This is a genomic window from Sanguibacter sp. 25GB23B1, from assembly GCF_040012415.1.
Taxonomy (GTDB): Bacteria; Actinomycetota; Actinomycetes; order Actinomycetales; family Cellulomonadaceae; genus Sanguibacter.
On sequence record NZ_JBDYKL010000037.1, the window covers coordinates 1 to 49147 of the forward strand.

A 49147-nucleotide genomic window follows, 5' to 3' on the forward strand; every position below is an offset into this window, starting at 1 on the left:
CCCCCCCCCCCCCCCCCCCCCCCCCCCCCCCCCCCGGACTCGCAGGGACGGTCGGTCAGCTCAGTGCCGTCAGCGTGATCGTGGCGGTGTAGGTGCCGTCGCTGACGTCGACGGGGATCTTCAGATCCAGGCCCGCGCCGAGCGTGGCCGAGCCGAGGGCGTGGCCGAGCGAGGCGTAGCCGAGGGTGGCCGAGGTCGAAAGGCCCTCGCCCCCGAGGAACCCGGAGTCGACCTGGGTGCCCGCCACGGCGTCGCCGCCGCTGAGCACCACGCTGGGGGTCCAGCCCAGGAACGTGGCCGAGAACGACGTATCGGCCGACGCGAAGTCGCTCACCTGGGCGGAGACCGACCACTCCGGGGCGCCAGGTCGGGTATCCGTCACGCGGATGGGGTTGAGCGAGCCGACGGCAGCGTAGTGGTCCCCGGACTTGATGGCCGTGCCCATGTCGACCAGACCGTTGGTGCCGTCGATGTTCCACACGAACTCTCCCGGCGTCGCCTGGGGGATCGTCACCTGCAGCTCCTGGGAGTCCGCGTCGGGTTCGGGCGTCGAGCCGTCGATGAGCGAGACGCTTCCGTCGGCGTTGATGCTGACCTCGGCGTCCATCGCGGCGGCCAGGTTCAGGCGCTGCCAGCTGCCCTCGGTCCCCTTGTCGAGCGGGTATCCGGAGTCGGCGACGGTCAGCTCGAGGACCTGCCGGCGCTGGGCGTCGGTGAGGTCGGGGTGGCTGGAGATGAGCAGGGACTCGGCGTTCGCAGGCACGGTGACCGGCTGGCCGGCCTCGCCGATCTGCGGGAAGTCGTACGACATCCGCTCTGCGTACACCGCGAGAGCCTCGTCGTCGCTGAGGTAGGGAACGTCGGCGGCGATGCAGTTGGCGAGGGTGTCGCCGCAGCCTTCCTCGAGCACGGTGTGGAGCTCGGCGGAGGCCGCCTCGAACAGCACCCGGAACTCGGGGTCGCTCCAGCGGCGTTCGACGATGTGCTGGCCCATCATGCGACCGCCGATGACGTCGAGCGGGTAGTGCGCGCCCATCACGATGCGGTTGTGGCCTGCTTCGGACGTACGGGCCAGGATCTGGGGGGCGAGCTCGGGCAGCAGCGTCGCCAGGGTGGTGCCCTGCCAGTACGCCTGCGAGGTGTGGCCGCTCGGGTACGCGCCGCTGGTCGACGCCCAGGCGTCGCCGCCCTCCTTGTCGCGGTAGACGAGGCTGTCGGCGAAACGGATGTACGGCCGGTCGTAGTCGAAGTAGTTCTTCGACGGGTTGGACGACGAGTAGTAGCCGACGAGGCCACCGCTCTTCGTGAGGAGGGACTGGGTCTTGGGCAGGTCCCCGCCGGCCATGGCGTCCTGGTAGATCGCGCTGAGGTTCTGGCCCAGGCCGTCGGCCATCGACACGGACATGTCCGCGTACTGGTCTACGATGGCACGCTCGACCTGCTCCGGGGTGGCGTTGACGTTGATGTCGACGGTGGTGCTGTCGTTGAGCGCGATGATGTCGGGCCGGTCGGTAACCAGCGCGGAGAACGCGTCGAGGATCGGCACGTAGTCGTACGCCGCGTTCGACGGGTAGTTGTAGCTGAGCTCGTCGGGGGTGAACGGGTCGGCAGCGCTGGCGGGTGCGGCCACTCCGGCGGAGATGAGCACCCCCAGTCCTGTCGCTACGGCCAGCATCGACGCGGAACGGTGCATGGAGGGCATTGGGGCAATCCTCGATCTAGACGGGCGGTAGCAGGGCTCACCGGACATAGGGGGCAAAGCCGACGCTGCCGTGTCTGGCAGGTGAACTAGAGACGGCCAGTGTGGTATGTGAACCTCGGGCGACCGGTTGCGGCGCTGAACCGCGCCTATCGGGCGCGAATGGCCTGGGCTCCGCGAGAGAGGTCACCGCGATCGGACGACGCGACGACGCGTCGCACTCCTAGCTCGGAGGAAGCGATCCGGGTCGCCGATGCCTGCGAGAATCATCGCCATGGCGGTTCTGATCTGGGTGGATGGCTGGCAGATGCAGTGCTGCGGAGAGCCCTTCAGCGTGGGAGATGTGGTCGCCTGGCACGTGGACGATCCCGACTCCGAGTGGCTCAGCGCCGCACTGGGACCCGAGATGGCGCAACGCGTCGCGTATGCCGAGGAACGGCACAGCGAGTCGCCCGACGATCTCCCGCTGCAGCGCGGGTCGGTGATCGCGATTCACGCAGCATTCAGTGAGTACGCCCCGATCAGCGCCGACAGCACGGCGCTCTACCCGGTCAAGGGATCCGCCGTCCTACGAGAGGTACCTCGTGCAGACGGGAGCGACAGGCTCGAGTCCGGGGCGACCTTCAACGGCTATGTGGTCGAGGTCGAGCAAGAGCGCTCCACCATCCCTGCAGCCCGCACTCTCATGTCTAGCGCTACACCCACGCCGCCCGGCCGTGGCGGCGCGCCGGTTCGTCCCTAGCTGTGCTCAGCCGAGGTGTCGGCGAGCAGCCGGAGCGCGTGCTGAGACGGTGAGTCCGGCTCGGCGGTGAGTGCCAGCAGGCGGTGGCCGCTGCCGTCCGTCGTCGTGGTCATGGTGAAGGCGAGCTCGAGCTGTCCCACGCTGGGGTGGCGGTAGTGCTTGGTGCCCTCGCTGCAGCTCGTGACCGGGTGCTCGGCCCAGAGGGCGGCGAACTCGTCGCTGTGAACCACGAGGTCACCGATCAGGTTGGTGAGTGCGGGGTCGTTGGCGTGCTCGCCCGCGGTCAGTCGCAGCGCGGCGACGGCACGGCGTGCCTCGTCGGCCCATGCGCTGTACAGCTCGCGGGTGTGCGGATCGAGGAAGAGCATCCGCAGTGTGTTCGGGCGGTCGTCGGGGTGATCGGGGGCATCACGACGCAGGTGGCCGGCGAGCAGGGCGTGCGCGAGCGGGTTCCAGACCAGCACGTCGTTGCGACGGTTCAGGACGAGCATGGGGACTGCGTCCACCGCCGCGACGAGCTGGCGGGTGGCGACACCGGCGGCCTCCCACCGACGCGGTGAGACTGGTCGCGTCCGGGCAGGGCGTGCTAGGTCGTGCAGGTGGCGTCGCTCGTCGGGCGTCAGTCGCAGCGCACGGCTCAGGGCGTCCAGGACGCTGTCGGACGCCCCGGTGCTCTGCCCCTGTTCAAGGCGTGTGTAGTAGGTGGGGCTGACCCCAGCGAGGTGCGCGAGCTCCTCGCGCCGCAGCCCCGGCACCCGGCGGCGGCCGTGCGAGACCACCCCGATCACCTCCGGGTCGAGCAGCGCACGCCGGCCGCGCAGGAATGCTCCGAACTCGCTGTCGCTGTCCACTGCCCCATCGTCTCCCGCCCCGCGAGCGTCTCCGCACCGCAAGGTGACCCTGATGGGGGTAGTCACGACCAGGCAGGCCTGACCAAGGGGCTGGTTCCCCCACGGTGGACGCACGACGGTGGAGACTCCGGGCCCACCTTCGACGGACCCATCGACGAGCATGAGGAGCACACGTGACGATCCGCAGAACTGCCCTGGTCGTGGGCGCGCACGGAGTCATCGGGACCACCCTGATGGAGCACCTGGCCTCTCTTCCCGACTGGGACGTCATCGGCGTCTCCCGGCGTGGCGGACAGGACAGCGGAACGGTCCGGCACGTGGCCGTCGACCTGCTCGACGCGGATGCCTCGGCGACCGTCCTCGGGACACTGACCGAGGTGACGCACGTGTTCTTCGCCGCGTTCCAGGACCGCCCCACGTGGAGCGAGCTGGTGGCGCCGAACGTCGCGATGCTCGTCAACACCGTCGAGGCGGTCGCGGCAGCGGCCCCTGGCCTGGAGCACGTGAGCCTCATGCAGGGATACAAGGTGTACGGGGCCCATCTCGGCCCGTTCCAGACGCCCGCGCGCGAGGACGATCCCGGCCACCTACCCCCGGAGTTCAACCTCGATCAGCAGCACTACCTCGAGGGCCGCTCCGCCGGTCAGCCCTGGTCATGGTCGGCCCTGCGGCCCTCGGTGGTGTGCGGGACGGCGCTGGGCAACCCGATGAACCTGCTCGCCGTCATCACCGTCTACGCCGCGATGTCCAAGGCTCTCGGCGTGCCCCTGAGGTTCCCGGGCAAGCCTGGTGCCTACGACACGTTGCTGGAGCTCACCGACGCGGGCCTGCTGGCCCGTGCCACGGTCTGGGCTGCGACCGAACCGGCATGTGCAGGCCAGGCGTTCAACATCACCAACGGGGACCTGTTCCGCTGGAACACGATGTGGCCCGTGCTCGCCGAGCTGTTGGACATCCCGGTCGGTGCACCACTGCCGATGTCCCTCACCGACGTGATGGGGGACAAGGCCACGACGTGGGAGCAGATCGTCGCTGAGCACGACCTGCTCCCCACCCCTTTCGCTGACGTGTCGTCCTGGCAGTTCGGCGACGCGGTCTTCTCCTGGGACTACGACTTCCTCGCCGACAGCTCCAAGGCCCGCAGGTTCGGCTTCGCCGAGCACGTGGAGACCCGCGTGATGTTCGCCGACCTCATCGCCGACCTGCGCCAACGCCGGATCATCCCCTGAAGGTGACGGCGGCGTCCCGGTGACTGGCACCGCGCCGGGCACCGTGCCGCTCACGTACGTGTCCGTTCCGTCGCACAGCCCTCGGATGCTGGGTGGATCAGAAGGTGATCATGACCTTGAGGGCTTCACGGTCGTCCATGGCGCGGTAGGCGTCGGGCACCCCGTCGAGGTCGACCGTCCGGTCGAAGACACGGCCGGGGTCGACCGAACCGTCGAGGATCGCGGGCATCAGCTGTTCGATGTAGGCGCGGACGGGAGCGGGGCCACCGGTCAGGGTGACGTTGCCTCCGAAGAGGCTGCCGAAGCCGACCGGGGCGTCCTCGTACTGAGGCACGCCGACACGGCTGATGACTCCGCCAGGGCGCACGATGCGGTACGCCTGCTCGTAGGCGGGCATGTGCCCGACCGCCTCGAGGACCTTCGGCACCCCGTGGCCGCCGGTGAGCTCGCGAACCGTGGCGATCCCTTCCTCGCCGCGCTCGGCGACCACGTCGGTCGCGCCGAGCTCGATGCCGAGGTCGGTGCGGGCGGTGTGGCGTCCCATGAGGATGATGCGTTCGGCGCCCATCTGCTGCGCGGAGAGCACGGCCATGAGGCCGACCGCACCGTCACCGATGACGGCGACGGTGTCACCGGTGGTGACGCCGGCCCGTGCGGCCGCGTGCCACCCGGTGCCGTAGACGTCGGACAGGGTCAGCAGCGACGGCAGGAGCGGCGAGGCCTCGTCGACACCCGGTACCTTGACGAGGGTTCCGTCGGCGTACGGGACCCGGATGGCTTCGGCCTGGCCGCCGCCCATGCCGGGCATGTCCCAGAAGCCGCCGTGCACGCACGAGGTGTACAGGCCCTCCGTGCAGAACTCGCAGGTGCCGTCGGAGAAGGCGAACGGAGCGATGACGAGGTCGCCCGTCGCGAGCGTGCGGACGTCCGCACCGATCTCCTCGACGACGCCGATGAACTCGTGCCCCATGGACACACCGCTCGGGCTCTTCTGCATGCCGTGATAGGGGTGCAGGTCGGACCCGCACACGCAGGCCCTGACGATGCGGACCACAGCATCTGTGGGGTCCTGCAGCTGCGGGTCGGGTGCGTCGACGATGCGGACGTCGCCCGCGCCGAACATGTAGGTGGCTCTCATGCTTCTCTCCAGGGGTGAGGGGAACAGGTAGGACGTGCAGGGGTGGTGACCGGTCACTCCGCCGAGCGGAGCGTGATGGTGAGCTCGTCGGCCCGGTTCTCGAGGGCGGCGGCGTCGTCGTAGGTACCGAGGGGGACGATCCCCGAGAAGTAGCCCACGTCCTCGTAGTAGAGGATGAGGGCCTGGTCGGGGACGTAGTAGCCGATGGTGAGCGCCGGTGCGGCGCTCCCGGCCGGTGCGCCGTCGAGGTCCAGCGGCACAGGAAGCTCCGCGAGCTTCTCCTGACCACCGAAGTCGCGGAGTGGCAAGGTGAGAGGAAGCTGCGCGACGAGCGACGCCGAGGTGGCGCTGGCGTCGAGCTCCCCGGTGGTCTGGTGGCCGTCGAGCTCGATGACGATCGGTGTGGTGGTGGACACCGGAGCGGGGGACGGGGCGGGTCCCGCGGGGGTAGGTGTCGGCGTCCCGGTCGCGGGCGATGCGTCCGGTACGGGGGACGAGGTGCAGGACGTCAGGAGGGCGACGAGCGTCAGTCCCGCGCCGAGGGCGGCGAGTCGTATCGGTGTTCGGGTCATCGGTCTCTTCCTGTCCGGGGTGCGGTGAGCGGTGATCAGGGCTTCATGGGGAATGCCGTGTGACGGCCGAGGAACGTGACGGTCAACGCGACCAGGGCGAGGCCGACCATGACGACGGGGAGGACGCTGCCGGCGAAGCTGCCGATGACCACGGCGCCGAGCACGCCGGCAGCGAAGATGGCGACGTTGAAGGCCACGCCGAGCATGGAGTTCGCGACGTCGGCGTTCTCGCCGCTGGCGATGCTCATGGCCGTCTGCAGCTGGGCCGCCGCTCCACCGAACGCGACACCCCAGACGACGATCGCGACGAGGACCGCGACGACTGACTCGTTCCCCACGATGAAGATGACGCCAGCGAGGATGAACAAGGAGACGCTGGCCAGGACGAGCGGCCGCAGCGTGCGATCGATGACGGCGCCGGTGATGCCGATGCCGATCAGGGCCGCGACGCCGAAGACGACCAGCGCGACGTCGACAGAGAGGTCGAGGCCCCCGGAGCCGAGGTAGGCGGAGATGTACGTGTACACGGTGTTGTGCGCGAGCATCCACGCGACGATCACAGAGAGGATGACGGCGACGCCCGGCAGGCGCAGGACGCGGAGCAGCGGGGCCTGGGTATCCGCGGCCTGACCAGGGGCGTCGGGGACGAGCGCGCCGGCGAGCGCGGCGGCGATGGCCGTCAGGAGAGCCAGCGTGGCGAAGGACCAGCGCCAGTCGAACGTCGTTCCGAGCCATGAACCGAAGGGCGTCCCGACGGCCAGGCCCACCGGCACGCCGAGCGAGGCGATCGCCAACGCCCTGCCTGTGTGCTCGGGTGCGGTGATGCGCCGCGCATACCCCGCGGTCATGCCCCAGAGCAGACCGGAGAACGCACCGGCGACCAGGCGTGCCGCCAGGGACACGGCGATCTCGCTGGCGAGCACCGTCACGATGTTCGCGGCGAGGAACCCCAGGATGCCCACGAGGAAGACCGGCTTGCGCCGCATCCCTCGGGTCATGGCGACGGCGGGGATCGCCGCGACGACCGTTCCCAGGGCGTAGACGCTCACGAGCTGACCCGCGAGGCCTTCGCTGATCCCCATCCCTGTGGCGATCTGAGGAAGCAGGCCCGCTGGCATGGTCTCGGTGGCGATGAGGAGGAAGCCCATCAGCGCCATGACCAGCAGAGCAGCCACGGGCAGGCGCTCGTCCTGGTCCGACGGGGCATCGGGGATGCCCCGGGTCGGGGAGCCGGAGACACGCTCGTGGGGCGTGAGGTCGGCGCTCACGCTGTCGAGACGGCCCGGCGCGGATCCTGAGACCACAGCGGCAGCTCCTTCCAGTCGCTCGTGTGTGATCTCCATCTGAGCGGACCGACCGACGGTGGAGAAGTCACTGGCGGGAGGTGTACCACCAGGGCACCCCACGCCGGCGACCGGCGTCGTAGCGTTTGCTGCATGGACAACAAGGCCGAGGTGCGCGACTTCCTCACCAGCCGCCGCGCGAAGCTGACGCCTCGCGACGTCGGCATGCCGGACGTCGGTCAGCGACGCGTGCCCGGCCTGCGCCGCGGCGAGGTAGCCGCCCTGGCGGGGGTCAGCATCGAGTACTACTCCAAGCTCGAGCGCGGCGCCCTGTCAGGCGTGAGCACCTCTGTGCTGGACGCGATCTCGCGGGCGCTGCAGCTGGAGGAAGCCGAGCGCGCTCACCTCTTCCACCTCGCCCAGGACGCCGACGGCACCAGCGCGATCCTGCGCCCACGGCGACGCACCAGGCGTGCGTGGACCCCGACGCCCACCCTCCAGTGGGCGCTGGATGCGATCACCCACGGTCCGGCCATCGTCCGCAACGGGCGGATGGACCTCCTTGCCAGCAACCAGCTGGGGCGAGCGATGCACTCCTCGCTCTACGAACGAGCCGGCACCGAGGTGCCGAACTTCGCTCGCTACACCTTTCTCGACGACGACTCTCGACGGTTCTATCCCCGTTGGGACACCGCTGCCGACACGTGCGTCTCGATCCTGCGCACCGAGGCCGGTCGGGACCCCCACGACAAGCCGATGCACGACCTCGTCGGTGAGCTGTCCACCCGCAGCGACGACTTCCGACGACGCTGGAGCAGCCACGACGTCCGCCTGCACGGTGCCGGAACGAAGCAGTTCCACCACACCGCGGTCGGTGACCTCGACCTCGCCTACGAGAGCCTCGACATGGTCTCCGAACCCGGACTCACACTCACCATCTACGCCGCCGAACCGGCCTCGCGAACCGCGGAGGCCCTCGCCCTGCTCGCGTCCTGGGGTGTCCCTGTGAGAGCGGCTGACGCGACGGCGGATGCTAGTAGGTGAACTGCGCGGCGCGGGAGCGCAGGTCGGCGGACAGCTGAGCGAGCTCGGCGATGGACTGCCCGACCTGGCCGAGCACCTCGGAGGTCGACGCTGCCGAGGCCGCGACGCCCGTGATGTTCGAGGCGATCTCGGCAGACCCTGTCGCGGCCTCGGCGACCGAGCGGGACATCTCGTTGGTCGTCGCCGTCTGCTCCTCGACCGACGAGGCGATCGTCAGCTGGTAGTCGTTGATGGACGCGATGATCGCCGCGATCTCCGCGATCGCGTCGACAGCACCCGCGGTGTCGACCTGGATCGTCGCGACGCGCCGCGAGATGTCGTCGGTCGCTCGCGCGGTCTCCTGAGCGAGCTCCTTGACCTCACCGGCGACGACCGCGAACCCCTTGCCGGCCTCACCTGCACGCGCCGCCTCGATCGTCGCGTTCAACGCCAGCAGGTTCGTCTGCTCCGCGATGGACGTGATCGCCTTGACGACGTTCCCGATCTCGGCCGACGACACACCCAGCTTCGCGATCGTGTCGTTCGTCGCCGCCGCCACACCCGTCGCCTGGCTCGCGACCTTCGCGGCCTGGTTCGCGTTCTGCGCGATCTCCCGGATCGACGCGCCCATCTGCTCCGCGCCCGCCGCGACCGTCTGGACGTTCATGCTCACCACGGACGCCGCCGAGGCGACCACATCCGCCTGGGCGCTGGTGTCGTCCGACCCCGAAGCCACCTGAGAGTTCGCCGCCGACAGCTCCTCTGCTGCTGCCGCGACCGTCACCGCGGTCTCCACGACGCCCGCCATGGTCGCGCGCAGCGACTCCTGAGCGACAGCGAGGTCCTGCGCCATCTGCCCGATCTCGTCGTTGCCCGGCACGTCCGCCGGGACCGTCAGGTCACCGCGCGCCATCGCCGCGAGCGAGGCACGCACACGGTTGACCCCCCGACGCATCGAGCCCGCCATGACGAACGCGAGCGACAGGACGACCACGAGGGCGCCGACGATCGAGACCGTCAGGAGCTTCACCGACGTGTCTGCCTTGTCTGCGGCCTCCGCCGCGAGCTCGTCGGACTGTGCGATGAGCGCGGCGTCGAGCTCGTCGAGGTGACCCGCGAACGCCGAGGTCAACGGGACGCTGACATCGAGGAGCAGCGCCTCGTACTCGCCTGTGCCCGCGTTCTCGAGCGCTGCGGGTACGAGCTGGGTGTCGCGGACGGTGATCCACGCGGCGTAGTCCTCGAGGAACGCCGTCCAGCTCGGCAGCGTTGCCGCGTCCGTGAGGTTGAACTCGTCGAACTTCTCCTGCTGCGACGCGTCGTTGTCGGCCTGCCGCTTGAGCCACTCGGCCTTGCCCTCCTCAGAGTGGACGGCCGCGAGGTTCGCGATCGTCATCCGGGCGGCCATCTGCTTGATGTGGATCTGGCTCCGGAGGAAGACCGGTCCGCTCTGGCTCGCAGCGAGCTGCGCCGTCGTGTCGGCGATCGACCTCATCGAGCCCACCGCGAGGGCGCCTGCGCCCGCGGCGACCAGACCCAGAAGGGTGACGACCGACAGGATCTTCGTACGGATCGACCAGTCGCGCAGGCTGAGGCCCCGGGCGCGCGACCTGCCCTCGCCGGCTGCTGAGAAGGGCGTTGTCGAGCTCATGGCAGATCCTGTCGTCGATCACGCGTCGTTGTCGCGCGTGGGTCACGTCGCGGCGGTCTCGCGGGCGTGAGGCGGTCGTGGTTCTGGCCGCAGCCTGCGTCGACGCTCGTCGGACCGGTTGCGGCACTTCGACCGGGAAGATCGACCTGTCACCAGGGCGGATGAGGGGTCTTCGCTCGCTCGCGCTCGCTGTGCGCACTCTCATCCCTGACAATTCGGACGATCGGCCACGGGGGCGGGACCTTGGGCCCAGGTGAGCAGGCCTGGCGCACCAGGACGTGCCCCCCGCCCCGGGAGGGGCGAGGGGCACGTGGTCGAGGACGACGTCCGTCCTCGAGGGGTCAGCCGGTCAGGTTCAGCGCACCAGCGTGAGCAGTCCCGGTCGGTAGGGGAGCCGGCCGTAGTCGCCGCCCGAGCTCGGGGAGCGGCCCTGGTAGAGCAGCCGGAGGTTGCACGGGTCGACGGTCATGGTCTGGTCCGCGGACGTGCGGAGCAGCTCACCGTGGCTGATGTCGTTGGTCCAGGTGGCGCCGCTGTTGGCCTTGCCGGCGAAGGGGTTGCCCTCGGTGGCGGCCTGCGGGGTCCAGGTGCCGCCCAGGCTCGTGGCCGTGAACGAGCGGAAGTAGCGGCCCTGTGCGCCGATGGCTTCGACGATCATGAGGTACTGGTTCTGGCCCTGGACCTTGTACACCTGGACGGCCTCGAAGAGGTTGTTCGTCGTGTCGCTCATGACGACGGTCGAGGACGAGCCGAAGTTCCCCGGGAAGTTCCCCAGCGGCATGCTCGTGCGGTAGATCTTGCCGTTGTCCCCGGCGAAGAACAGGTACATGGTCGAGCCGTCAGCGATGAGCGCCTGGTCGATCGGGCCGGTCGAAGACCCGGTGATGGTGCCGGTGAACAGCGTCTGAGGTGCCGACCAGCTGTTCACGTCGGACGGGTTGGTCGAGGTCCGGTAGGAGAAGGACGGCCCACCCCACTGGTACGCCATGACCCAGATGTTCTTCGGGGCGAAGTAGAACAGCGACGGTGCGACAGCGGTGAACGGCATCGAGTTCTGCGTCGCCGAGGCCATCTCGGAGTAGTTCGTGAACGGGCTGAAGTTCATCGACCCCCACGACGAGCCGTTGTCGTGCGTCGTGGCGTAGACGAGCTGCTTGCCGTCGTACGGGGCGACCGTGAAGTCCTTGAGCGACGCCCATCCCGATCGCGGCTCGGCGAGCGAGCCGGACGACGTCCAGCGATAGGACGACGGAAGGGTGCAGGTGCCGCCGGTGGGCGGCGGGTCGGGCGTCGTCACGGCGCCGACGCGGACGAGCTGCCACTGCTGGTTGGCCCCGCCCCAGCTGGAGTACTGGACGATGTTGCCGCCGTCGGCGGTGGACGCGCCTTGGACCTCGAGGGCCTTGCCCGAGTTGCGGTTGAGCAGCGTGACGTACCCGCCGGCCACGTCCTGGAGCCGGAACTGCTGGTTCGTCTGGTTGCGGTCGGTGTACTGGACGATCGACGCGCTGTCGGCGGTCGAGAAGTTGTAGACGTCGAGGACCTTCCCCGAGAGCTTGGACTTGATCCGGTAGTAGCCGTTCCCGGAGTCGACGAACTGCCACTGCTGCTGGGCGCCGTCGTTGCGGGTCCACTGGGTGATGCGTGCGCCGTCGGCGGTCGAGAGGTTGTAGACGTCGAGGGCCTTGCCGCTGCCGCGGTTGACCAGGACGTACGACGCGTTGACGTCGATCGTGGCGGCAGAGGCCGCCGGTGCGGCGGCCACGGCCAGGACGCCTGCTGACACTGCGGTCGCGACCGCGACCAGTGCGGACGCCCACCGGCGCCGGATGCTCTGCGCGGGGCTCGTCGTCCCGCGCTGACCTGCTCGTCTCATCGTGCTCTCCTTCGAGTCATCGGTGTGGCGAGGTCCCGGCCGGCACACGGGCCGGCCGGGACCGGGATGCGTCTGGTCAGCCGACGCGGACGAGCTGCCACTGCTGGTTGGCCCCGCCCCAGCTCGTGTACTGGACGATGTTGCCGCCGTCGGCGGTGGAGGCGCCCTGGACCTCGAGCGCCTTGCCCGAGTTCCGGTTGATGATCGTCAGGTACCCGCCGGAGGACGTCACCTTGAACTGCTGGTTGGTCTGGTTGCGGTCGGTGTACTGGACGACCGATGCGCTGTCGGCGGTCGAGAAGTTGTAGACGTCGAGGACCTTCCCCGAGAGCCGGGACTTGAGCCGGTAGTACCCGTTCCCGGAGTCGACGAACTGCCACTGCTGCTGGGCGCCGTCGTTGCGGGTCCACTGCGTGATGCGTGCGCCGTCGGCGGTCGAGAGGTTGTAGACGTCGAGGGCTTTGCCGCTGCCGCGGTTGACCAGGACGTACGACGCGTTGACGTCGATCGCACCGTTCGACGGCGGCGTGGTGGGCGGGGTGCTCACCGCGTTCAGCGCGTTGAGCGTCGAGGTGTAGGCGGCCTTCTTGGCGCCGGCCGCGTCGAAGAGCAGCGGGTTGGCACCGGTACGCCAGGAGTCGTTGTCCCGCACGCCCCAGACCGTGATGCCGGTGCAGCGGGTGACGGCGAGGCACGCCTGCGTGACCTGGCGGTAGGCGTTGGCCTGGTTGCTGCCCTGCTCGATGTCGAGCTCGGTGATCTGGACGTCGACACCGAGGTCGGCGAAGCGCTGGAGGTTGGCCTGGTAGTCGGCCGGCATTCCCGTGCCCAGGTGGCTCTGGAAACCGACGCAGTCGATGGGGACTCCGCGGGCCTTGAAGTCCTTGACCATGTTGTAGACGCCCGTCGACTTCGCGTTGATGCCGTCGGTGTTGTAGTCGTTGTAGCAGAGCTTGGCGCCGGGGTCGGCGGCGCGGGCGGCGCGGAAGGCGGCCTCGATCCAGTCGTTGCCGGTGCGTTGGAGGTTGGAGTCACGCCGTCCGCCGCCGTTGCCGTCGGCGAAGGCCTCGTTGACGACGTCCCAGGAGTGGATCTTGCCCTTGTAGTGGGTGGCGACCTGGGTGATGTGGTTGAGCATGGCGTTGCGCAACGCCGTCCCGGACATGTTCTGCATCCAGCCGGGCTGCTGGGAGTGCCAGGCGAGGGCGTGGCCGCGGACCTGCTTGCCGTTGGCCAGGGCCCAGCTCACGATCTGGTCGCCGCGCGTGTACGTGAACTGGCCCTGGTTGGGCTCCGTGGCGTCCATCTTCATCTCGTTCTCGGCCGTGATCATCGAGAACTCACGGTTCGCGATGCTCGTGTAGGCCGAGTCGCTGAGCTTGTTCGCGGCGATCGCGGTGCCGTAGTAGCGCCCGCTCTGGGCCGCGGCGTCTCCGAGGTTGTCCTCAGCAGCCTGTGCAGGCGCCGATACCGCGAGCCCGGTGGCCGCGGTCGTGATGGTCAGCAGGGCGGCGAGCAGTCCGTGCCGGACGCCTCGTGGTGTCGTCTGCATGCGTACCTCTCTCGTGAGATCAGCGTCGTCGCCGTCGACGGCGCGCAGGTTCTCCGAGCTTCCGGGCCGGTCGGCGCACCGCGAAGTCTCGACGAAACCGCTGATGTTTGCGTTCACATTGGCATGGTGAAGCTCATGAGGGAAGCAGTTCGTCCCTATGTGAAACGTTTCTCACGAATGTTGACGCTGGCGCACGAGCATGCGTGCGGGTACGGATCGAGTCGTCGACGGCAGTGCCACAGTGCACCGCCGTCCGTCCCTCACCCTTGGCCGACGTAGCCTTCCGCTCCGCCAGGGGCGAACGGCAGCGGCAGCCCGTCGAGGAGCATCTGGCCTGCTCGCACCTTGGTCACGTAGACGTCGGAGTTCCACAGCGCAGCGAGCGCCTCGGCGTCCTCCTGCGAGTAGCCCGCGTCCCAGTACGCGCCATAGGCGAGCTCGCCCGGCTCCGCCAGCACGTCACCGGCTCCTGGCAGGATGGGCAGCACCTCGCCGTCGAGGAGCATCTGGCCGGCGCGCGCCTTGGCCTGGTCCAGCTCGACGGCCCAGAGCTCGCTCAGCATCATCTCGTCGTAGAAGGAGTACCCCGCGGCCTCGAGTGCCTCGAAGTGCTCCTGCGTGTACACGAGGTCCGGCGCTGGCGTGACCGGTACAGGCGTGACGGGCGCAGGCGCAGGCGCAGGCGTGACCGGGTCCGTGCTCGTTGCGGTCGGCAAGGGCTGGCCGTCGAGGATCATCTGACCCGCACGGGCCTTCGTCGCCGTGGCGTCGCTGTGCCACAGCGCGCTGAGGCGCAGGACGTCGTCGACCGTGTGGTTGGCGCCCCAGAAGGCGTCGTACTGCTCCCGCGTGTACCCCTCGGGCATCGCCGACCAGTCCACGCCGACCGCCTGCGCGAGGTTCTCGACACCGCGCGCCAGGTCCGAGTAGGGGTTGGCGGCCGCCGCGGCCCCAGCGCCGGCGACTGCCAACGCGGACGTCACGACGCCTGCGGCGAAGATCCGCCCGCCGTGACGGGCAAAGCTCTTGCCGGGCGAGGTCTGTGGCGCTCGCGCCGCCAGCTGTGCCTCGATCCGGGACGCGACGAACATCGCGTCCGGCTCCGCTGACTCGCGCGAGGCGAACGCGCGAGCGATGCGCTCGGTCAGCTGGTCTTCCGAGGCTCGCAGGTTCTTGTTCATCGCTTCTCCGGTGTGGTGGTGTCGAGGTGTCGCAGGGTGGCCAGCGCGCGGGACGCGTGGGAACGGACCGTGGCGCCCGAGGTGCCGAGGACCGTCGCGATCTCCGCGTCGGCAAGGCCCTCGTAGTAGCGCAGGACGAGGACGGTGCGTTGTCGCGGGGGCAGGCCGTCCAGGAGACGCCACATCGCGTCGTCCTCGACGACGTGCTGGGCGTGGTCGAGCCCCGGGTCGGTGTGGACCGCGAGGACCTCGTCCGTCACCGGGTGGATGGTGCGCACGTGCCACCGTCGCCGCCAGGAGAGGTGCTCGTTGGTCACCATGCGACGCAGGTAGAGGTCCGGCCGCCCCATGAGGGCGATCCGCGTCCACCGCTCGTGTGCACGCAGGAGGACCTCCTGGACGAGGTCCGCTGCCGTGTGGCCGTCGCCGGTCAGCACCGTCGCGTAGCGGAGCAGGCCGGGCAGGTGCGCCCGGACCACGTCGTCGAGCAGTCGGGTCGCGCCCCCCTGCGGCACCACCTCGTCCTCCGCGCTCCGCAGCGCGGACCCCACTCCCGGACGGTCCGGGGCGAGCCCGATCCGGGGTATCGAGACAGCGGCGCTGTCCGGGCTCACGGAGTCGACCCACGTACTCATCGGTGCACCGCCACGAGGTTGTCGAGTGCCGTGAGCGGGTCGAGCCCCGCGTCGCTAGCTGGCCGGGGGAGAGGGAGGGGATCGAGACACCGCAGGAGCAGCCGCTCGACGACGGCGGCACGCCGGACGATCTCGAACCCGTCGAGTTCACCCGGCAGGATCCGCACCTCCACCGTGTCACGCACCGGGCGGGGCGTGACGAGCTGGACGAGGTTGACGTCGGCGTACTTCGTCAGACCTACCGATCGAGCGGACTCCTGCAGCCGCGTCCAGCCCGTGCGGCCGTCCGCGTCCTCCCACGGCTGCTCGACGAGCTCGACGAGCGCCGCCGGGAGCGGTGCGAGACGACGGCACGCCGAGTTCGTGCCGAGGGCCGCCCAGAGCACCCCGCGCCAGTGCGCGAAGAGCCGGACGAGGTTCGCGAACGCTGCGGGGTCCCGGAATGGAGCACCGTCGACGTGCAGGTGCACAGCCGCCTCCTGCGGGACTGTGAAACCCAGCTCCCGTGCCGGCACGAGCAACGCCTCGAGCGACGTCGCGTGCTCGCTGACGAGCGGTGGTGTGATGATCTCGCACGGGCGCTCGCGCCCCTTCGGCAGAGGCATCGCCACCGCCACGGTCGTGCCGGTCGCGTCGTTGACGCGGACCGCGGCCGGGAACTTCTCGACCTCCACGCCGAAGAGCGCCGCCACCGGTTCGAGCACCGACTGCATGGGCGCACCCGCGTCGGCGTGCCGCTCGATGAGGCGGAGCAGCCGCGTGTCGTCGCAGAGGACCCGGTACCAGCCGCGGTGACCAGGCGGCCCTGCGCTCGCGGCGAGGTCCGACTCGATGGTGATGTCGTCGACGAGTCGCGCAACCGGGTGACCGGTCGCGTCGGTCACGTCGAAGGCGGGGGACAGGTGCCGGAAGACCCCGACGCCCGGCACCGTCGACGGCTCGCTGTCCATGTGGAACGAGCGGCGGACGGTCCCGTCGTGCCGGCTCGCGACAGCGTCGGCCAGCACCTGCCGGTCGGAGCCGGCGGGCGCGAGCAGCTCGATCTCGAATCCGGTGCGCAGGGACAGTGCGTCCACGGTCGTCTCCTCGTGCGTCAGGTCGTCGATGGTACCGGGCGCCACGGTCAGGAGGCGGCGGGGGTACCGGTCGGCGCGACCGGGAGGGCCTCGCCGTCGAGGATCATCTGGCCGGCGAGCGTCTTGGTCTCGAGGAAGTCGGTCTCCCAGAGAGCGCTGAGGGCCTCGGCGTCCTCACCCGTGTAGCCCGCGGCCCAGAAGGCCTCGAGCTGGTTGCCGGTGGCGATGGCGGCGGGGTCGGCCGGGTCGAGCGGTGCCTCGGCCTCGTCCGGTCCGCTCGGAGCGACCGGTACCGTCAGGCCGTCGAGGATCATCTGGCCTGCACGAGCCTTCGTCTCCGTGTCCTCGGTGTCCCACAGCGCGTTGAGCTCGAGGACGTCGTCGTAGCTGTAGCCCATCTGCCAGAACGCCTCGTACTGCTCGGCCGTGAAGCCCTCGGGCATCGTGGACTGATCGGCCTCGGGGATGGCGTCGGCCTCCGTGGTGGAGTCGTCACCGGCGATCGCCGCACCGGCGCCGGCGATCGAGAGCCCGGCGGCGACGACTCCAGCCGTCATGATGCGGCGGCGGCGCGAGCCGGGTGCGGTGGAGCGGGTGGTGGGGTTCATCAGGTCCTCCAGGAGGTGAGCGGATGTGCTTGCCCTCTTAGAACGCGGCTCGACGCCCAGGTGTGGAGCCGGGAAGCGGAGCAGTTCTTCGACGTGCCCGGCGGGCGGCTCCTAGACTCGCCGGACCAGGCTCTCGAGCGAGGGAGAACACCATGCCCCGGTACGTCATCGGCCCCGACGTCGCGCTGCACCTCGTCGCGGTGGAGCACCGCGTCCCGCCGGGGCAGCAGCTCCTCGCGCCGGCGCTCGTCCGCTCCCAGGCGCTCTCGCTCCTCTACTGCGCCGTGCGGCGCGGCGAGCTCACGTCCGCGGACGCCCAGCGCCGGATGGACGGCGTGCGCGGGCTGCGCCTGCGGCTGCTCGGTGACCGTGTGCTGCAGCGCGTCGCGTGGCAGATCGCCGACGAGCTCGACCTTCCCGACACGCTGACCGCCGAGTACCTGGCGCTCACCCGGTTGCAGGCCGACGCGTTCGTCACCCTCGACCCCGACGTCGCTGAGATCGCCCGGCGGGTCGTCGCCGTCGCACCGGTCGAGGACCTCGTCGGTTGAGCAGCGCCGACGAGCACGCCGTCGCCGAGCTCCGTGCGGTGCTCGCGCGCTCGGTCGAACGCCTCGACGCGGCGGGCGCCCGGGAGGAGGCGCTCGCCGAGCTCGTCGAGCCCCGCCGGGTCCTCCTGGTCCGACGAGAGGCTGTGCTCCGCCGCGTCGGGCAGGCGTGGCGGCTCGGTGCGCTCATGCTCGGGCGGGACGGCACGCTCTACGCGACCGGTGCGCTCGTCCGCGCCCGTGAGGCGGGCGTCCGCAACTACCAGTCGCAGTCCGCCGAGGACCGCCGGGACCTGCGCGCTGCCGCGCTGCGCGGGAAGTTCGCGCCGGGGGAGACGGTCAACCACGGCTGGCACGTGATCCGCCTCGACGTCGAGGCTCTGCGGTCCGGCGACGGCCCGGTCTTCGTCAGGCCCGACGGCACGCTCGCGGTCCGCTGGAACGCCGCCCTCGGTGACGCTGCTGCGCGGGACGTCGCGGCGTACCTCGACGAGCGGGTGGGGCTGCTCGTCGACCCGCTCGACATCCCCTGACCGCGGGACGGACCTCTCGTCCCCGAGCCACCGGTGACACGCGCCGGAGGGGCGGGCTCAGTCCACGAGGCGCGCGAACGCGTCGTCGACGGCTTGCCAGGGTGCGGTCTCCGGGTCCTCGTCCACCCACCAGATGAGTCCGGCGAGCGCCGTGCTCTGCACGGACCAGGCGAACACGTGGGCGCGGAGGCGATCGACACCGGGTTGCGCGAGGGCGAAGTCGTAGAGGCTCTCGCGCCACAGCTGGAAGGGGGTCGACGTGCTGCTCTGCAGCTCGGGCGTCCGTCCGACGATGCGGATGCGGTGGTGGGCGGTCGGGTCGACCTCGCCGTCGCGGATCATGCCGACGAGGGCGGTGCGGGCGCGCTCGATGAGCGGCGCGTCGGGCGAGGTGCGCTCGAGCGCGGCGGCGAGGATCTCGAAGGCGCCGTTGAGCGGCCCCCACACGATGTCGGCCTTCGTGGGGTACCGGCGGAAGATCGTGCGCGACGTGACGCCCACCTCGGCGGCGATGTCCGCGACGGAGACCTCGTGGAAGCCACGCTCGGCCCAGAGCCGGAGGGCGACGGCCTCGATCTCCTCGGCGGTGACGACGAGCGGTCGGCCGCGAGGTGCCCTGGCGGTCGCGTCGTCGGTCATGCACGAGACCTTAGTCGCACAGGGCCCTGGTCGCCGAGCCACTTACGTCATAGAGTGACGTAAAGGCTGTCGGTCCCGTCCGGCAGCGCCCACACCCCCTGGACACCGACGTCCGGGAAGAGAAGGAGCACCACATGACCGGATCGACGTCCTGGGACCACACCTACGACGTGGTCGTCGTCGGGACCGGCGCTGCCGGCCTGGCCACGGCCATGGGCGCCGCGGACGAGGGCCTCCGGGTCCTCCTCCTCGAGAGCACCGGGAAGTGGGGCGGCAACACGGCCATGTCCGGGGGTGGCATGTGGATGCCCGACAACCCCCTCATGCAGCGCGACCGCGCCGGCGACTCCCGCGAGGAGGCGCTCACCTACCTCGAAGCCACGGTCGGCGACGAGGGCCGGGCCACCTCCCGGGCCCGCAAGGAGGCGTTCGTCGACGGCGTCGCCGACGTCGTCACCACTGCAGAGAAGTACGGCGTCGTGTTCGCCCGCGCGGCCGACTACCCCGACTACTACCCGGAGCTCCCGGGCGGGAAGATCGGCCGCAGCCTCGAGGTGAAGCCCTTCGACCTCAAGAAGATCGGTGCATGGTGGACGACCTGCCAGGCGCCCGCAGCCCTCCCGGTGAAGACCGACGACGTCTGGCTCCTCGGCCGCGCCTGGTCCACGCCCGGCGGGTTCGTGCGCGGCGCACAGCTCGTCTTCCGGGCGCTCGGCGGCGTGGTCACCGGCAAGAAGCTCGGCGGCATCGGGGCCGGCTTCGCCGCCGCGTTCCTCGACGTCGCCGTCCAGCAGCTCGGCTCGGACCTCTGGCTGAACGCACCGCTCGACGACCTCGTCGTCGAGGACGGACGCGTGGTCGGTGTGCGGACGCTGCGCGACGGGAAGCCCGTCACCGTCGGCGCGACGCGTGGCGTCATGCTCGCCGGCGGCGGTTTCGACCACAACACCGACCTCCGCCAGAAGCACCACGGGATCGACGGCGCACCATCAGGCGCCCCGGGCAACCTCGGGCGGCCCATCGAGATCGCGCAGGAGAACGGCGCGGCGCTCGAGCTCATGGACGACGCATGGTGGGGCGGGTCGATCGCCGCGGCGCCCGGCCACGACCCCGCCTTCATCGTCGGCGAGCGGTCCCTGCCCTACTCGATCATGCTCGACGCCCAGGGCGACCGCTTCGCCAACGAGTCGGAGTCCTACGTCGACCTCGGTCACCACATGCTCGAGCACGACAAGGACGGCCCGTACTGGATGGTCGGCGACGTGCGCCACGCCCGCCGCTACCTGCGCACCTTCGCGATGGACCCGAGGAACAACAAGGCGATGAAGGAGGCCGGGATCCTCGTCAAGGCGGACACGCTCGCCGAGCTCGCGACGAAGCTCGACATGGACCCCGCCCGGCTCAAGACGACCATCCAGCGCTTCAACGGCTTCGCGCGCGCCGGGGTCGACGGCGACTTCGGCCGCGGCAACTCCGCCTACGACCGCTACTACGGCGACCCGACCGTGCATCCCAACGCCTGCCTCGGGCCGCTCGAGAAGGGCCCGTTCACCGCGTTCAAGGTGGTCATCGGGGATCTCGGCACCAAGGGTGGCGTCGTCACCGACGCCGACGCTCGCGCGCTGCGCGAGGACGGCACCGTCATCGAGGGCCTCTACTCGGCCGGCAACAACTCCGCTTCCGTCATGGGGCGGACGTACCCCGGCCCCGGCTCGACCATCGGACCGGCGGTCGTGTTCGGCGTCCGCGGGGCGCGGCACATGGCACGGCAGGCCGCCTGACCACCCGACCGGCCGGCGGGCTCGGGGCTCGGCCTCAGCCCGGCGAGGCCTCGGTGAGCAGGTCGGCCTGCCAGAGGTCGGGTCCGAAGACCTCGTACTGGATGTCCTGCGGCGGCACGCCCAGCTCGATGAGGTCGCTGCGGACCGCCTGCATGAAGGGCAGCGGGCCGCAGAGGTAGTAGCCGGCGCCGTCCGGCAGGTCGACCTTCTCGACGTCCATGAGCCCCTCGAAGACGCCGTCGAGCGGGACCGTGGACTCCGCGCCGCGCTCGTACCAGGCGTGGACGGAGGCGTTGGGCAGCGCGCGGACGTCGTCGAGCACCTGGCGCCGGAGAGCGAACGAGCTCTCGTCGAGGTCGGCGTGCAGCACCCGGACAGGGAGGTGCGAGCCCGCCTGGACGAGGTGGGAGAGCATCCCGGCCATCGGCGTGATGCCGATGCCCGCGCTCGCGAAGACGAGCGGGCGCGAGTCGTCCAGGACCACGTCGCCGAAGGGCAACGACATCGTCAGGACGTCCCCGACCTCGGTCGACGTGCAGAGGAACGTCGACACCTCGCCGTCCGGGTGGATCCCGCCACGGACGCGCTTGACCGAGAACTGGCGGCGCTCACCGTCGTCGGCCCGGGTGAGGCTGTACTGGCGCGGCTGGTGGACACCGTCCGGCATCGGGACCCTGACGGTGACGTACTGGCCCGGCAGGGACGTCCGCACGAGCCGGTCGTCGACGCGCTTGACGACGAAGGTCGTGACGTCGTCGGTCTCGACGACCTTCTGCTCGACCTGCCACTGGCGCCACACCGTCTCCGGGCGCACCCCGCGCGCGCTGTAGAGGCCACGCTCCTGGTTGATGAGCGCGTACGCCATGAGCCAGTAGACCTCGTCCCACGCGGCGGCCACCTCGGGAGTGACGGCGTCGCCGAGCACGTCGACGATCGCCCAGAAGAGGTGCTCGTGCACGACCGTGTACTGCTCCGGCCGGATGCCGAGCGACGCGTGCTTGTGCGCGACGCGCGAGAGCAGGTGCTCGGGCAGCTGCTCGGGCGTCTTCACGAGCGCGGACGCGAATGCGGCGACGGAGCCGGCCAGCGCCACCTGCTGCGTGCCCTGCGCCTGGTTGCCACGGTTGAACGTGCCGTCGAGCAGCTCCGGACGAGCCGCGAACATGTGCTCGTAGAAGCGCTGCGCAATCTGCGGGATGTGCTGCGCGACCACCTGCAACGTCGCTTCGATGACAGGTCGCGAACGGTCAGAGAGCATCTGTGCTCCTCCATCGGAGACCCGGTCGCCCCCTGGCGGCCGGTTTTGCCACCATAACAGCGGGCCTCGTCGGGGCCGGACGAGGGCGGTGCGTCGATCCTCGCGGTGTTTCACGTGGAACAGCCGGCGGGCCAGCGGTGTCGCTGGTGTCGGCGGTCTGCTGGACAATGACGGCTGCGGTGGCGGACGGTAGCGCCCCAGGACGATCGGATGACGATGAACGACCTCGAGATGCCCGCGAGCGTGCCCGACGCGACGAGCCTCGACGACCTCGCGGCGGCTCTGCGCGCGGCGGCCGGGGCGTACTACGACTCGGACGCCCAGACGATGTCCGACGCCGAGTACGACGACGGGATCGAGCAGCTGCGGATCGCCGCGACGGAGGACCCGGAGCTCGCGGAGCGTTACGACGACCTCCTCGGTGCCGTCGCTGCCGGTCAGTCGGCGGGCGGCGACGTCACGCACACGTCCCTCATGGGGTCGATGGAGAAGGTCGTCGGTCTCGAGGCGGTGGGGGAGTTCGTCGCCGGTCTCGGTGGGCCGGTCGTCGTCGAGCCCAAGCTGGACGGCCTCGCGCTGACGGTCACGTACCGCGACGGGGCGCTCGCCGTCGCCGCGACCCGGGGAGACGGCCGCTCGGGGGAGGACATCACCGACCGCATCCGGCGTCTCGAGGTGACCGGACTCCCGGAGCAGCTCGCCGGCGCCTCCGCCGGGGTGCTCGAGGTGCGCGGCGAGGTCTTCGTCACCGAGGTCGACTTCGAGCGCGCCAACGAGCTGCGCCTCGCGTCCTCCGCGAAGGCGACCGCGTTCGTCAACCCGCGCAACGCTGCCGCCGGCATCCTCCGCAAGGGCGACCCGGACTTCGCGGGGATCCCCACCTTCGCCGCGTACGAGGTGCTGCCCGACCCGGCAGACCCGACCGTCGGCACGACCACGCACACCGAACGGATGGCCCTCGTCGAGAGTCACGGCCTGCGCACGGTCCACCAGCTCGTCGCGACGCTGAGCCCCGAGCCCACCACGGACGTCGACGAGGTCCTCGCGCGTGTCCAGCTCCTCGGCGAGGGTCGCGCGACCCTCGGCTTCCCGATCGACGGAGCGATCGTCAAGGCCGTCGACGACGACGACCGCCGGGCCGCCGGCTACGGCTCTCGCGCCCCGAAGTGGGCGATCGCCTACAAGTACGAGGCCGAGAACGCGACGACGACGGTCCGCGCGATCACCACGGCCGTCGGCCGCACCGGTCGTCTCGCCGTCCGGGTCGAGGTCGAGCCCGTCTTCGTCGGCGGGACCACCATCACCTACGCGAGCGGGCACAACGTCGGCTGGATGCTCGAGCGCGACGTCCGCGTCGGTGACACGGTCACCGTCCGCCGCGCCGGGGACGTCATCCCGTACATCGCCGACGTCGACCTCGACGCCCGGCCCGCCGGCTCCGAGCCGTGGGCGCCGCCCGAGACCGACCCGGTGGGCAACCCGTGGGACAAGTCCACGCTCCTGTGGCGCTCGACGTCGCCCGAGCTCTCCGTCCTCGGCAAGATCGTCTACGCCGCGTCGCGCGACTGCTTCGACATCGAGGGCATCGGCACCGAGATCGCCACCGCGCTCGTCGAGCGCGGCCACGTCTCCACGGTCGCCGACCTCTTCACGCTCGAGCTCGCCGACCTCGAGGCCCTCGACCTCGGCGGCCGCGCCCTCGGCGCTGCGAACGCCGGCAAGATCTTCGCCGAGATCGACCGCGCCCGCAGCACACCGTGGAACCGCGTCATCACCGCCCTCGGCATCCGCGCCACCGGCCGCACCATGGGCCGACGCCTCGCCGCCGCCTTCCCGACCATGGACCGGCTGCGCGCCGCCAGCGTCGACGCCCTCGCCGACGTCGGCGGGATCGGCCCCATCAAGGCCGAGATCATGCACGCCGGCCTCCGCGAGCTCGAGGACGCCGGCGTGCTCGACGCCCTCGCAGCAGCGGGCGTGAACATGGGCACCGAGCCCGAGCCCGGCGACGAGGCAGACGCGCTGCCGCTCTCCGGGATGCGCGTGGTCGTCTCCGGGTCGGTCCCCGGCCTGACGCGCGGCGAGGTCGCCGAGGTCATCGAGGCGAACGGCGGTACTGCCTCGAGCTCCGTGTCCACCACGACGACCCTGCTCGTCTCCGAGCCGTCGACCTCGTCGAAGTACAGGAAGGCCACTGACCTCGGCATCCGCATCGTCACACCGGACGAGTTCCTCGCGATCCTCGCGGGCACGCCGACCGCGGACGCCGTGGAGGCGGACGTCGCAGAGGAGGACACCACCGATGGCGATGTCACGGAGGAGGGCGTCACTCCGAGCCCAGGACCATCCACTTCTCCGGAGTCGTGATCGGCTCGAAACCGACCCGCTCGTAGACGGCGTGCGCGTCGCCCGTGGCGAGGAGGATGCGACGGACGCCGAACGGTTGCAGGTGGTCGCGGACCGCGGCGGCGAGGGCCGTGCCCAGCCCGTTGCCGCGGGCCTCGCGGGCGATGTACACGTCGCACAACCACGCGAACGTCGCGCGGTCCGTGACGACACGGGCATACCCCACCTGCGTGCCTGCCGCGTCGTAGACCCCGAAGCTCAGCGATCCGGCCATCGCGGCGTCCTGCTTCTCGCGCGACCGGCCCATCGCCCAGTACGCGTCCTCCGACAGCCACCGGTGCACGAGCGCCGCATCGATGCGTGACGGGTCGGCGGAGATCTCAAAGCCCTCGGGCAGCGCGGTCATCCCACGATCCTAGGGACCTCGACCACCGACAGCAGTGACCCGAGGGCACCGCGACCCGTCAGAGCAGCTCGTCCGTGAGGTGGTTGGGCGTCCCGAAGCGGTGCGCCGTGATGCTCACCGCCTGCTCCCGCAGGAACGGCAGCATCTCGACCCGCCCGGACTCCGTCACCGGGTGCGCCCACACGGCGACGTCGGGCCGCCCGTCGGTCGCCGCCGCGACCGCGGCCAGGCCTGCAGGGTTGAGCAGGCGCACCCGCCCTGCGCCGCGCCGGGCGACGCGCGCCGCGAAGGACGCGTCGTCCTCCACGTGCAGCCGCCGCACGACCGCGTGCACGGCGACGAGCACCTGCGACGGCAGCGGCACGCCCGTCGACACGATGACCGGTGCGCCCGCGAGCGCGGCGGCCGCGACGACGCGCAGCAGGTCGACGAGCGGCTCGTCAGCACCCCGGCGCACGAGCACCGGGGCGGTCACGGGCAGGTGACGGAAGACGTTCCGCTCGCTCGCGAGAGCCGAGACGTCGGACGCTGCGCCGTAGCGGCTCGCCCACGCACCGGCGTCGCTGTGGGTGGCCCGCTCCAACGACGCGACGTCGTGCGCGGACAGGGTGGGCACCCCCGAGCCGACTCCGGCCTTGGCGATCGCGACCTCCGCACGGGCCGCGTCGAGCAGGCGGGTGACCGCCGGTGCGGTGACCGGGTGCGTCGCCGTCGCCCTGTCCGGCTCCCAGGAGCCGAGCCCGAGCAGGTAGTTCGGTCCACCGGCCTTCGTGCCCGGTCCGACGGCCGACCTCTTCCAGCCGCCGAACGGCTGCCGGCGGACGATCGCGCCCGTGATCCCGCGGTTGACGTAGAGGTTGCCCGCCTGGATCCGGGAGAGCCACGTGTCGATCTCGGCAGGGTCGAGGGACTGCAGCCCGGCGGTGAGGCCGTAGTCGACGTCGTTCGCGAGGGCGATCGCGTCCTCGAGCGTCTCGGTCGTCATGACGCTGAGGACGGGACCGAAGTACTCGACCTGGTGCGACGTCGACCCGCGGACCACGCCCGACCGGACGCCCGGCGTCCACAGCTGCCCGGCCGCGTCGAGGCGGCGCGGGGCGAGCGCCCACTCCTCGCCCGCGTCGAGGGTCGTGAGGCCGTCGAGCAGCTTGCCCTCCGCAGGTGCGACGAGGGGGCCCATCTGGGTCTGCGGGTCGTCGGCCGTGCCGACCACGAGGGACGACGCCGCGTCGAGCAGCTGCGTGCGGAAGCGGCGCGAGCGCGCGACCGAGCCGACGAGGATGACGAGCGACGCCGCCGAGCACTTCTGGCCAGCGTGACCGAAGGCGGACGTGACGACGTCGCGCACCGCGAGGTCGAGGTCCGCGCTCGGCGTGACGATGATGGCGTTCTTGCCGCTCGTCTCGGCGAGCAGCGGCAGGTCGGGTCGGAACGAGCGGAAGAGCGCCGCCGTCTCGAACGCACCGGTGAGGATGACGCGGTCGACGTGCGGGTGCGCCACGAGCGTCCGGCCGAGGGTCGACTCGTCGACCTGGACGAGACGCAGGGCGTCCCGCGGGACGCCCGCGTCCCAGAGGATCTCGGCGAGGACCGCGCCGCAGCGCTCCGCCTCGCGCGCCGGCTTGAGGACGACGGCGGAACCCGCGGCGAGGGCCGCGAGCGTCGAGCCCGCCGGGATCGCGACCGGGAAGTTCCACGGCGGCGTGACGAGCGTGACGCGGGCCGGGACGAAGCGCGCACCGTCGACGTGCGGCAGCTCGAGCGCGAGCTCGGCGTAGTAGTGCGCGAAGTCGATCGCCTCGGAGACCTCGGGGTCGCCCTGGTCGAGCGTCTTGCCCGCCTCCGAGGCCATGACCTCGAGCAGCTCCGCGCGACGCGCCTCGAGCAGCTCACCCGCGCGGTGCAGCACCTCGGCCCGGTCCGTCGCCGACAGCGACCGCCACGCGGCGTCGCGCGCGCCCTCGAGAACCGTGTCGAGCACAGCGGGGTCGGTCACGCGCGACGCCTCGATCGTGGTCGAACCGAGCGTGGACCCGGCGACCCGGCGGAGGATCTCCCGCGCCCACGCGCGGTTGGCCTCGACCGCCGGGTCCGTGTCCGGTGTGTTCGTGAACCGTCCGGGGCCGGGGGAGTCGACCGCCGCATGACGGTCGGCGCTGCGGTGCGGTGCAGGGACGTGGTCGTCCGGCTCGTCGTCGAGCGCTGCGAGCGAGGCAAGGAATCGGTCGCGCTCGCGGGCGAAGAGGACGGGGTCGGAGTCGAGCTCGAAGACGGCGGACATGAAGTTCTCCGTCGACGCCCCCTCCTCGAGGCGGCGGATGAGGTACGCGATCGCGACGTCGAACTCCCGCGGTGCGACGACCGGCGTGTAGAGGAGCAGGCTGCCGACCTCGCGGCGCACGGCCTCGGCCTGCCCCTGGGCCATGCCGAGGAGCATCTCGAACTCGATCCCCGCACGGACGCCGCGCTGCCCGGCGAGCAGCCACGCGTACGCGACGTCGAAGAGGTTGTGCCCCGCGACGCCGACGCGCACGTTCGCGATCCGCTCGGGGTGCAGCGCGTACCGGAGCACCCTCTTGTAGTGCGCGTCCGTGTCCTGCTTGGAGTGCCACGTGGCCAGGGGCCAGCCGTGCACCTCGGCCTCGACCTGCTCCATCGGGAGGTTCGCACCCTTGACGAGGCGGACCTTGATGCTCGCGCCGCCGCGGGCACGGCGACCGGCAGCCCACTCCTGGACGCGGATCATCGCGGCGAGGGCGTCCGGCAGGTAGGCCTGGAGGACGATGCCGGCCTCGAGACCGAGGAGGTCCGGGCTGTCGAGCAGACGCGTGAAGACGGCGATCGTGAGATCGAGGTCCTTGTAGTCCTCCATGTCGAGGTTGACGAACTTCGGCGTCGGAGACGCTGCGGCGGCGAGGAACAGGGGGCGCAGCCGCTCGACGATGTGACCGACGGACTCGTCGAACGCCCACGGGTTGTGCGGCGGGACGGTGGACGAGACCTTGACCGAGACGTAGTCGACGTCGTCGCGGTTCAGGAGCCGGATCGTCCCCTCGAGGCGCTTGTCCGCCTCGCGTCGACCGAGGACGGCCTCGCCGAGGAGGTTGATGTTCAGGCGGACGCCCTCCCCGCGGACGTGCGCGATCGCCGGTCCGAGCCGCCGGTCGCTCGCGTCGATGACGAGGTGCCCGACCATCTCCCGGAGAACGCGCCGGGCGACGGGGACCACCACACCGGGAAGGAGGGGCGCGACGACGCCGCCCAGCCGGAGCGCCGCGCGCATCGGGGCCGGAAGGAACCGAGGGGCGGAGCGGCCGAGGGAGCTCAGGGCCCGTGCGGCGACCCGGTCGTCCTCCGGGCGGACGACACCGTCGACGAAGCCGACGACGAAGTCGAGACCGCCCGGTTCGCCGAGCGCGCCGGCGAGCTGCGCGGCCGAGCCGTCGACAGGGAGGTCCGAGGCCTCCGCGAGCCAGCGACGGACGAGCGCGACGGACTCGTCGGCCAGGCGGGACTCGTCGGTGGCGGCGGCCGCGGTCGGCGTCGTGGTGCGTGGGGTGGCGCGCGTCATGTGAGTCTCCCTCAAGGCTCGTGACCGGGCTGGGTGCAGACCCGTCGGGACCAGTATCGAACGAGCGAGTCTTCGGGTACAGCGATCATTTCAGGCCTATAATCGTCACGGCAGCCGATGATTCGTGGGCGGTCGTCCAGCTCCACCGGCACATCGAGGAGCGCGATGCTCGACCTCCACCGGCTCGTCCTCCTGCGCGAGCTCGCAGCGCGTGGAACGCTCGCCGCCGTCGCCGAGGCGATGTCCTTCAGCCCGTCCACCATCTCGCAGCAGCTGAGCATGCTCGAGAAGGAGACCGGCATGACGCTCCTGCGCAAGGCCGGTCGTGGGGTCCAGCTCACCCCGCAGGCCGAGGTGCTCGTCGACGCCACGGAGCGGCTCCTCGACATCGTCGAGCGCACCGAGGCCGAGCTCCAGGCGTCGCTCACGAGCGTGCGCGGCCGCGTCCGCGTCGCGGTCTTCCAGTCCGCCGCGCTCGCCCTCATGCCCGGCGCCCTGCGCACGATGGCTGCCCTCTCCCCGGACGTCCGCGTCGAGATGGTCCAGCGCGAGCCCGAGCAGGCGCTGCGCGAGACCTGGATCCGCGACTTCGACATGGTCGTCGCCGAGCAGTACCCCGCGCACGCCGCCCCCTGGCTGCCCGGTCTCGACCGTCGCGTCCTCACGACCGACGCCATCCGCCTCGCCCTGCCCCCGGTCGAGACCGCCCTGCACCCGGTCACCGGACTGGCCGACGTCCACGGGACGCCCTGGGTCATGGAGCCCCGCGGCACCGCGTCCCGGCACTTCTCCGAGCAGACGTGCCGCTCCGCCGGCTTCGAGCCCGACGTCCGCTACGAGACCGCCGACCTCCAGGCGCAGATCCGCCTCGTCGAGTCCGGAAACGCGGTCGCCCTCATGCCCGACCTCGTCTGGACCGGGCGCACCACGACGTGCCGGCTCGTCGACCTCCCCGGACTGCCCCGCCGGACCATCTTCACCGCCCAGCGCGAGGCGAGCCTCGCGTCCCCAGCCGTCCGGATGCTCCGCGAGACGCTCGAAGAGGCGGCCGCGGCGCTCGCGGCGCAGGCCTGAAGCGCCTGGATCCTGTCGCAGAGGAGCGCCACACAGGTCAAGGCTGTGCGTCTTCGCGCCGATAGAGTCCGCATCAGGGGAGGGGACCGATGACAGCAGGTAGGTCTGCAGGTGTCGAGTCGAGGCGGCAGTCCGAGCTCGCGCGCGCCCACGAGCGAGCGGCGGCGGAGGCTCGGACGAAGGCGGGAAACTACTCTGCAGCAGCCGTCTCCGAGAGGGCCACGGTCGCGGCGCTGGAAAGGTTGGCGGGCGTCGGATACCACCTGCTCGCCGATCGACGATGGCCTGGCAGTCGCACCGCGAACGTCGACCTCGTCGTGGTCGGCCCCGGTGGGGTGTTCATCCTCGACACCAAGTGGTGGAGAGACGTGTCGATCGCGAGCGGCCGGATCTACCGAGGCCAGGAAGATGTCACAGAAGACATCTACAACCTTGCGGATCTCGGGCAGGTAGCCGAGACGGACCTCGCGGAGATCGGCCTCTCGCCGAACGAGGTTCACCCGGTTGTCGTTCTCCATGGTCGGCAGGGCATCAACGAGATCGTCGACAGCGTTCGGGTTGTCGGAGAGCGCGACGCCTTGAAGTTCATCGCGAGCCACGGACAGCGTCACACGCCCGTGCGGGTCGACGCGATGCTCGCTCGGTGCCTCCAGCTCTTCCCCGTGATCGGCAGCACGGTCCAACCCCCTGCTCCGGTCGCCGTCGTGCCCGAGCCGGTGCTCACCGAGCCGGTGGACGAACCGCTCCTCAGCGAGGAGGAGATCAGCTCGGCACTCCTCGATTCCGTGCTGGCGAGCCCCGTCGAGGACTGGATGGCGTTCCTCCACCCAGACCAGGCGAAGCTCGTGCGCCGGTCGTTCAACGGTCCTGCACGTATCCGCGGCTCCGCAGGGACCGGCAAGACAGTCGTCGGTCTCCACCGCGCCGGCTACCTCGCACGGACCAACCCACGAGGCCGGGTTCTTGTCACGACCTTTGTCGGAACGCTGCCGGCCGTGCTCCACCAGTCGATGTCGCGGCTCGCTCCTGACGTCTCCGACAGGATCGAGTTCACCTCCGTCCACCGTTTCGCACGTCGGATCCTCGAGGCCCGAGGAGTGCACGTCAGGCTAGACGCAGACAAGACCACGAACATCTTCAACCTCGCGTGGGCACGGGTCGGACGACACGGTCTCGGCGCGACCGGTCAATCTCGCGAGTACTGGCTCGAGGAGATCTCGTCGGTGATCAAGGGACGAGGGGTGGCGACGTTCGACGCCTACGCCGACCTTGCTCGTACTGGTCGACGAAAGCGTCTGGGCGTCGAACAGCGCCGCGCAGTCTGGGATCTCTTCTGCGCCTACCAGGCAGGGTTGGAGTCTGCGGGGATCGAGGACTTCGCCGGGATGATCCTCCTCGCGGAACGGGCGCTCGAGGCTCGTCCGTATGGACACGTGGTGGGCGAGGAGCAGCTGACGTCCGTGATCGTCGACGAGGCACAGGACCTCAGCTGCTCGCAGATCCGCCTCCTCTACTCCTTGGTCGGAGACTGCCCCGACGGCCTCACTCTCATCGGCGACGGTCAGCAGTCCATCTACCCCGGTGGCTACACGCTCGCGGAGGTAGGCATCTCGCTCGCTGGACGAGGGATCGTCATGGACGTCAACTACCGGAACACCTCAGAGATCATCGAGTTCGCCACCACCCTTGTCGAGGGTGACGAGTTCGCAGACATCGAAGGGTCCACGGCGGTCCGAGACGCCGTCGGTCCTGTCCTGCGGTCGGGCCCGGAACCCGTGCTCTGGCCGGCCGTTCATGGCGGTGCGACTCTCGAGAGCCTGCCGACAGGGAAGCAACGCGAGGCGCTGGGGCTTTCCGCGATGGTCGACCGGGTGCGGAGCGTGGTCCAAGAGGTCGGGACGAGCCTCGGCGACGTGGGTGTCCTCGCGCAACGGCTGGGAGACGTCCGTGCGATCACACGTGCACTGAGCGAGGCCGGAGTTCCCGTCAAGCAGCTCGCCGACTATCGGGGACATGTCGAGGATGTGGTGAAGGTCGGGACTATCAAGCGCGCCAAAGGGCTGGAGTTCAAGCAGGTGCTGGTGTGTGCTGTGCCGTCGGAGATGCTCGGGGATCGAACGTTCGCCGGTCCCGACGGCGATGGCGGCCAGGAGTCATGGGCGCGGATGCGGCGTGAGCTCTTCGTCGCGATGACCCGTGCACGGGACGGACTGTGGGTCGGCTCGTGGTGACTTCTCCGTACATCTCCGAGATCGGGTGACGCGGGCCGCCCGGTCTGTGAGCATGGGGTCCATGGACGAGACCGCCGCGAAAGAGCACCTCCACCACTATCTGCAGGAGGGTCGCGAGATCCTGCTGTGGAAGCTCGAGGGCTTGTCCGACTACGACGTCCGGCGCCCTCTCGTACCGACCGGCACCAACCTTCTCGGCCTCGTCAAGCACGTCGCCGGCACGGAGGCGGGCTACTTCGGGGCGGTCTTCGACCGTCCGTTCCCCGAGCCCTTGCCCTGGATGGAGGAGGACGCCGAGCCGAACTCCGACATGTGGGCCACGCTCGAGGAGAGCCGACAGTCGGTGATCGACCTCTACCGCCGGGTCTGGGCGCACTCCGACGCGACGATCGAGGCGCTCCCGCTCGACGCGGTCGGGCACGTCCCCTGGTGGCGCGCCCCCGGCACGGTGACGCTCCACAGGATCCTCGTGCACATGATCGCCGAGAACCAGCGGCACGTCGGCCACGCCGACATCGTCCGCGAGCTCGTCGACGGGGCGACCGGGCTGCGGCTCGGCAACGAGAACCTCCCGCACGAGGACGCCACCTGGTGGGAGGGGTACCGGACCCGCCTGGAGGAGGCGGCGCGCGCGGCGGAGCAGGAATGAGGGGGAGACGCGCCGCGGCGGTCGGTCTCGCGATGATCGGTGCACTCGTGACCGCGTGCTCGACTCAGGACGCGCGGACCGGGGCGCCGGCGAACGGCGACCCTCCCGGGGTCGTGCTCCCCGCCCCGCAGGCGACGCAGGAGGATCCCCACTCACGGCTCCTGGCCGCGATCGACGCCTTCGTCGAGGCGTCGTCCGACTTCCCGACGGACGCGGCGCTCACGCCCGAGCAGGCAGCGATCGTCGACGAGGCGTACGCCGTCGCGACAGAGCTCTCGACCGAGGCCTATGCCGCCACGGGCACCACGCTCGTCGTCGTCTTCCCCGTGTACGCCACGATGCCCGGGCTGCCCTTCGGCACCTTCTGGACGTCGACGCACCCCGCGGTCACCGGCGTCGGGTTGACGACCACGTGGTACGAGCACGTCGCCAGGCTCGACGAGTGGGTGCGGGCTCTGCCGGCGGGCTCGGGCTACGAGACGCTGGTCCAGCCTCCTTCGCCCGTCTCCTGAGGCAGAGCCGAGGTGGTGCGGCCCGGTGGTGCGGGTCAGTCGTCGACCCATTCCAGGAGGTCGCCCGGCTGGCACTCGAGGACTCGGCACATGGCCTCCAGGGTGCTGAACCGGACGGCCTTGGCGCGCCCGTTCTTGAGGACCGCGACGTTCGCGGGTGTGAGGCCGACGCGCTCGGCGAACTCGCCGACGCTCATCTTGCGCCGGGCGAGCTCGACGTCGATCCGGACGACGATCGCCATCAGATGACCGCTTCCATGTCGGTGCGCAGCGTCGTGGCCTGTCGCAGGAGCGTGCGCATGACGACGACGAGCAGCCCGAGGACGGCGCCGGCGATGAGGACGAGCGTGAGGAGCATCGGCAGCCCGGGGTCGTCAGCCCGGAACCCGACGTAGAGCCAGACGCCGAGCAGCACCACCCACGCGGCGACGATGGCCCAGACGATGGCGTCCACCCAGGCCAGCGACGGCTCGGTGAAGATGCGGTCCTTCGCCACGAGGGTGAGGAGCTTCCACGTCGAGACGATGACGGCCTGGACGCACAGCACCCAGAAGACCGTCACGGCAGTCAGCGGCCAGCGCAGGTAGGCGTCCTCCGGCGACTCCTCGGCCATGTGGGCGAACTGGCCGGGCAGCGACAAGGTCTGGAAGACGACGAGGATCCCGAACAGCAGGACGAGGAACACCTTGAGGGCGGTGATGGCCCGACGCGTCGTGATCATGCATCGACTATCATCGTGCATCTATCGTTTGTCAATAGGGCAGGCGTGGTCGAGAGATCGGACGGAACGATGAGGTACCTGCTCACCCTTCTCGCGGTCGCCGCCGGAGCAGCCGCCGTCGTCGCCGGAGAGGCCGACGACTCGCCCGGCCTCCAGGGCCTCGGTGCACTGCTCGCCGTCGGCGCGGTGATCCTGCTCGTCCGCTCCGTCCGTCGGAGCAACCGCAGGTGACGGGAGCGTGTGATGGGATGGGACGCATGCCCACCAGCTCTGAGACCAGCACGACCGAGACCACGACCGCTCGCACGGACGAGTACGTCGAGGACTTCGCGCGCTTCGTCGCCGCGAGCCCGTCGTCCTACCACGCAGCCGCCGAGATGGGCCGCCGGCTGGACGCGGCAGGCTTCACCCGGCTGGACGAGGCGCACGAGTGGGCGCCCCTCCCGACGACCGCGTACGTCGTCCGCGACGGCGCCGTCATCGCCTGGAACCAGCCGCAGGACCCGGGGCCGACGACACCGTTCCGCATCCTCGGCGCACACACGGACTCGCCCGGCTTCAAGCTCAAGCCCAAGCCCAGCACCGGTTCCCACGGATGGCTCCAGGTCGGCGTCGAGATCTACGGCGGGCCGCTCCTCAACTCATGGCTCGACCGCGAGCTCGAGCTCGCCGGCCGCCTCGTCACGCGGGACGGCACGGAGCACCTCGTCCGCACCGGCCCGTTCCTGCGCATCCCCCAGCTCGCCGTCCACCTCGACCGCGACGCGAACACCGGCCTGACGCTCGACCGGCAGCGCCACACGAGCCCCGTCTACGGCGTGGGGGAGCGAGGCGGCTCCGACGTCGTCGGGCACCTCGCGGCGCTCGCGGGCGTGACCGCCGAGGACGTCGCGGGGTACGACGTCCTCACGGCGGACACCGCACCCGGGGCGCGCTTCGGCCTCGACGGGTCGCTCTTCGCGTCGGGCCGGATGGACAACCTGACCTCCGTCTTCGCCGGCCTGCGTGCGCTGCTCGCCACCGCGGAGTCCGCGACCGCGGCCCACATGAGCGTCCTCGCGGCCTTCGACCACGAGGAGCTCGGTTCCGAGTCGCGCTCCGGCGCGAGCGGGCCCTTCCTCGACGACGTCCTCACGCGACTGACCGGCGCGCTCGGCGCCACACCGTCGCAGCGGCTCCAGGCGTACGCCGCGTCGTGGTGCCTCTCCGCGGACGCCGGCCACTCGGTGCACCCGAACTACCCGGAGAAGCACGACCCGGCCAACCAGCCGGTCGCCGGTCGCGGGCCGCTGCTCAAGATCAACGGCAACCAGCGCTACGCGACCGACGGCGTCGGCGCCGCCCTGTGGGCGCGCACGTGCGAGGCGGCAGGCGTCCGGTACCAGGAGTTCGTCTCGAACAACACGGTCCCGTGCGGCTCGACGATCGGCCCCCTCACCGCGACCCGGCTCGGCATCCGCACGGTCGACGTCGGCGTCCCGCTGCTGTCGATGCACTCCGCGCGAGAGCTCGCGCACGTCGACGATCTCGCTGCGCTGGGCTCAGCAGTCGAGGCGTTCTTCCGCGGCTGACCCGCGACGACAATCCCGGTCATCGGTGAACATGTGTCAGATCAGCCGTGAACTCACCCCGCGCGTGCCCCCAATCGCCCTGGCTCTCCCGTACAGTCATCGCCATGGAACGGACGCTTGATCCCGTAGTGCGACGACGCGCTGCCGACGAATCTTTTCAACGCGCTATCGAGGCGTTCACCAGCGGTGACCACCAGCGCGCCGAGCACGAGTGGCTGACGGCCCAGAGCGAGTTCGTCGCGCTCGATCTCAAAGAGCGGGCCGTCGACTGCACCGTCAAGCTCGGCGTGGTCTACCGCGCCACGTCCCGCTTCGCCGAGGCCGAGGACGCCTACCAGCGTGCGCGGGAGTTCTACAGCGCGAAGGGCATGGACAGGCTCGTCGCGAACTGCACCGCGAACCTCGGGAACGTCTACCAGTCGACGGGTCAGCTCGACGAGGCGGAGAAGGCGTTCAGCGAGGCGCGCTCCTACTTCCAGACCCACGACCTCCACCACGAGGCCGCGACCTGCGCGGTCAACCTCGGCGACCTCTACTGGGACGCCCAGCGCGCCGACGAGGCCGAGCTCGCCTACCGTTCCGCGCTCGAGTACTACCAGGCGCTCAACCTCCACCGTCAGGTGGCCGACTGCCAGATGAACCTCGGCCTCGTCTACTGGGGCACCGAGCAGCTCGACGCCGCCGAGGCGGCGTACGCCGCGGCCCGCGAGTTCTACATCGCGCAAGGGCTCCAGCGCGAGGTCGCGAGCGCCGCGATCAGCCTCGCCGGCATCTACGCCAGCTCTGGGCGCTATGCGCTCGCGGAGTCGGCCTACGGGTCGGCCAAGAACTACTACGAGGCGCACGGTCTCCGTCACCGTGTCGCCGACTGCACCATCGGTCTCGGCCTCTCGTACCGCGAGCTCGAGCGCTACGACGAGGCGACGGCGGCGTACGCGACCGCCCGCGAGATCTACCGAGGCCTGGACCTCGCCCGCCAGGTCGCCGACTGCACGGTCGGCCTCGCGGCGACCAACCAGGACGCCGGCCGCTTCGACGACGCGGAGAGCGACTACAAGAGCGCGCTCGCCGCCTACCAGGAGCTCGGGCTGCACCGCCCGGTCGGCGACTGCATGGTGGGGCTCGCGGACATCTACCAGGTCACAGGTCGCACCGACGAGGCGGAGACCGCCTACGCGGAAGCGCGCCGCCAGTACGAGGACCACCTCTCGCGTCGGGTCCCGTGACGCGCGGGTCCTCCCAGGTCGCTCGGTGAAGGTTCGTCGCGCGCTCGCGCGCGCCTACTGGGCCGTGAGCCGGTGGAGGTACGTCTCTCCGGCGACCCCGCCGCAGGGCGGCGGCATCCTCATCGGCGCACCCCACACGTCGAACTGGGACTTCATCATCATGCTGGCGATCACCGCTCAGGCCGGGATCTCCGCGAAGTACCTCGGCAAGCACACCCTCTTCGAGGGACCGCTCGGTCCGCTCATGCGGGCACTCGGTGGCATCCCGGTCGACCGCCGCAACCCGCAGGGGATCGTCGACGACATCGTCCGGCGCGTCCAGGCCGGCGACCGCTTCTACCTCGTCGTGACGCCGGAGGGAACGCGGTCCAAGGGGGAGTACTGGAAGTCCGGGTTCTACCGCATCGCGATGGAGACCGGCCTGCCCATCACTCTCGGGTACGTCGACCGCCCGACACGCACGGTCGGCCTCGGCCTGACGTTCCAGCCGACCGGCGACGTCGCGGCGGACATGGACCTCGTCCGTGCGTTCTACGCGGACAAGACCGGCCACACCCCGTCACGACGCACCGAACCCCGCCTGCGGGACGAAGAAGCGGGCCCTGCCGGGGACACCGGTGTGGTGCCTCCCGCAGAGCCCGCTCCCTGACGTCAGCCCGACGTCAGCGCATCGAGACCCAGATGCACCGGATCTTGACGAGGTGCGCCGGCTCGGTCACCGGGGTCGGGGGTGCGACCACGTCGGCCGGCGCCGGCGGTGCGGTCGGCTCTGCAGCGACGGGAGTCTCGACCGGGTCGGGCTCAGGAGCCGCGACGGGCGGCGCTCCGTCGGTGGCGACCGGGGCCTCGATGGCCCGAGCCGCGACGGACCCGACGGTGAGCCGCGCTGCGACGGGCTCGACGGAGTTGATGCTCGGGCTGAAGTCGGCGACGTCGTCGAACGCGAAGCCGTACGCCTTGCCGTTCGCCTGGCTGCGGTGCATCGCCGCGGAGTAGAGGTTGGACGTGCCGGTGGCGGGGTAGAAGGCGTCGGGGTCGTCCGTCGGCTGGCGGTCCGAGCCCTGGTGCGTCGCCGTCGAGAGCGTCCCGCGGTTGAGCGCCGCACAGATCCGCGCGCCGATGGCGAGGGCCGCGGTCTGGTTCGGCTGGTCGGCGGGCTGCAGGGCGCCCTGGCAGGCGTAGACGTCGACGGTCGTCGGTGCGGCGAACGACCCGACCGGGGTGCCGGTGGAGTCGTGGAACGTGAAGGTCCCGTCGGTCACCCGACCGGTGAAGGCACCGAGGGCGGTGTCGACCGTCAGCGGGTGCGCCGTGTAGTAGGACCACGCATCAGCGACATAGGTGTCGAGGTGGGCGTCGCTGACGAGGCCCTGGTGGATGCCGTGGACGGGCGCGATGGCGCGCAGGGGAGTGCCGTCGGGGCCGAGCTGCACGAGACCGGCGGTGCTCGGGTCGGCCGCGAGGTCGTCGAAGACCTGGGCACGGGCACCCGGAACCGGCTTGCCCTGCGTCTCGGTGCTCCCGTCGGCGTTCGTCACACCGACCGTGAGGGGGACGCTGAACATGTCGACCATCGTCGTGTTGATGAACAGGCGCGAGCCGTCGCGGGCGAACTCGACCCAGTCGTAGCGGACGGCGTGGTTGGGGTCGCTCGGCAGCCATGCTGCCGGCTCGACGAGGCCGCCGGGGGTGAGCGAGAGCTGGAGCGGGGCGTCGAAGGCGAGGTAGATGCGCCCTCCGACGAGGCCCGGACCGAGGTGGACGGTCATGCTCTCGCCGTCGGCGGGGCCGGCGATGGACGTGTCGGGCGCGAAGGGTGGTGCCGTGCCGTCAGGGATGCTCTCCGGGAGGTCGAACGCGTGCCACGTCCCGGCGCGTCGACCCAGCCCTGAGCGCCGGTGGCCTGGTCGCGCGCGATGACGTAGACGCGGGTCTCGCCCGGGAGGCCTGAGCCGTTCGTCACGGTGAGGGGCAGGAGCTGTGCGGCGGCGGCACCGGCGGTCGGCGCGACGGCTACGAGGCCGGCGATCATGAGCAGCATCGCGACGAGCAGCGCGGCTCCGGGGTGGACGGCGTGACGTGGTCGAACGAGCATGCGGCGGGCCTCCGTCGGTCGAGCGGTCTCGAGGCAGGCAGCAGCACCGGCCCTGAAACGGCAGTAAACCAGACAAAAGTGAGGAAACCCTCATGTGGTCGAGGCTAGTCCCGGCCGGTCTCCGTAAGACGCTGCAACGACGTGACCAGGGCGGACGCCGTGAGCCGTCCGACGACCTGCCCGTCCTCGAGGACGTCGAGAGAGTCCGCCGACGTGGCTGCCAGTGCGGAGAACGCGTCGTCGAGACCGGCCCCGAGCGGGATCGACGACGCCGACGCGACCTCTCCGGCAGGCGCGAGATCCGCGCGCTCGACGGTCCCGAGCCCGAGCAGGCGCAGCGCACGACCCTGACCGATGAACTCGGCCACGACGTCGTTCGCCGGCTGGGCGAGCAGCCGCACAGGGTCGTCGACCTGCTCGATGACGCCGCCCTTGCTGAACACCGCGACCCGGTCGGCCAGCCGCACCGCCTCGTCGATGTCGTGCGTCACGAGCATGACGGTCGTCCCGAGGTCCTCCTGGATGCGACGGAACTCGACCTGCAGCCGGCGCCGGCCCACCGGGTCGACCGCACCGAACGGCTCGTCCATGAGGAGCACGGGCGGGTCGGTCGCCAGGGCACGGGCGACCCCGACGCGCTGGCGCTCGCCCCCGGAGAGCTCGTGCGGGTACCGGCGGCTGTACGTGCCGGTGTCGAGACCGACGAGGTCGAGGAGCTGGGCCACGCGGTCTGCGGTCCGCCTCCGGTCCCAGCCGAGGAGCCGAGGGACTGTCGCGACGTTCTGCGCGACCGTCCGGTGGGGGAACAGGCCCACGTGCTGGATGACGTAACCGATCCGCCGCCGCAGGGCCACGGGGTCGCTCGCCGCGACGTCCTCCCCGTCGAGGAGCACCTGCCCGCCGGTGGGGTCGACGAGCCGGTTGACCATGCGCAGCGTGGTCGACTTCCCGCACCCGGACGGCCCGACGAGGGCGAGGAGCTCGTGCCGCCGCACGTCGAGGTCGAGACCCTCGACGGCCACGGTGCCGCTCGCGAACTCCTTGCGGACCCCTCGGAAACGGATGAGGACGTCGTCCGGCGTCGCGGAAGGACCCTTGGCAGCCATGCGCGCGACACTACCGTCCCACCCGGCTCGCGGCGCGATCGGGCGACTGTCCCGGTAGCCTCGCTGAGGTGATCCCCGAGGAGCCTGCCAACCCGTGGTTGTCCTGGTCGTACGTCCAGGACAACGCGCCGGAGATCCTGCGGTACCTCGGGCAGCACACGTCGCTCACCGTGCAGGCCGTCGTCCTCGCGCTGCTCGTCGCCGTGCCGCTCGCGGCGCTCGCGCACACGTGGCCCCGCCTCTCCGGCCTCGTCCTCGGCACGACGGGCGTCCTCTACACGATCCCGTCCCTGGCGCTGTTCGCGGTCGTCTACCCGTTCCTCCGGGACCGCCGCACCACCGTCCTCGTCGGTCTCGTCCTCTACGCGCTCCTCCTCGTCGTGCGCAACACGCTCGTCGGGCTGCGCGGGGTCGATCCTGACGTGCGTGACGCCGCCCGCGGGCTCGGCTACGGCCGATGGCGACTCCTGCTCACCGTCGAGCTGCCGAACGCCCTGCCGAGCGTCGTCACCGGTGTGCGGCTGGCGTCCGTGAGCACCGTCGCCCTCATGACGGTGGGCGTCGTCATCGGGTACGGCGGTCTCGGCCAGCTGATGTTCCGCGGCTTCGCCAGCGGGTACCGTGCCCAGATCATGACCGCGACGATCCTCTGCCTCCTCCTCGGGCTCGTCCTCGACCTCGTCCTCTCGCTCGTCGGGCGCCTCGTCACGCCGTGGGCACGGACGCGGGTGACCCGATGAACGACCTGCGGCTCGCGGTCCTCTGGCTCAACGACCCGCTCAACTGGACCGGGCCGTCCGGCGTCTTCGCGCTCGCGGGGGAGCACCTCGCGATGACGGTGGTCGCGGTGCTGCTCGCCACGGTCGTGGCGCTCCCGCTCGGCGTGCTCCTCGGGCACGGCGCCCTCGCTCCGGGTGCTGTTCGGGCGGGCGCGTCCCGGTCGGGCGGCGTGCGCCGACGCTCGGGCGCGGGCGCCGGCGCGACGACGGTGGTGGTCGCGAACGTGTCGCGTGCCCTGCCGACCTTCGCTCTCCTGACGATCTTCGCGACGACCGGCCTCGGCTTCGGCAACCGCCCGACCGTCCTGGCCGCCGCGATCTTCGCGCTGCCCGTCATCCTCGCCAACGCCTACGCGGGGGTCGTCGGTGTGGACGCCGACGTCCGCGACGCCGCGCGCGGGATGGGACTCTCGGGACGGCGCGTGCTGCTCGGCGTCGAGCTCCCGCTCGCGATGCCGCTCATCGCCACGGGGCTGCGGAGCGCGACGGTCCAGGTGGTCGCCACGATCCCGCTGGCGGCGCTCGTGGGCGGTGGCGGTCTGGGGCGGATCGTCGTCGAGGGGTTCGGCACGCAGCGGTACGGGCAGGTCATCGCCGGTGGCTTCCTCGTCGCGGTGCTGTGCCTCCTCGTCGAGGGGGTCCTCGCGCTCGGTCAGCGGTTGGTGACACCGCGTCAGATGCGTGTCACAGCGGCATCGCGCCGCGAGTCCGCCTGAGAGGTTGCCGTAGGACCCGACCCAGGATGGAATGGTCGACGACACGTCCCGCCCCCTGAGGAGAGCACGATGCACAGGTTCACGTTCACGCCCGCACCGACGGCGAGGCTCGCCGCCGCGATGGGCGTCGTCGTCCTCCTCGCGGCCTGCGGCTCGCCGGGCTCGTCCGACAGCGGCGCCCAGGACACCTCGACCACCGCGGCGTCCGGTCTCGAGGTCTGCGAGGCCGTCCCGGGCGACACGCTCGTGGCGCTCGAGGACGACCAGAACCTCCAGAACCCGGACAACATCATCCCCGCCGTCAACGGTGCGGCAGCCGCCGAGGACCCCGAGCTCATCGAGCTCCTCAACTCCGTCTCGGCCGTGCTCGACACCGAGGGCCTCGTCGCGCTGAACAAGGCGGTCGACGTCGACCGGCAGACGTCCGCGCAGGCCGCGCAGGCGTTCGTCGAGGAGCAGGGCCTCGCCGCGACCGAGCAGGTCGGCGAGGGCCGCCAGATCGTCGTCGGGTCCCAGAACTTCTCCGAGGGTGCGACCCTCGCGAACATCTACGCCGAGGTGCTCAGCTCGGCCGGGTACGACGCCTCGACGCAGGACGTCGGCAACCGTGAGCTCTACCTCACCGACCTCGAGTCCGGTTCCGTCACCGTGCTGCCCGAGTACGTGAGCACCCTCACCGAGTTCCTCAACGTCAAGGCGAACGGCGAGGGCGCCGAGCCCGTGGCCACGCCCGACCTCGACGCGACGATGACCGAGCTCACGACCCTCGCGGAGGGCGTCGGGATCGTCGTCGGCGAGCCCGCCGAGGCGCAGGACCAGAACGCGTTCGTCGTGACGGAGGCCTTCGCCACCGAGCACGACCTCACGACGCTCACGGACCTCGCCGAGACCTGTGGCGGCGTCGTCCTCGGCGGACCGCCGGAGTGCCCCGAGCGCCCGTTCTGCCAGGTGGGCCTCGAGGACACCTACGGCATCGAGATCGCCGAGTTCACGTCCCTCGACGCGGGCGGGCCGCTCACGAAGGAAGCGCTGAAGAGCGGGACCGTCACGCTCGGCCTCGTCTTCTCCTCGGACGCGGCGCTCGCGTAGCGGCGACGACGAGCGCCCCCACCCTGCGCCACCACGCGTGCCGGGCGGGGTGCTCGGAGTTGCACCTTCCGTAGCGTGATGTGGTCTGGTGGACGCACGTCCCGCCCACCGAGGAAGGCCCGGTCATGTTCTCGTCCTTCATCCCGCCGCGTCAGGTCAAGATCGGTGACGCGGCATCGTTCGTCGGCACCACCCCGCGGGCGATCCGTCACTACCACGAGATCGGCCTGCTCCCCGAGCCCGAGCGGGGCAGCGACGACCGCCGCCGCTACGGCTACGACGAGATGATCCGGCTGCTGTGGATCCGCAAGATGGCCGACGCCGGGATCGCCCTGGACGTCATCCGAGACGCCTTTGCTGACGTGGCTCCTGCTGGTGCCGACAGCGACCACGGCGTGGCAGGCATCCTCGAACGGCTGGAGAGAACACTCGTCGCCCAGGAAGCAGAGCTGCAGCGGCAGCGGGCTGCCGTGCAGCGCATGCGCACCCGAGGCAGCAAGATGGGCCTGCTCTCCGACCTCGTCACCAGCCGCCTCGAGAACCTGCCCGAGGGCGCCCTGCGCCCGGCGGACCTGGACAACATCCTCGTCATCGAACGGATCTTCGGCCCGCTCGGTGCGGCGATCAACGCCACCCGCTACATCGCCTTGGCCACCCACCCGGGTCTGCGGGAGGAGTCCGACCGCGTCGACGCCGCCGAGGAGGCGCTCGACGACACGATCGCTGTCGACGACCCCCGCGTAGCACAGGTGGCTGCCGAACGGCACGCCTTCGAGCTGGCTCTGAACGCCGTCATCGAGGACTCCGGTCTGGCGCAGGACGACGAGGCGCTCGTCGACTCCTGGGACGCCGCGCACCCCGCTACCGCTGACGGAGGTGAGGACGAAGCCGACCACGGATCCGGCCCGGGGGACGAGTCCATGAGCGCAGGCGAAGCCGTCAGGAAGATGCCCTACGACTGGTCACCGGCCCGCCTGCGGTGCATGGAGCTGGTCCTGGAGCTCTCCGCCCTCGAGTCACCCGCTTCGTGAACGAGGCCTCGTATCGCGCGAGAGTGTCGTGGCGCACCTCGGCCTGCGCTCCACGCAGAGACTAGATGCCGTACGCGGCGCGGAGGTGCCCCTGGGACGGGTACGGGTCGTCGTCGGCGCGGAGGTAGATCTCGCCGTCGTGCTGGTAGAGCGCGAGCGCTGTGCTCCCCGGGGCGCAGACGATCGTCGTGCCGCCGACGAGCTCGACCGAGATGACGGACGTCGCGGGCACACCGACGACGATCCGGCGCACGTCGCGCACGTGGCGCAGCCCGATGTCGTAGTGGGCGGCCGTACCGGCGGAGCCGCGGGAGACGTAGGCGCGTCGGCCGGCGTCGAGCGGGACGTCCTCCGAGGTACCCGAGCGTCCGTCCGCGAGCTCCCACAGGACACCGGTCCACTCGGGCGCGGGATCGACGACGACCCGCAGCGATCCGATCGCGGACTGCCGCCGGTCGAGCACGACCATCGGTGCGTGCGGCTCGAGGCGGCCCGCGCCGCGCACACGCGGCAGGGCGCGCAGCGTGCGCTCCGGGTCGGGCTGGCGCAGGGCGAGCGCGGGCGCGATCGACGCCGCAGCGGCCGGCGACGGCTTGTGCGGCGGGCGGCGGCGCAGGAACGGGACGGTCGCACCGCTCATCAGAGAGTGAACCCGAAGTCCCTCGCGACGTCGCGGACGCCGCCCACGTACCCCTGGCCCACGGCGCGGAACTTCCACTCGTCGCCCCGCCGGTAGAGCTCCGCAGCGAGCATCGCGCTCGTCGCGCCGAGCTCCTTGTCCTTCGTGTCGACGGGGTAGCGGATGAACTCGTCACCGCTGCGGTCGAGCACGCGGACCACCGCGTCACGCACGCTGTCGAAGGTGCCCGGCCGGCGCAGGTCCGGGTTGACGTAGAGCACGAACGCGATGCGCGCGACGTTCGACGGGATCGCGCCGACGCTCACCTCGATCTGCTCGGCGTCGCCACCGGGGAGGTTGCCGCTCTCGTCGTAGAGGACACCCTCGTCCGGGTCGAGCATCTGGTTGAAGAAGACGACGTGCTCGTCGGTGACGGCCTTGCCGTCCTGGCCGCAGACGATCGCGCACGCGACGATCTCGGTCGCAGGACCGTTCCCGTGGACGACGTCCCAGGAGAAGCCGACGGTGATGTTCGAGACGGAGGGGAGAGCTTTGGAGACGGAGGTGTTGGCACCCCGGACGAGGATCGTGGACGGCATCTAGGACGCTCTATCCGAACTTCTCGCGCAGGAAACGGCCGTTGATCTCGAGCTGTGCACTGTCATGCGCGTAGACGGCCTCCATCATCGAATGCACCCGATCGTACAACAGGCCCAGCTGGCTGATGAGGAGCGCATCCTTCGTCGCCTGGTCCGCCCGCGAGGCAAGATACGCGCTCACGGTCGACGGGATGTAGTCCTTCACCATGAACTCGATCGCGATCTGCTCGTCGACGTTCGCGGGCGCCACGAGCGTGTGCCGCAGCAGCTCGTCGAGGGCGTCGACCATCGTGAAGAGCTGCACCGACGCCTGGACGGGCAGGGTCGACCCGTACTGCTTGGTCGACCGTTCGATCCCGCGCACGTAGGCGTCCGTCGCGTCGCGGAACGTGCGTCCGGGCGCGACCGGCGGGGCCGGGTCGGCGGGTGCCGGCGCGGCCTCGTCGGCCGGGTCGTCCCTGCCGCGACCGAACCACGAGCTGATCATCGAGGCCTCAGGGAGCGATCTCGTTCCGGGACTGCGCCCGCGCGAGGTAGGGCTGGGCCCGCTCGATCTGCCCCTCGAGGGCACCGATCGTCACGGACATCGAGGACGCCGCCTCGGCGCGGAAGGTGTCGATCGCGTCCATCGTGGCGAACACGTCGGCGAACGCCTTCTCGAGCTTCTCGATCTCGATCGTCGACGACGCGGCCTGGCGGTGGATCTCCGAGGACTGCGTGCGCAGCATCTCGGCGTTGGACGCGATGAGGTCGCTCGTCGTCCGGTTGAGCGCCGTGATCTGGTCGAGGACGAGCCGCTGGTTCGTCAGCGCCTGCGCGACGATGACCGCGGTCCGCAGCGCCGAGAGCGTCGTGGTGCGTGCCCGGTCGACGCCCTTGATGAGCTCGACGTTGTTCGCGCGCACCATGTCCATCGCGAGGTAGCCCTGGGCGGAGACGGCGAGCTGCGTGAGGATGTCCTCCCTGCGCTGGCGGACCGCGAAGAGCACGTCGGAGCGCATGGCGTTCGCCTGGGCCGGGTTCGTCACGTCGAGCTCGGAGATCTTCGCCTCGACGGCACGGTCGAGGCCGTCGAGCAGGATCGTGTACTCCGAGAGGGTCCCCATGGTGGTCCAGAGGTTGACCTTCTCCTGCTCGATGCTCGCGTTGTCCTTGCGGAGCTCGTCCTGGCCCGCGGCGAGCGAGCGCGTGATCGCGTCGAGCTGCACCTGCGCGGACTTGTACTTGTCGAAGTACCGGGCGATCTTGTTGCCCCCGGGGATGAAGCCGAGGATCTTGCGCACGCCCGTGAGGTCGCTGCGGTTCGGCGTGAGGTCCTCGACCTGGAAGCGGAGGTCCGTGAGCGTCTTGGCGACGCGGGCCTGCGCGTCGGCGCCGTCCCCGCTGCCCTTCGCGGCGGCGAGGGCCGACGCGGGGCGCTCGAGCATCCGGTTGGACGAGTTCGCGGCCACCGCGATCTCGTCGCGGCCGAGGTTCGTGATCTCGGTGATCTTCGCCTGCAGCTCGGGGCTGTTGGGCGTCAGCGAGGAGAGCTCGACCGCGTAGGCCTGGGCGGTCGCGGACAGCTCCTGCTTGCGCGCGGGATCGACCGGGACCATGCCGCCGGCCTGCTCGGGTTCGACGACGGCGACCGGCTCCGGCGCCTTGAGGACGAGCGACGTCCCCGGTGGTGTGAGGGACACGTTCTCACTCATCGAGCTCTCGATTCGTCGTGGTGGGCGTTGTCGGCGTCCGCGTCAGCATACTCCCGAGCGCCTCGCGGTGTCGGGGACCTGTGGCACGCCGACGCAGGTCCCGCCCGTGGTCACGGGCCTGCGGCCGGACGTCGCCGACGTCACGGCCGGGCGCCAGGGTGCCGTCACAGACCTGCGGTCTCGAGGAGGCGCAACCACACCTCGCTCACGGTCGGGTAGGCGGGGACCGCGTGCCACAGGCGCTCGAGGGGGACCTCGCCGACGACGGCGACCGTCGCGGCGTGGAGCATCTCGGCGACCTCGGGGCCGACGAACGTGGCACCGACGATGACGCCGCGGTCGGTGTCGATGACGATCTGGGCGGTGCCCTCGTAGCCGTCGGCGCTCACCGACGCGCCGGCGACCGATCCCATGGCGTAGTCGACCGTCCGCACGGTGAGCCCGGCGTCGCGCGCGGCCGACTCGGTGAGGCCGACGCTCGCGACCTCGGGGCGCGTGAAGACGACCTGCGGGACGGACGCGTGGTCCGCCGTCGCGCGATAGCGGCTCCACGGGCCCGCACCGGCCTCGGCTGCAGCGCTCGGTCGCCCGCTGCCCGGGACCGCCGGTCCGTCCGTGGGCGTCGTCGAGCCCGGTGCGTCCGGCGCACCGAAGCGGGCAGCGACGACGTCGCCGACGGCGCGTGCCTGGTACTTGCCCTGGTGGGTCGTGGCGACGCGGCCGGTGACGTCGCCGGCCGCGAAGAGCCAGCCGTCGGCCACGCCCTTGACCGCGAGCGAGTCGTCGACCGTGAGCGCGGCGCCGGGCCGGAGGCCGACGGTCTCGAGCCCGAGGTCCGCGGTGGCGGGACGCCGTCCGGTGGCGACGAGGACCTGCTCCGCGACGAGCACCGACCCGGTCGTCAGGCGCAGGTGCACGCCGCCCTCCTCCCGGTGCGCCTCGACCACCTGGGTGCCGAGCCGGACATCGACGCCGAGCTCCTTCAAGGACGCAGCCACAGCCTCGCCGGCGAACGGCTCGAAGCCGCTGAGCAGCCCGTCACCGCGGACGATGAGCGTCACGTGCGTGCCGAGGTCCGCGAACGCCGTGGCCATCTCGACGCCGACCACGCCGCCACCGAGGATCGCGAGGGTCGCGGGCACGTCCTCGACGGACGTCGCCTCGCGGCTGGTCCACGGTGCGCTGCGCGCGAGCCCGTCGATCTCGGGGATCACCGGTTCGCTGCCGGTCGCGACCACCACCGCGTGGCGTGCGGTGAGCGTCAGGACGCCACCGTCGTCGCTCGTGACCTCGAGCTCCTTGGGGCCGGTGAGGCGCGCGGCACCGCGCACGAGCGCGATCCCGGCGCCGTCCAGCCACTCGACCTGGCTCGCGTCGTCCCAGTGCGACGTGAACGACGAGCGTCGTGCCAGCACGGCGGCCCGGTCGATCTGGCCGGTCACGGCCTCGGCCGCGCCGGGGACTGCGCGCGCCGCCGCGAGCACGGCACCCGGGCGGAGGAGCGCCTTCGACGGCATGCACGCCCAGTACGAGCACTCGCCACCGACGAGCTCCTGCTCGACGACGACCACGCTCAGACCGGTGCGTCCCGCGCGGTCGGCGACGTTCTCGCCGACTGCGCCGGCGCCGACGACCACGACGTCGTACGTGCGGTGCTCGTCCTGCGGGGCTGCTGTGGAGGGTGGGGTGGTTGCCTCGTCAGTCATGGCCCCATCGTGCCTCGCTCGTCGGGGCGTCGCACCGTGAGACACGCACGGACTACGCCACCGCCGACGGAGCTCGCAGCCGGAAGGTCGCGCCGGTCGGGTCGGCCACCGTCGCGAGGCGACCGAACGTGGTCTCCTCGGGTGGGAGGACGACGCTCCCGCCGAGCTCCACGACCTGCGCGAGGGTGGCGTCGAGGTCCTTCACCGCGAAGTAGATGTCCCACGTGGAGGGAACGCCGGGAGGCAGCGCACCCGCTGCATCCTCGATCCCGGCGACGTCGACGCCCGCTGCGACCTGGACCGTGCACCGGTAGTCCTCCGTGTCGCTGAACACGCGGGTCTCCCAGCCGAAGACCTCCTCGTAGAACCGCACCGAGGCGTCGTAGGCCGAGGTGCGCAGCTCGTGCCACCACGGTGCGCCGGGCTCGTCGGCGATGCGGTACCCCGTGTGCTCGCCCGGCTGCCAGGCGCCGATCGGCGCGCCCCCCGGGTCGGCGAAGAAGGCCATGACGCCCTGTCCGCCGATCGGCATCGGCTCGACCAGCACCTGGCCACCGGCAGCCGCGGCGCGCGCTGCGGTCGCCGAGGCGTCGATGACCTCGAGATACGTCGACCACGCGTCGGGGTACTCGGAGCCCGGCTCCTTCGCCATGATCCCCGCGACCATGGAGCCGTCGAGGAAGCAGCTGACGTACCCGCCGTACTCCTCGCCGCCGTCCTCGAACGTCCAGCCGAAGACCGCGGAGTAGAAGGTCTTCGCTCGATCCACGTCGCTCGTGCTGAGGTCGATCCAGCAGGGCGCACCGACGGCTACTGACTCACGTGTGGGCATGCGAGGCTCCTCGGGAAGGCGCGGCGGCGCCGATCGCCGTCGACCCATTCAGGATAAATCCGGCACAGAGCCCACTTCAAGGGCGACCGTGTCGAGATCGACGGACCAGTCGTTGCAGCGGATGAGGTTCCCCGGCGGGTACTCGAGCTCGCACTCCCCGCCCCAGGTGAGACCGGCCTTGCGGCAGACCCCGTTCGACGCGATGTTCTCCAGCTTCGGGAACGCATGGAGGTGACGCCGACGCCCGTCCCCTGTGCAGGCCCGCAGGCGTGCGGTCTCACGGATCGCCGCGACGGTTGCCGACGTGGCCACCCCCAGGCCCTGGAACTCGGGCAGGATGCTCCAGCCGGCCTCGAACACCGGGTCGTCGTGCCACGTGGTGGGCCAGCAGGACACCGCACCGGCCGAGCGGGGAGGGCGCCCGGCGGTCGCGTCGACGACGACGACCCGGAACACGTGGGCGGCACCGGTGCGCCAACCGTCGAGGTACCTCGCGTGCCGTCGCCGGAGCTTCTCGTCCGTCTCTGGGCCACCGAGGTGGACCATCATCTCCGGAGTGTTGAGGCGCGCCAACAGCTCCTCGTCCGCGGCCGACCACGGCTCGATCCGGACGTTCGGGGAACCTGCGGACAGGGACATCGGTCCAGCGTAGCGACCTGGGACCCCCGCCCGACAGCCCCGCCCGACCCCCCGGTCGAC

The 49147-nt window shown here is 70.9% G+C and carries 47 protein-coding genes; 19 read left to right on the forward strand and 28 right to left on the reverse strand.

Annotated elements, in window-relative coordinates; translation table 11 throughout:
• Positions 1 to 55: 55 nt before the first annotated feature.
• Positions 56 to 1702, reverse strand: coding sequence for a phosphatase PAP2 family protein (locus ABKW26_RS16930; RefSeq protein ID WP_348595162.1), 1647 nt, complete (start codon positions 1700 to 1702; stop codon positions 56 to 58).
• Positions 1703 to 1973: 271 nt separating this feature from the next.
• Between ABKW26_RS16930 and ABKW26_RS16935 the strand changes: the two genes are divergently transcribed.
• Entirely contained in the window at positions 1974 to 2441 is a 468-nt protein-coding gene (locus ABKW26_RS16935; protein ID WP_348595164.1) for a DUF6578 domain-containing protein, read from the forward strand.
• Here ABKW26_RS16935 and ABKW26_RS16940 read toward each other — a convergent pair.
• Positions 2438 to 3292: a helix-turn-helix transcriptional regulator gene (locus ABKW26_RS16940; protein ID WP_348595165.1), complete on the reverse strand. Its 855-nt coding sequence runs from the start codon at positions 3290 to 3292 to the stop codon at positions 2438 to 2440. The genes ABKW26_RS16935 and ABKW26_RS16940 overlap by 4 nt on opposite strands.
• A 173-nt stretch (positions 3293 to 3465) precedes the next feature.
• Between ABKW26_RS16940 and ABKW26_RS16945 the strand changes: the two genes are divergently transcribed.
• Positions 3466 to 4521 (forward strand): SDR family oxidoreductase, encoded by a 1056-nt coding sequence (locus tag ABKW26_RS16945; RefSeq protein ID WP_348595166.1) that lies wholly within the window; start codon positions 3466 to 3468, stop codon positions 4519 to 4521.
• Positions 4522 to 4618: 97 nt separating this feature from the next.
• Here the strand turns inward: ABKW26_RS16945 and ABKW26_RS16950 are convergent, their stop codons facing one another.
• Genes ABKW26_RS16950 through ABKW26_RS16960 form a run of 3 tightly spaced genes read right to left on the reverse strand, consistent with a single transcriptional unit; the run spans position 4619 to position 7535 of the window.
• Positions 4619 to 5659, reverse strand: a complete 1041-nt coding sequence (locus tag ABKW26_RS16950; protein WP_348595168.1) for an alcohol dehydrogenase catalytic domain-containing protein — start codon at positions 5657 to 5659, stop codon at positions 4619 to 4621.
• Positions 5660 to 5712: 53 nt separating this feature from the next.
• Entirely contained in the window at positions 5713 to 6231 is a 519-nt protein-coding gene (locus ABKW26_RS16955) for a cyclophilin-like fold protein (protein ID WP_348595170.1), read from the reverse strand.
• A gap of 35 nt (positions 6232 to 6266) precedes the next feature.
• Positions 6267 to 7535, reverse strand: a complete 1269-nt coding sequence (locus ABKW26_RS16960) for an MFS transporter (RefSeq protein WP_348595172.1) — start codon at positions 7533 to 7535, stop codon at positions 6267 to 6269.
• Between the two features lie 132 nt (positions 7536 to 7667).
• Between ABKW26_RS16960 and ABKW26_RS16965 the strand changes: the two genes are divergently transcribed.
• Positions 7668 to 8558 carry a helix-turn-helix transcriptional regulator gene (locus ABKW26_RS16965; protein ID WP_348595174.1) on the forward strand — a complete coding sequence of 297 codons (891 nt, stop codon included), beginning with the start codon at positions 7668 to 7670 and terminating at the stop codon, positions 8556 to 8558.
• Here the strand turns inward: ABKW26_RS16965 and ABKW26_RS16970 are convergent.
• The 7 genes from ABKW26_RS16970 to ABKW26_RS17000 form a co-directional block, all read right to left on the reverse strand.
• On the reverse strand, positions 8548 to 10188 hold the full coding sequence (locus ABKW26_RS16970) for a methyl-accepting chemotaxis protein (protein WP_348595175.1): 1641 nt from the start codon (positions 10186 to 10188) through the stop codon (positions 8548 to 8550). The two genes, ABKW26_RS16965 and ABKW26_RS16970, sit on opposite strands and share 11 nt — an antisense overlap.
• Before the next feature lie 355 nt (positions 10189 to 10543).
• Positions 10544 to 12064: a non-reducing end alpha-L-arabinofuranosidase family hydrolase gene (locus tag ABKW26_RS16975; protein ID WP_348595177.1), complete on the reverse strand. Its 1521-nt coding sequence runs from the start codon at positions 12062 to 12064 to the stop codon at positions 10544 to 10546.
• A 76-nt stretch (positions 12065 to 12140) separates the two neighbouring features.
• On the reverse strand, positions 12141 to 13616 hold the full coding sequence (locus ABKW26_RS16980; RefSeq protein ID WP_348595227.1) for an endo-1,4-beta-xylanase: 1476 nt from the start codon (positions 13614 to 13616) through the stop codon (positions 12141 to 12143).
• 260 nt (positions 13617 to 13876) lie between these two features.
• Complete coding sequence (locus ABKW26_RS16985) at positions 13877 to 14797, reverse strand: hypothetical protein (protein WP_348595179.1); 921 nt, start codon at positions 14795 to 14797, stop codon at positions 13877 to 13879.
• Positions 14794 to 15432 (reverse strand): SigE family RNA polymerase sigma factor, encoded by a 639-nt coding sequence (locus ABKW26_RS16990; protein WP_348595180.1) that lies wholly within the window; start codon positions 15430 to 15432, stop codon positions 14794 to 14796. Before ABKW26_RS16990 ends, ABKW26_RS16985 begins: the two co-directional genes overlap by 4 nt.
• A complete protein-coding gene (locus ABKW26_RS16995) occupies positions 15429 to 16508 on the reverse strand; it encodes an amidoligase family protein (RefSeq protein ID WP_348595181.1) in 1080 nt (359 codons plus the stop codon). Before ABKW26_RS16995 ends, ABKW26_RS16990 begins: the two co-directional genes overlap by 4 nt.
• 47 nt (positions 16509 to 16555) lie before the next feature.
• Positions 16556 to 17116 (reverse strand): hypothetical protein, encoded by a 561-nt coding sequence (locus tag ABKW26_RS17000; RefSeq protein WP_348595183.1) that lies wholly within the window; start codon positions 17114 to 17116, stop codon positions 16556 to 16558.
• A 152-nt stretch (positions 17117 to 17268) separates the two neighbouring features.
• Between ABKW26_RS17000 and ABKW26_RS17005 the strand changes: the two genes are divergently transcribed.
• A complete protein-coding gene (locus ABKW26_RS17005; RefSeq protein ID WP_348595184.1) occupies positions 17269 to 17667 on the forward strand; it encodes a hypothetical protein in 399 nt (132 codons plus the stop codon).
• Entirely contained in the window at positions 17664 to 18197 is a 534-nt protein-coding gene (locus ABKW26_RS17010; protein WP_348595186.1) for a hypothetical protein, read from the forward strand. Before ABKW26_RS17005 ends, ABKW26_RS17010 begins: the two co-directional genes overlap by 4 nt.
• Before the next feature lie 57 nt (positions 18198 to 18254).
• Here the strand turns inward: ABKW26_RS17010 and ABKW26_RS17015 are convergent, their stop codons facing one another.
• Positions 18255 to 18836, reverse strand: a complete 582-nt coding sequence (locus ABKW26_RS17015; protein ID WP_348595187.1) for a TetR family transcriptional regulator — start codon at positions 18834 to 18836, stop codon at positions 18255 to 18257.
• A gap of 134 nt (positions 18837 to 18970) precedes the next feature.
• On the opposite strand from ABKW26_RS17015, the gene ABKW26_RS17020 reads away from it, so the two are divergent.
• Positions 18971 to 20617, forward strand: a complete 1647-nt coding sequence (locus ABKW26_RS17020) for an FAD-dependent oxidoreductase (RefSeq protein WP_348595189.1) — start codon at positions 18971 to 18973, stop codon at positions 20615 to 20617.
• 34 nt (positions 20618 to 20651) lie between these two features.
• On the opposite strand, the gene ABKW26_RS17025 is transcribed toward ABKW26_RS17020, so the two are convergent.
• On the reverse strand, positions 20652 to 21875 hold the full coding sequence (locus ABKW26_RS17025; protein WP_348595190.1) for a globin domain-containing protein: 1224 nt from the start codon (positions 21873 to 21875) through the stop codon (positions 20652 to 20654).
• 210 nt (positions 21876 to 22085) lie between these two features.
• On the opposite strand from ABKW26_RS17025, the gene ligA reads away from it, so the two are divergent.
• Positions 22086 to 24242, forward strand: a complete 2157-nt coding sequence (ligA, locus tag ABKW26_RS17030) for an NAD-dependent DNA ligase LigA (protein WP_348595192.1) — start codon at positions 22086 to 22088, stop codon at positions 24240 to 24242.
• On the opposite strand, the gene ABKW26_RS17035 is transcribed toward ligA, so the two are convergent.
• Positions 24202 to 24627 (reverse strand): GNAT family N-acetyltransferase, encoded by a 426-nt coding sequence (locus ABKW26_RS17035; RefSeq protein ID WP_348595193.1) that lies wholly within the window; start codon positions 24625 to 24627, stop codon positions 24202 to 24204. The two genes, ligA and ABKW26_RS17035, sit on opposite strands and share 41 nt — an antisense overlap.
• Before the next feature lie 58 nt (positions 24628 to 24685).
• Positions 24686 to 28198 carry a bifunctional proline dehydrogenase/L-glutamate gamma-semialdehyde dehydrogenase gene (locus ABKW26_RS17040; protein WP_348595195.1) on the reverse strand — a complete coding sequence of 1171 codons (3513 nt, stop codon included), beginning with the start codon at positions 28196 to 28198 and terminating at the stop codon, positions 24686 to 24688.
• 165 nt (positions 28199 to 28363) lie between these two features.
• On the opposite strand from ABKW26_RS17040, the gene ABKW26_RS17045 reads away from it, so the two are divergent.
• The 4 genes from ABKW26_RS17045 to ABKW26_RS17060 all read left to right on the forward strand — a co-directional run bounded on the left by ABKW26_RS17045 (position 28364) and on the right by ABKW26_RS17060 (position 32664).
• Positions 28364 to 29272, forward strand: coding sequence for a LysR family transcriptional regulator (locus ABKW26_RS17045; protein WP_348595196.1), 909 nt, complete (start codon positions 28364 to 28366; stop codon positions 29270 to 29272).
• An 89-nt stretch (positions 29273 to 29361) separates the two neighbouring features.
• Positions 29362 to 31503 carry a UvrD-helicase domain-containing protein gene (locus ABKW26_RS17050; RefSeq protein ID WP_348595198.1) on the forward strand — a complete coding sequence of 714 codons (2142 nt, stop codon included), beginning with the start codon at positions 29362 to 29364 and terminating at the stop codon, positions 31501 to 31503.
• A gap of 61 nt (positions 31504 to 31564) precedes the next feature.
• Entirely contained in the window at positions 31565 to 32152 is a 588-nt protein-coding gene (locus ABKW26_RS17055) for a DinB family protein (protein ID WP_348595200.1), read from the forward strand.
• Entirely contained in the window at positions 32149 to 32664 is a 516-nt protein-coding gene (locus ABKW26_RS17060) for a hypothetical protein (protein WP_348595201.1), read from the forward strand. The genes ABKW26_RS17055 and ABKW26_RS17060 overlap by 4 nt, the downstream gene beginning before the upstream one ends.
• A 35-nt stretch (positions 32665 to 32699) precedes the next feature.
• On the opposite strand, the gene ABKW26_RS17065 is transcribed toward ABKW26_RS17060, so the two are convergent.
• Positions 32700 to 32906, reverse strand: a complete 207-nt coding sequence (locus tag ABKW26_RS17065) for a helix-turn-helix transcriptional regulator (protein WP_348595202.1) — start codon at positions 32904 to 32906, stop codon at positions 32700 to 32702.
• Positions 32906 to 33385, reverse strand: a complete 480-nt coding sequence (locus ABKW26_RS17070; RefSeq protein ID WP_348595204.1) for a DUF2975 domain-containing protein — start codon at positions 33383 to 33385, stop codon at positions 32906 to 32908. Before ABKW26_RS17070 ends, ABKW26_RS17065 begins: the two co-directional genes overlap by 1 nt.
• Before the next feature lie 69 nt (positions 33386 to 33454).
• Between ABKW26_RS17070 and ABKW26_RS17075 the strand changes: the two genes are divergently transcribed.
• The 4 genes from ABKW26_RS17075 (at position 33455) to ABKW26_RS17090 (ending at position 36831) form a co-directional block, all read left to right on the forward strand.
• Positions 33455 to 33616, forward strand: a complete 162-nt coding sequence (locus ABKW26_RS17075) for a hypothetical protein (RefSeq protein ID WP_348595206.1) — start codon at positions 33455 to 33457, stop codon at positions 33614 to 33616.
• A gap of 26 nt (positions 33617 to 33642) precedes the next feature.
• On the forward strand, positions 33643 to 34956 hold the full coding sequence (locus tag ABKW26_RS17080; RefSeq protein WP_348595208.1) for a M18 family aminopeptidase: 1314 nt from the start codon (positions 33643 to 33645) through the stop codon (positions 34954 to 34956).
• A 104-nt stretch (positions 34957 to 35060) separates the two neighbouring features.
• Positions 35061 to 36182, forward strand: a complete 1122-nt coding sequence (locus tag ABKW26_RS17085; protein WP_348595209.1) for a tetratricopeptide repeat protein — start codon at positions 35061 to 35063, stop codon at positions 36180 to 36182.
• Between the two features lie 25 nt (positions 36183 to 36207).
• A complete protein-coding gene (locus ABKW26_RS17090; protein ID WP_348595210.1) occupies positions 36208 to 36831 on the forward strand; it encodes a 1-acyl-sn-glycerol-3-phosphate acyltransferase in 624 nt (207 codons plus the stop codon).
• 13 nt (positions 36832 to 36844) lie between these two features.
• Here ABKW26_RS17090 and ABKW26_RS17095 read toward each other — a convergent pair whose 3' ends face one another.
• The 3 genes from ABKW26_RS17095 to ABKW26_RS17105 form a co-directional block, all read right to left on the reverse strand.
• Entirely contained in the window at positions 36845 to 38020 is a 1176-nt protein-coding gene (locus tag ABKW26_RS17095) for a beta-1,3-glucanase family protein (protein WP_348595228.1), read from the reverse strand.
• Positions 37948 to 38277: a hypothetical protein gene (locus tag ABKW26_RS17100; RefSeq protein WP_348595230.1), complete on the reverse strand. Its 330-nt coding sequence runs from the start codon at positions 38275 to 38277 to the stop codon at positions 37948 to 37950. Before ABKW26_RS17100 ends, ABKW26_RS17095 begins: the two co-directional genes overlap by 73 nt.
• A gap of 104 nt (positions 38278 to 38381) precedes the next feature.
• Positions 38382 to 39383: an ABC transporter ATP-binding protein gene (locus ABKW26_RS17105; RefSeq protein ID WP_348595212.1), complete on the reverse strand. Its 1002-nt coding sequence runs from the start codon at positions 39381 to 39383 to the stop codon at positions 38382 to 38384.
• A gap of 68 nt (positions 39384 to 39451) precedes the next feature.
• Between ABKW26_RS17105 and ABKW26_RS17110 the strand changes: the two genes are divergently transcribed.
• From ABKW26_RS17110 to ABKW26_RS17125, 4 genes are all read left to right on the forward strand, one after another.
• Positions 39452 to 40123 (forward strand): ABC transporter permease subunit, encoded by a 672-nt coding sequence (locus tag ABKW26_RS17110; RefSeq protein WP_348595213.1) that lies wholly within the window; start codon positions 39452 to 39454, stop codon positions 40121 to 40123.
• Positions 40120 to 40878, forward strand: a complete 759-nt coding sequence (locus ABKW26_RS17115; RefSeq protein WP_348595215.1) for an ABC transporter permease subunit — start codon at positions 40120 to 40122, stop codon at positions 40876 to 40878. The genes ABKW26_RS17110 and ABKW26_RS17115 overlap by 4 nt, the downstream gene beginning before the upstream one ends.
• A gap of 69 nt (positions 40879 to 40947) precedes the next feature.
• Entirely contained in the window at positions 40948 to 41967 is a 1020-nt protein-coding gene (locus tag ABKW26_RS17120) for a glycine betaine ABC transporter substrate-binding protein (RefSeq protein WP_348595216.1), read from the forward strand.
• A 125-nt stretch (positions 41968 to 42092) separates the two neighbouring features.
• A complete protein-coding gene (locus ABKW26_RS17125) occupies positions 42093 to 42998 on the forward strand; it encodes a MerR family transcriptional regulator (RefSeq protein WP_348595218.1) in 906 nt (301 codons plus the stop codon).
• A gap of 61 nt (positions 42999 to 43059) precedes the next feature.
• Here the strand turns inward: ABKW26_RS17125 and ABKW26_RS17130 are convergent, their stop codons facing one another.
• The 7 genes from ABKW26_RS17130 to ABKW26_RS17160 form a co-directional block, all read right to left on the reverse strand.
• Positions 43060 to 43638, reverse strand: coding sequence for a hypothetical protein (locus ABKW26_RS17130; protein ID WP_348595219.1), 579 nt, complete (start codon positions 43636 to 43638; stop codon positions 43060 to 43062).
• Complete coding sequence (locus ABKW26_RS17135) at positions 43638 to 44216, reverse strand: TerD family protein (protein ID WP_348595220.1); 579 nt, start codon at positions 44214 to 44216, stop codon at positions 43638 to 43640. The genes ABKW26_RS17130 and ABKW26_RS17135 overlap by 1 nt, the downstream gene beginning before the upstream one ends.
• A gap of 10 nt (positions 44217 to 44226) precedes the next feature.
• Complete coding sequence (locus tag ABKW26_RS17140) at positions 44227 to 44703, reverse strand: hypothetical protein (RefSeq protein ID WP_348595221.1); 477 nt, start codon at positions 44701 to 44703, stop codon at positions 44227 to 44229.
• 7 nt (positions 44704 to 44710) lie between these two features.
• Positions 44711 to 45910 (reverse strand): toxic anion resistance protein, encoded by a 1200-nt coding sequence (locus ABKW26_RS17145; protein WP_348595222.1) that lies wholly within the window; start codon positions 45908 to 45910, stop codon positions 44711 to 44713.
• 164 nt (positions 45911 to 46074) lie between these two features.
• Positions 46075 to 47616 (reverse strand): NAD(P)/FAD-dependent oxidoreductase, encoded by a 1542-nt coding sequence (locus tag ABKW26_RS17150; protein WP_348595223.1) that lies wholly within the window; start codon positions 47614 to 47616, stop codon positions 46075 to 46077.
• A 52-nt stretch (positions 47617 to 47668) separates the two neighbouring features.
• Entirely contained in the window at positions 47669 to 48448 is a 780-nt protein-coding gene (locus tag ABKW26_RS17155; RefSeq protein WP_348595224.1) for a VOC family protein, read from the reverse strand.
• A 48-nt stretch (positions 48449 to 48496) separates the two neighbouring features.
• Positions 48497 to 49087, reverse strand: a complete 591-nt coding sequence (locus ABKW26_RS17160) for a GNAT family N-acetyltransferase (RefSeq protein WP_348595226.1) — start codon at positions 49085 to 49087, stop codon at positions 48497 to 48499.
• Positions 49088 to 49147: the final 60 nt, after the last annotated feature.

Bases quoted from the DNA above. Each gene is read 5' to 3' on its own strand.
- ABKW26_RS16930 (WP_348595162.1), bottom strand. From the start codon at position 1,702: ATGCCCTCCATGCACCGTTCCGCGTCGATGCTGGCCGTAGCGACAGGA.
- ABKW26_RS16935 (WP_348595164.1), top strand. From the start codon at position 1,974: ATGGCGGTTCTGATCTGGGTGGATGGCTGGCAGATGCAGTGCTGCGGA.
- ABKW26_RS16950 (WP_348595168.1), bottom strand. From the start codon at position 5,659: ATGAGAGCCACCTACATGTTCGGCGCGGGCGACGTCCGCATCGTCGAC.
- ABKW26_RS16955 (WP_348595170.1), bottom strand. From the start codon at position 6,231: ATGACCCGAACACCGATACGACTCGCCGCCCTCGGCGCGGGACTGACG.
- ABKW26_RS16965 (WP_348595174.1), top strand. From the start codon at position 7,668: ATGGACAACAAGGCCGAGGTGCGCGACTTCCTCACCAGCCGCCGCGCG.
- ABKW26_RS16970 (WP_348595175.1), bottom strand. From the start codon at position 10,188: ATGAGCTCGACAACGCCCTTCTCAGCAGCCGGCGAGGGCAGGTCGCGC.
- ABKW26_RS16975 (WP_348595177.1), bottom strand. From the start codon at position 12,064: ATGAGACGAGCAGGTCAGCGCGGGACGACGAGCCCCGCGCAGAGCATC.
- ABKW26_RS16980 (WP_348595227.1), bottom strand. From the start codon at position 13,616: ATGCAGACGACACCACGAGGCGTCCGGCACGGACTGCTCGCCGCCCTG.
- ABKW26_RS16985 (WP_348595179.1), bottom strand. From the start codon at position 14,797: ATGAACAAGAACCTGCGAGCCTCGGAAGACCAGCTGACCGAGCGCATC.
- ABKW26_RS16990 (WP_348595180.1), bottom strand. From the start codon at position 15,432: ATGAGTACGTGGGTCGACTCCGTGAGCCCGGACAGCGCCGCTGTCTCG.
- ABKW26_RS17000 (WP_348595183.1), bottom strand. From the start codon at position 17,116: ATGAACCCCACCACCCGCTCCACCGCACCCGGCTCGCGCCGCCGCCGC.
- ABKW26_RS17005 (WP_348595184.1), top strand. From the start codon at position 17,269: ATGCCCCGGTACGTCATCGGCCCCGACGTCGCGCTGCACCTCGTCGCG.
- ABKW26_RS17015 (WP_348595187.1), bottom strand. From the start codon at position 18,836: ATGACCGACGACGCGACCGCCAGGGCACCTCGCGGCCGACCGCTCGTC.
- ABKW26_RS17020 (WP_348595189.1), top strand. From the start codon at position 18,971: ATGACCGGATCGACGTCCTGGGACCACACCTACGACGTGGTCGTCGTC.
- ABKW26_RS17025 (WP_348595190.1), bottom strand. From the start codon at position 21,875: ATGCTCTCTGACCGTTCGCGACCTGTCATCGAAGCGACGTTGCAGGTG.
- ligA (WP_348595192.1), top strand. From the start codon at position 22,086: ATGACGATGAACGACCTCGAGATGCCCGCGAGCGTGCCCGACGCGACG.
- ABKW26_RS17035 (WP_348595193.1), bottom strand. From the start codon at position 24,627: ATGACCGCGCTGCCCGAGGGCTTTGAGATCTCCGCCGACCCGTCACGC.
- ABKW26_RS17040 (WP_348595195.1), bottom strand. From the start codon at position 28,198: ATGACGCGCGCCACCCCACGCACCACGACGCCGACCGCGGCCGCCGCC.
- ABKW26_RS17045 (WP_348595196.1), top strand. From the start codon at position 28,364: ATGCTCGACCTCCACCGGCTCGTCCTCCTGCGCGAGCTCGCAGCGCGT.
- ABKW26_RS17050 (WP_348595198.1), top strand. From the start codon at position 29,362: ATGACAGCAGGTAGGTCTGCAGGTGTCGAGTCGAGGCGGCAGTCCGAG.
- ABKW26_RS17055 (WP_348595200.1), top strand. From the start codon at position 31,565: ATGGACGAGACCGCCGCGAAAGAGCACCTCCACCACTATCTGCAGGAG.
- ABKW26_RS17060 (WP_348595201.1), top strand. From the start codon at position 32,149: ATGAGGGGGAGACGCGCCGCGGCGGTCGGTCTCGCGATGATCGGTGCA.
- ABKW26_RS17065 (WP_348595202.1), bottom strand. From the start codon at position 32,906: ATGGCGATCGTCGTCCGGATCGACGTCGAGCTCGCCCGGCGCAAGATG.
- ABKW26_RS17070 (WP_348595204.1), bottom strand. From the start codon at position 33,385: ATGATCACGACGCGTCGGGCCATCACCGCCCTCAAGGTGTTCCTCGTC.
- ABKW26_RS17075 (WP_348595206.1), top strand. From the start codon at position 33,455: ATGAGGTACCTGCTCACCCTTCTCGCGGTCGCCGCCGGAGCAGCCGCC.
- ABKW26_RS17080 (WP_348595208.1), top strand. From the start codon at position 33,643: ATGCCCACCAGCTCTGAGACCAGCACGACCGAGACCACGACCGCTCGC.
- ABKW26_RS17085 (WP_348595209.1), top strand. From the start codon at position 35,061: ATGGAACGGACGCTTGATCCCGTAGTGCGACGACGCGCTGCCGACGAA.
- ABKW26_RS17100 (WP_348595230.1), bottom strand. From the start codon at position 38,277: ATGCTCGTTCGACCACGTCACGCCGTCCACCCCGGAGCCGCGCTGCTC.
- ABKW26_RS17105 (WP_348595212.1), bottom strand. From the start codon at position 39,383: ATGGCTGCCAAGGGTCCTTCCGCGACGCCGGACGACGTCCTCATCCGT.
- ABKW26_RS17115 (WP_348595215.1), top strand. From the start codon at position 40,120: ATGAACGACCTGCGGCTCGCGGTCCTCTGGCTCAACGACCCGCTCAAC.
- ABKW26_RS17120 (WP_348595216.1), top strand. From the start codon at position 40,948: ATGCACAGGTTCACGTTCACGCCCGCACCGACGGCGAGGCTCGCCGCC.
- ABKW26_RS17125 (WP_348595218.1), top strand. From the start codon at position 42,093: ATGTTCTCGTCCTTCATCCCGCCGCGTCAGGTCAAGATCGGTGACGCG.
- ABKW26_RS17130 (WP_348595219.1), bottom strand. From the start codon at position 43,638: ATGAGCGGTGCGACCGTCCCGTTCCTGCGCCGCCGCCCGCCGCACAAG.
- ABKW26_RS17135 (WP_348595220.1), bottom strand. From the start codon at position 44,216: ATGCCGTCCACGATCCTCGTCCGGGGTGCCAACACCTCCGTCTCCAAA.
- ABKW26_RS17140 (WP_348595221.1), bottom strand. From the start codon at position 44,703: ATGATCAGCTCGTGGTTCGGTCGCGGCAGGGACGACCCGGCCGACGAG.
- ABKW26_RS17145 (WP_348595222.1), bottom strand. From the start codon at position 45,910: ATGAGTGAGAACGTGTCCCTCACACCACCGGGGACGTCGCTCGTCCTC.
- ABKW26_RS17150 (WP_348595223.1), bottom strand. From the start codon at position 47,616: ATGACTGACGAGGCAACCACCCCACCCTCCACAGCAGCCCCGCAGGAC.
- ABKW26_RS17155 (WP_348595224.1), bottom strand. From the start codon at position 48,448: ATGCCCACACGTGAGTCAGTAGCCGTCGGTGCGCCCTGCTGGATCGAC.
- ABKW26_RS17160 (WP_348595226.1), bottom strand. From the start codon at position 49,087: ATGTCCCTGTCCGCAGGTTCCCCGAACGTCCGGATCGAGCCGTGGTCG.